This window comes from Marinobacter daepoensis DSM 16072 (assembly GCF_000421165.1).
Lineage (GTDB): Bacteria > Pseudomonadota > Gammaproteobacteria > Pseudomonadales > Oleiphilaceae > Marinobacter > Marinobacter daepoensis.
This window is the reverse complement of sequence record NZ_ATWI01000016.1, coordinates 1-57,671: the sequence shown is the minus strand read 5'-3', so window position 1 is coordinate 57,671 and position 57,671 is coordinate 1. Positions and strand designations below refer to the sequence as shown.

The following is a 57,671-nucleotide window of genomic DNA, read 5'->3' as shown; positions in this document are numbered from 1 at the left end:
CCTGGGCCACCAGGCCGGCGATGAGTTATTGCGCCACGTGGCGAAACGGCTGAAGCACAGCATGCGCGCCAACGACGTTGTGGGCCGCCGTGGCGGTGACGAATTCGTGATCATCACCGGCCCACTGGGGAACGACAATGATGCGCTTCACATCGCCCGAAAGGTCATTCAGGTTCTGAATAAGCCCTTTAACATTAAGGGCCAGAGTGTGCAGATCGGCGCCTCGGTGGGTATCGCCCTGTATCCGGATAATGGGCAGACGGCAGAGATACTGCTGGCCAGAGCGGACAAAGCTATGTACACCGTGAAAGCCAGTGGCCGCAATAACCTGGCCTTCGCCTGACCCTGTCAGCCCTGCTCGTATTCCTGAACCAGCACACTCAGGAAGTACATGCCGGCTGAGCTAAGAAAATAACGATCCGGGCCTGTTCGGAACACAACATGACGCTTTTCCAGATAATCCAGGGCTTCGCTCAGTCCTTTTTCAAAGCGGGCAGCCCGTAACATCTCCTGATACTCCTCATCGCCCCCCAGCACGGCAAGGTCCTGCTCATTCAACCCCGCCTCCGGTCTTGCCAGATAATCCAGATCCCGTCCGCTGCGAGCGAAATAGCGACCAATCACCAGTAAAACAACCTGAACCCGAAAAGCATTTTCATCATGCTCTTCGTTGTCTTCGTCGCTGCTTTCTTTGAGGAAAAAGAAGGCGCCGGTTTCGTTGAAAACCAACTCGCTGCCCAAATGTTCGTACAACGTCCGGAAATGGGACAAGTGATTGTAAAGCAGGTTATAAAGCGGGTTAGGCCTCAACTCGGCCCCATTGCCATCCCAGACTTCGCGCACAATCACACGTCCAGCCTGGAACTCCCTGTAAACGGCGGCACTTTGGGTCGGAAGAATCCGATCAAAGTCCGAGGTGTTGCCCGGTGTGCGTGAGGCATCCAGAGCATCAGAAAAATCAGGCATGAGGTTACTCTTCTGTGAAGTCCAGGGAAGCCGCTTCTAACCGGCGTTTACGATAAACAAACTGATCACTCGCGGTGGACGGTTCGAGAATACGGAACCGGTTGGTCGTCACCACCCGCATTCCCTCCGGCGGAGAATGCACCAAGCGGTTCAGCGCAGCCAGCAGATCCGGGAACCGATAACCGGGTATAAAACCCTCCAGCCGGCCATGTAGCTCTCTGACCAGATCCCCGGTTGGCCGCAGATCCAGCGTTTCCAGCCACTGGTACAGCTGGTTTATACGCTGCACATCGATCCGAGCTCCCCGACCACTGCCGCCAACCTCCTGCAGAACCGGAATTTCAGCCTTCCGGCGCAAGTCATTCCGGCGCAGGGCCAGTTCACTAAACAGTAACTGGTAGTAGCTTGAAGACTGGCCGAAAGCATAGTGGCGGGGCCTTGGCTGGGAGCGAAGCCCCACCAGGAATCCGTTGGCGCGGGCAAAATCACTGCCTTCCAGCCATTTCCGGCGCAGACTCAGAGTCTCGGTATCGTCTTTCAGAACACGCAACTGCCCGAAGAAATGCTCCATGGCGTTGTACTGCACCATTCCCCGGCGAGTCTTCCTCAGAAAATGTTCAACTTCCTGAGCGACGGCCTGAATGGGCTTGTACAAGGCATTCAGACTGATGGATGAGCGAAAAATCTGATCTGCCAGACTGTGATCGTCGTGATCCTCCAGCAATCGAACCATCACACTCAAGGTTTCAAACAGGTTGCTGCCATCCGGGAGCCGGGTGTCAGGGTTCAGGAACACCAGTGTGGGCTTGATGTGCCGTTCGTAAAGGGTCACGATCTGCTCAAACAGGTTATGCCGGAACTCCAGATATTTCTCCGGCGCCCGACTGGCGTCGCCTGACAGGTCAGCCAACTGGGCGCTGATGGTCTGCATTCGCAACACGTTCTGGCGTAACAAACCAATCAACTGACTGACCCGCTCATTCAGATCATCCCGTAATTCCGTGTAATCCGGGTCAGCGCTGCTGAAGCTGCTGGTTTCCAGCCGGTTACGAACGTCTCTCAACGTCACCAGATGACCACGCAGCCGCGCATCCGTCAGCTCCTGATAGAGCGAGGCATTACAGGCCCGCATCAGATTAATCAGGGCATCCTGAAACACCAGACGCCGCTCTCCCTCCGCCTTGATGATGTCGATAATCAGGCCGCTGCGAAACAGATTGTCCGTGTTCATGGCCAGCCGCACCCGCTCGCGGTCTGCCCGGCCGAGATTCCGGCTGTAATCCATGACTTCTGAAACCAGATCGCTCTCACGAATGTAGCGGGCGTCATTCCGATCCATCCGCTCAATCATCCGGAACAGAATGTTCGGGTGCTCGAACAGAAGCCGCGTTGTGTCCAGTGTGCTGAAACGTTTACTCATTCGCAGGTTCCAGCAGGCTGTTCTGGGTCTGGTCTACCCACTGGCTGAGGCCATCACCACTCGTAAAGCCTTCTGCGCCGCCCCAGAAAACCAGAGTGCGCTGCGGACTGTATGGCCTGGCCGTTCTCATCTGCCCCACCTCCAGGTGGCGGCCAATCAGGTAAATTACCTCAGCACTGGCGCTGTGAGTTGCGGCAGAGAACAGATTGAATCCCTGTTTGCCCAGCCGGTCCAACAGCGATGGCATCTGGCTGATGTCCACGCTTGCCAGTTCGTCCAGCACCATCGGAAAGGACAACTGGACACCCGGGTAAAGCACCCGTTTGAGCAGTCGATAAACGAGTTCCAGATTGATCAGCGCCGTGGTAGAGGTAGACTGCCCTTTCTTATCCAGACCCACTGCATTCTCCTTGCGAGTGCGGTAAGAAATGCCCGTGATCACTTTATCCATAGTCAGGCGTTTGTTACCGCCCTGCTCACCGAAAAAGTCTGCCACAAACACCCGCAAACGATCGTAGAACGCGTCGGACTGCAACTGATGCCCATAAGGGTCGATGTTATTAGCTTCTTCGACAAGATTGCGGAATTTTGGGTCGGTGTGAATATCAACACGAATCTCAACCAGGTCGTTAATGCGGACCCCGTCCAGTTCCCGGTTCAGTTGCGATTCGAAACGGGCAATGTGTTCGTGATTGGATTTCAGAGCCTGCCGGTAGCTGGCGACGGTTTCGTTGTGAATCGCAATCTGCTCTTCCAGCACACGCCACCGTTCAATCATGCCCGCAAAAAGATCCGAAAGACTCTTGAAGGCCTCCCGGATCACCGAGGAAGAGGGGCTGTCTTTCTGCAACTCCCCATCGCTGTCCTCATGAATGCCCAGGTACACAAACTGCCGCAGGTGGTCGAGAATGGAACGACGCCGCTCTTCCAGGTGATCCAGATGAGCCTGAAGGTCATCAAACGTCGAGACGGATACTTCATCCACTGTCAGTGCCTGTTCCGCCTTCACCACCTTCAGATGCGGAAAACGGTGTTCAACGGTGGCAACGCTTCGGCTCAGGCCTGCCAATTCCCGCTCACGCTCTTCAATGCGCTCTTTCTCTGCTTTGGCGTTACCAGCCTTTCGAGTCAGCGCATCCTGTTTCTCATGCTCTTGCTCACCCTGCTCCGCCAGTTTGGCGAGCTGCTCTTCTGCGGCCAGTTTTTCCTCGGTGGCGTCCTTCAACGTAGTCTCGGCAGCCGGATACCGCCTCAAGGTCTCAAGGTCTTTCTCGATGGCCCGGATTTCCTTCTCCGTTCGCTCAATCAGGCGGGGCCGGTCGTGTTCCTGGTTAGCCGTGTCTGACAACTCTGACCATTCTCTCTCCAGACCATTCAGCTCTCCTTCAAGGCGCTGGCGCTGATCGGCAAAGTTTGCCTGTCTGGCCGGCTCCGCCCGATACTCGGTATCAAACCAGTCGTATCCCCGAGCACCGGGAACAAACAACCGGGCGAAAGCCTCAATCGCTGCTTTACTGCCCGCATCCAGATCCTGCCCCGGGCTGGCCATCATCAGCCGGGGGTCCACCGCCCGCAGTGGCGCAGCCGTGGCTTCGTCAAGCTGGTTCTGTAACTGCCACTTCTGTTTGCTTTCCCGGTCCTTCAGGCTGACAAGCTTGTGGTTCAGGTCCTGCTTTTTGCGCTGAATCTCTGCAAGACGGATTTCTGCCTGAGCGGCACTTCTGAGGGCCGCCAGATGCGCCCGCCTGCCCTCAAGCTCTTCTCTCTGTATATTTTCAATGTCTTGGAGCGACATCTCGCCGTATTGAGAGACCAGCAAATCACCGTCTTTCTGGCTCTGCTCAGCCTGCTTGATGCGCCGCTCAGCAGAACGGATTTCTCCCTTCAGACTGCTGGTTTCCTGCTCCAGATTTTTCAAGGTCTGCAGCACGTGGCGCAACGTCTGATTCTGGTCGTTGTATACGTCCAGCGCTTTTTGTCGCTTGACCCCGATTTCCTGAAGGCCATTCGAAACCCCATCCCGAAACGCGGCAAATTCGTGCTGGGTTCGCAGCAAATGCTGGTAGGCCTGGTAGTCCCGGTTCAGTTTCTCAAAACGCGGACGCTCTTTTTCAATCCGGTTAAACTGAAGCTGCTGCTGTTTCAGTTGATCGTGACGGTTGAGAAAATCGTCAATATTGAAATCAAAGGCATCGTCGACAAACTTCTTGTCGGCCTCAATGATGCTGGCCACCGCGTTGGCCATGGCCCGGTCGTCCGCTTTCATCTCGAACAACAGCAATATCAGAGTACGTAGCGACTGCACCCGGCGTTCATCAGACTCCCCCAAAGGCAGCACGGAATATCGCACGGCCTCGGCGTTCATCAACTCACTGCTGTAAAGCATGGACTTGAGCTTTGCCGGGTCGTTGACCAATCGAGTGTCTTTTGAAAGTTTTTTCAATGCTCCGGAAAGCCGGCTGAACGAAAGTTCGGGCACGGCCTGGCCGATTCCCTCGTCGTCCTCGCCATTCCAGAACAGGGGCCGAAGCTGGTCATAATTCACCGGCACAAACGCCCGGCCGTAGCTGAGCTGACTGGCATTGTCACGGTACAGAATCTGGCAATGAGTGCCGGCAGGATTGTCAGCCTCCATGATCAGAAAACTGAACTGGCTTGGAAAATAGTGTTGGTAACTTTCTTCATTGGAATAGAAGCTACCAGCACTGGCGTTGCGGAACGCAAACTTCTTCCGGCTGTTCCTGAAATTGTTTTCCGGCAGCAAAAACAGGCGCAAGGAGTTCAGAAGACTGGATTTCCCAAGGTTTCCCGGCCCCAGAATCAAGCCATGGTTGTCCACCGGGATTTCGACGTAACAGAAGCCTGCGGAATCCACCAGCACGAGGCGGCGGATACCAAAAGCAAATGCGCCGGGGCTTGAGTGCGAATCAGTCATTCAGAATCATCTCCTGCTCCATGAATTTACCCGTACTCCGGAAGGCCTGGGCCAGTGGCCCAAAGCCCAGATCTTCCGCCAGCAATACGGCTCGTGTAAACCGTTCGGTGGTTTCGGGGGTTTTGCGAAAGCACGCCAGCCAGGGCCGCCAGTCCGACGGCTGCAGATACTGCGCTTTACGGCCCAGGGTCGCCTGGACGGTTCTGAACATCTGCAACCCGCCTGCATCGTAGTCGAAAGCACACAGGACTTCATCGTAGCCCGCCAACCAATCGACATCGGCCCGCCGCGTGATCCGGTTGCCACTGCCGAACACCACATCACAATCCGACAACGTCAGCGGCTTTCCAAGACAATCACTGGCGTAGGCCAGCATCCATTGGTAGTGGTAAAAATTAGTTTCGTTTTCAACCACCAGCACCCGAGGGGCTGGCTGAAAGGCTGTGGCAACGGACTGCCCGGTGTTGACGACAACATCCGGTCGGCTATCCGACAGCGCCTTGTGATACACCAGCAAAAAACTGACGCCGGTCGTGTGACGATGGGAGTCTCCTTTACTGGCCGCTTCGGCCCGACTCAAAGGCACAACCATCTGTTGCTGAAGAGCTTCGAAGGCTTGCTGATCCAACACTGTCACCCTCCATCGGTTTGGGGAAACGCGTTTGGTTGCAAATAACGCCCTGCTCTGACGTCTGAAAGGCTCCGGCAGTTTTTTCAGAAAGGCCTCATAGTTGATTGCCTGGCCCTTAAGGATTTTCTCGAGGTAGTCGTTCAATGGCTCACCTGTTGCCGCCTTGATAAACTTGCCGGAAAGTTTACAACCCGAGGCAGATTATGTCCCTGAAGTACCGCGTGATCCCCGTGACCCCATTCGAACAAAACTGCACTCTGCTCTGGTGCACCGAGACCTGCAAAGCCGCCGTCGTCGACCCGGGAGGCGATCTTGACCGAATTCGGGCCGCCGTGAAGGCCGAAGCAATCACACTGGAAAAAATTCTGCTCACTCATGCCCATATTGATCATGCTGGCGGCACCGCAGAGCTGGCGAAATCGGAAGGGGTCGAGATCATCGGCCCGCACAAAGACGATGATTTCTGGATTCAGGGCCTGGCCATGCAGGCACAGATGTTCGGATTCCCGGCACCAGAGGTGTTTTCACCAGATCGCTGGCTGGAAGATGGCGACACCGTGTCCATCGGACATGAGAGCCTGTCGGTCCTGCATTGTCCAGGCCACACACCCGGCCATGTGGTGTTCTTTCACCCAGACTCAAAGCTGGCTCAGGTGGGCGACGTCCTCTTCAACGGCTCTATTGGCCGCACCGATTTCCCAAAAGGCGACTATAACACTCTGATCCATTCCATTCGGGAAAAGCTCTTTCCTCTGGGTGATGATGTGAATTTCATCTGTGGCCACGGCCCTATGTCAACGTTTGGCCAGGAACGCACCACCAACCCATTCGTGTCCGATCACCGGGGCTGAACGCCCCGGCAAGAGCCTCTCCGGCTCAGCTTTGGGCCAGGCGGAACTGTTCGATGGTTTTTCGCAGAGTCTCCGCCATGGCCAGAAGATCACCGGCAATCCGCGCCGTTTCCTGAGCGTCGCTGGAGGTCTGTTCGGCAGAGCGACTGATTTCGATCACGTTCTGGTTGATGGAATCGGACACCTCACTCTGCTCGTTGGCTGCGCTTTCCATTTCCTCATTCAGCCCCGTGATCTCACGCACGGCAGCCGCTATGGTCTGCAGCTCGGTTTCAACTTTCAGGATGGAATCTACCTGATGCTGAGCAAGCTCAGAGGCATGGCGCATGGTGCCAACGCAATCCACTACTTCTTTCTTCAGGCCCTCTATGGTCTGACGAATCTCCTCGGTGGATGCCTGGGTTCGGGATGCCAGAGCACGAACCTCATCTGCGACAACCGCAAAGCCACGCCCCTGCTCTCCGGCTCTCGCCGCTTCAATGGCCGCATTCAATGCCAGCAGGTTGGTTTGGTCCGCGATCTCGGAAATCAGCTCCAGGCGGGAGGCCATTTCGCTCGTGCGCTGGTCTAGTTGCTCAATGCGCTGCGCTCCGTTCTGAACCTCCGCGTTCAGGGATTCTATGCCCTGAACCGCATTGCGGGCCAACTGCTCCCCGGTTTGCGCAGAACCTGCGGTATCGGCCGACTTGCGTGCTGTTGTCACTGCATTCTCGCGAACCTGAACCGCCGAAGCAGCCATTTCCGTTGTTGCGCTTGCAACCTGATCCGTGTTGTCTTTCTGGGCAAGCACCTCTCGCTCCGTTGTCTCGGCCTTTCCTGCGATGGTGCGAGCCGCGGCTTCTACCTGCTCGGCATTGTCCATAACGGTATGCATACTGGCGCGGATTTTGGCCACCATACGATTAAACGCGCGGGAAACCGACCCGATCTCGTCGTTTCTGGTGACCTCAAGCTCAATGGACAGGTCGGAATTGCGGGAGATCTCGTCCATGCGGTCGTGGAGTCTTCGCAGCCTGGAAAAAACAAGGCGCCCCAGAACCACGGCTGTCAGTACAAAAATACCCACAAAAATCAGAATCTGGATACCTCCACTGACCATCAACTGCTGTTGCAGGCGAGTGTCGCTCTTAGCCAACGAGTAATCGACCCGGATCGCCCCAAGAACGTCACCTTCGCTGGCCTGATGGCAACCGAGACAATTGACGCCCTGATAGTTGGCGCTGGCGATCACCGGTTCGATCAGAGTATAGACACGGCCGTCCTCATTCTCGGAATAGTGCTCAACACGGTCACCGCCGAGTGCCTGCCTGTCGAGCGGTTCACGACGCTGCTCGGCTGCATTCCCTGCACCATACATAGCGTTGAGCTGGTCGCTGCGAATCACCCGGACATCAAGAACATCCTCCGGAGCCATCACCTTCTCCCGCAGCACATCACGATTGCCGATGGTCCCCGTCACCATCATTGTGTTCAGACCATCAAAGAAGGACTTGGCGAGACCATCCACGTATTTATGACTGTATTCTTCAAGATGGGCACGCTGGGACTGGGCGCTGTACACAACGGTAAACACCAGAATGACAGTGAAGGCCGCTGCCAGCGCTGCCAACAATAGAAAACGGATGGAATATTGTTTTTTCATGTTACCCCGACAACGGACGGTGATCTGGACATCCAATGATAATGACGGCGAATTGGCACATAACTTTATAGACATGCATCAATTATTTTATGACTCAGGTCATCCCAGGCCTCGCCTCAGGACATTTATTGCAGTTTTTCACATTCGATGCTTCGCTTGCGGCCCGGTTCTTATCCGTATTGGCCCGGAATCTGCTTTAGTACCGAGAACAGCAGGTCCGCCAGGCAAAATCCGGCAGTTTTTTTCCGGCTAAGAGGAGGCACGAAGCCATGTCATTGCTGACATCATTGATACAAGCCAGCTCGCGTTTCCAGCAAGCCATGGATGCCCGTGCAGAACGTCGCGATGTTCCCGGCGAAAAGCCGGGGGCGATCCCGGCCCCCAACCACGAACCCAAGAGCGACAGCGGGGATCGTTTCACGCGGTCTCCGCAACCGGGAGACGACCAGGCCAGCCAGAAAACACGCCTCCTGCCTCTGACCCAGTACAAGCAGACCGTAGCGCAGGACCTCTCTCACGTTCGCGAGACCCTGCGGCATAAACTTGCCGAGTACAATGTCCACCCGGCAACCGCCCTGAACGTCAGCAAAAATGAACAAGGCGGTATCAGGCTCGAAGGAAACCTACCCGATCAGATCCGGGAAAGGATGCAGCAGGATCTGGACAACAACCGGGGGTTTGCCGAAGCCCTGGCCCGCCTGAGCAAGACAGAGCCCACACTCCACTTCATGGATAATGCGCTAAAACTCAACCAGGCCTACGGTGTACACAATACCTTGCTGGATGCGCTGGTCAGCGAGAACCAGCAGTTCAACGGACTCCAGGATGTCATTCATCGTTACGACAACCTGCGCCGCACGGTCGGCCCCACCGAAATGGCCGCAGCGCCCGCCGGGCGTTATGCCTTCAGCCTGAATACCAGAGCATAACGCCCTGGTACTCGAAATCCGGACTCAGTCCTGAAAGGGAGAAGGGTCGCCCTTGCCTACCCGCGTTACCTCCGGCACATCTCCGGTGAAGTTAACAACGGTGGTTGGCTCCATCCCACAGAACCCGCCGTCAATAATCAGGTCGAGCTCGTGTTCCAGCGTTTCCCGGATATCGTAGGGATCCGTCATCGGCTCGGCCTCACCCGGCAGAATCAGCGTACTGCTCATGATCGGCTCACCAAGTTCTCCCAGCAGTTCACGGACAATTTCATTGTCTGGTACCCGAACCCCGATGGACCGCCGCTTGGGATGCAGCAAACGACGCGGCACCTCGCTTGTGGCATCAAGAATGAACGTGTAAGGCCCGGGTGTGAAGTTTTTCAGCAACCGGTACTGGGTGTTATCAACCTTCGCGTAGACACCAATGTCTGACAGGTCCCGACACACCAGCGTAAAGTTGTGCTTGTCGTCCAGGCGACGGATCCGTTTTATCCTGTCTGCGGCCTGCTTGTCACCCAAATGGCATCCCAATGCGTAACCGGAATCTGTGGGGTACACAATGACGCCACCTTTACGCAGAATTTCAACGGCTTGTTTGATCAGGCGTTTCTGTGGTGTTTCCGGGTGAATCTGAAAAAACTGGCTCATCCGTTAGCTCCCTGTTGAAGCTTTTTGTCCATGCCCGAATCCCCTTTCGAGCCCCCCATGCAGTTGGGTGAATCCGGAGTCGCCCCACCACTGGCCTGCCACTCCTCCGGTGTATAAAGATGCAAAGCCAACGCGTGCACCGGGCCCGCCAATTCTTCCGCCAGTACCTTGTAGATTGCCTGATGGCGCCGCACCTTCATCTGGCCTTCAAAATCTGCCGACACCAGCGTCACCTTGAAATGGGTTTCCGAATTGGGTGGCACTGAGTGCATGTGGCTTTCGTTTTCCACCACAAGCACGTTTGCGTCAAACCCGTTGACCAGTTTCTCCTCAATGCTTTTCTGTACTTTCATCATTCACTAGCTCCTACCATAAGCATAATACTGGCCTGTCGCGGCGACCAACCACACCAGTCTACTACACTACACCCCGGAACCCTTGACACCCAAGCACCAAACCGACACATTCCCCTGCCAGCAATCAACCCCAGATACCCATGCACCTGTATATTGCCGAAAAACCGAGCCTGGCCAGAGCCATTGTGGCAGCCCTTCCCACTCCTCACGAAAAAGGTCAGGGCTGGATACGCTGCGGCAAAGGCCCCGAAGCAGCCACAGTCAGCTGGTGCATCGGCCACCTGCTGGAGCCTGCAGAACCTGCTCGTTACAACCCTTCCTGGAAAAAATGGCGTCTTGAAGACCTGCCCATGTTTCCAGATCCATGGCAACTGGTTCCCAAAGACGGCGTGCGCCAACAATTCCGGGTACTTGAAGCCCTGATCCGCCAGGCGGACCTGATTACCCATGCCGGAGATCCGGATCGCGAGGGTCAGCTGCTGGTGGACGAAATTATTCGCTATGTCGGGGCAAAAGTGCCGGTCAAGCGGGTTCTGATCAACGACCTCACCCCCAAGGCGGTGGCCCGGGCGATTCAGGCGCCCAAGGACAACAGGGACTTTCGCCCCCTGTCCCATTCAGCCCTGGCCCGGCAGCGGGCGGACTGGCTTTACGGCATCAACCTTACCCGCTTCTACACCCTCAGTTATCAGAGTCAGGGGGAGCAGGGCGTCTACTCCGTGGGGCGGGTGCAAACACCTGTCCTCGGGTTGGTCGTTGAACGCGACAATACTATTGAACATTTCGAACCCAAACCCTGGTACCGTGTCGAAGCGACGTTTCAGGCCAGCGAGCCAGAAGCAGACCCGCGACCGTTTACAGCACGCTGGCTACCCAGTGAGGACTTTCAGCAATATCTCGATGAAGAAAACCGGCTGCTGAACGCCTCCGTTGCCTCGCAGATCGTTGCGGCGGTTCATGGTCGCCCCGGGCGAATCACAGAGGCTCGCTTCCGGGACCGCCCCGAAGCACCGCCACTTCCTCTCTCACTATCGGCCCTGCAAATTGAAGCCGGCCGTCTGTACCGCATGGGAGCAAAAGAGGTCCTTGATACCGCCCAGAACCTCTATGAGCGCCATCAGCTGATCACCTACCCGCGGTCGGATTGCCGGTACTTGCCAGAGGAGCACTTTGGGCAGAGAAAGCAGGTTATCCAAGCCATAGGCCGGGTGTCTCCGGAGCTGGCCGGATTCTGCGACTCCACTGAGGCCGAGCGCCGATCCGCCGCCTGGAATGACAAAAAAGTCGAAGCGCACCACGCCATTATTCCAACCGTTCGCCCTACCGCGAATGGAAAACTGTCGCCTTCGGAACAGAAAGTCTACGACCTGATCAGCCGCTATTACCTGATGCAGTTCGCTCCGGACGCCGTCCATCGCGAAGGTCGGCTGACCGTGGCGGTGCAGGAACATCAGTTCAGGGCCACCGAGACCGCCGTTGCCGAAGCTGGCTGGAAGGCTCTGGAAATCCGTAGAAAAGAGCCCGGTCAGGAGCCTGAGAAGCCGCCACTTCCCCGACTGGAAAGAGACGACCCGGTCCTCTGCAACAACGCGCAGACCAACGAACGAAAAACCCAGCCACCCAAGCATTTTACCGACGCTACGCTGCTCTCTGCGATGACCAACATTGCCCGATTTGTAGCTGACAGTGAACTTAGAAAAACACTTCGGGAAACGGATGGACTGGGAACGGAAGCAACCCGTGCAGCCATTATTGATACGCTGTTTCGCCGGGAATATCTGTTCCGGGACAAGCGGTTCATTCGCGCCACCGAAAAAGGTAAATCGCTGATTGCCGCGCTACCGCCATCCATCCGTACGCCAGACCGGACAGCCGTGTGGGAAGCCACTCTGGAAAGCATTCGTCGTGGAGAAGACGATCCAAGGCTTTTTCTGGAAACGCTCAAACGGGAAATCCGCGAACTGATGGATCGGCGTCAGACGCCGGATTCTGGCGCCCTGACCTCAGAACCCGCCCTGCACTGTCCTAAATGCAGGGCTCCTATGGTCAGGAGAGACGGTAAGTTCGGTGCCTTTTTTGCCTGCACACGATACCCGTCCTGCAACGGTACACGCCCCCTGGAAGACCACCAGCCCCAGGACGGCACCAGCCAGAAACCAGTGCCCTGCCCCCACTGTTTTTCCCCGCTGGTACGAAGACACAGCAAAAAAGGCTGGTTCTGGGGCTGCAGTAATTTCCCGGCCTGCCGACAAACAGTGAATGACGTCAATGGAAAACCGGATTTGGGCTTACGGAATTCTACATAACGATACTGAATGAGAACCCATTTTTTGGGATAATTCCGTGATTGCACGGTACCTTCACCCCACACCAGTGCAACTGCAACGGAACACCCAACCAGGCAAAACGACCGAGGGCCAGGATCAATGCGTATTGCTCTGCTGGAAGACGAACACGAACAGGCGCAGCACGTACAGGCCATCCTCTCAGAAAGAGGGCACCACTGTGACAGCTTTCCAACCGGTCAGTCTTTCCTCGGGGCGATACTGCACCGTAGCTATGATCTCATCATTCTGGATTGGCAGATTCCGGATATGACCGGCATCGAAGTACTGGAGAACGTCCGGGCCCAACTGAACTGGCCGGTTCCAGCCATCTTCCTGACCCAGCGAGACAGTGAAACCGACATCGTTCGTGCTTTGGACGCAGGCGCCGATGACTACATTTCCAAACCGGCCCGGGCGGCCGAACTGGTCGCACGCATCAACGCCCTGGCGCGCCGCTCCAATCCAGAGAGCGAAAAAGAAATGCTGGTATACGGCCCCTTCGAGATCAATACCGGACAACGCACAATCCAGCTTCACGGTGAACCACTGTCGCTCACTGACAAGGATTTTGACCTCACCCTGTTCCTGTTCCAGAACCAGGGCCGCCTGCTTACCCGTGAGATGCTTCTGGAACGCGTCTGGGGGCTGACCCGGGACATAAACACCCGAACCGTGGATACCCATATGAGCCGGCTACGGAGAAGGCTGGGGCTCAACCCCGAAAACGGATTTCGCATCAAAACCATCTATCAGCGCGGCTACAGGCTCGAGGCCATCAAGCCCGGTGACATGAACGAGATTCGGAACAACCACATTGCCGATGCCTGACATTATCAGTAACCATCTGCGGACACTCATTTTCGCGGCTGTTACCGCGTTAATACCCGTCTCACTGGCAGCAGAACTTTCCATTGCACGAGGTTCTGCCTCCACCGCATCATCCTCTCAGGGAAGCGCCCCGGAATGGGTCTATGCCCTGCGCCCGGGAGACTCCATTGCCAGCGTCGTTCAGACCCTGCTCTCTGAGAACGCCAGTCGCCAACGCTTACTGGAACACAATGGTCTGGCCAGCAATACCGAACTGAGTGTCGGCGACACACTCCGAATTCCCGTCAACTGGCTCAAGAGACAGCCCGAACCGGCCCGCGTGATTTCGGTCACCGGCCATGTACAACACATTTCCGGGATTGACGGGCGCAAACTCCCTCTGGCCAAAGACTCCGTGGTTCGGGTGGGCGATGAAATTCTCTCCGGCGCCGGCTCTGCAACGGTTGGATTGGCCGATGGCTCAGAGCTCCGGATTTCCCCGAATTCCCGCTTGATGTTTAATCGCCTCACCCAGTATGGAAAGTCCGGGATGGTTGATACCCGGCTTCGTCTTCAGCGGGGAGAAGTCCACACCCGGGTTCAGCCGATCATAGAAGGCGGCGCCCGTTTCGAAATTGAGACCCCATCTGCCGTTGCCGCTGTCCGGGGCACAGTGTTTACCTTGCGAGCCAGTGCCACCGGTAGCCGTGTTCAGGTGACGGAAGGCGTGGTGGATTTCGGAAAACCGGGAATGACCCGCCGCATCCCAGCCGGCTATGGCGCCAGCGTCTCCACTGTAGACAGCGGCTCTCTGGAGATTCGCCAGCTCCCGCCGGCCCCCACCATCACGCCGCTGCCCCCGGTCCTGAACCGGCTACCTGCAGAACTTACCTGGCAAGCCAACGGCTTCCCCACTTACCGACTGGACATTTTTGACCAGAGATCCGGCACCTGGGTGCAAAGCCGGGAAGTCACCGACACCCACTTTGACATCGCCCAACTCGACAACGGCTCCTACGAAATTCATCTGGCGGCACTGGATCGCCAGGGTATCGCGGGCATGCCGGAGATTGCAGAGCTGGAAGTTGATCTTCAGGCCCGAAGCCCCGACCTCACAGCACCAGCCGACGGGGAAAGCGTGAACGATGATATGCCCGAATTCCTGTGGCAGCTAAACGGGACCAACGAGGTCGCTCGCGTGGAAATCTCGGAAGACGAGAGCTTTCGCAGGCTCGTGACAACCAGCGAATGGGCTCCGGAGAACCGGGCCTTGCCCTCTCGCCCGCTCAGCCCCGGGCAATATTACTGGCGGGTGGTTACGGAAGCCGGTGGCAGCTCAGTTGCCACCTCCTCACCCCGAAAACTCATCGTGAACGGCACGCTTCCCCCCGTTCGAATCATCAGCGTCAATTACCTGGACAATCAGGTTCGGGTGTTCTGGGAGAGCGTTGAGCAGGCCGTCGACTACCGGCTGCAGCTGTCGGAGGAGCCCGGGTTTCGCAACATTATCAAGGAAGCCGACATCTCAGACACCACAGCGGCCTTGCGTCTGATTCCCGGAAGAAGGTATTTTGTCCGCGTTAAAGCCCTCTCCGAGGGCCCGCTAGCCAGTCGCTGGGGCCCTGGCAGGGAGCTGTATCTCGACTAATACCGAACGACATAAAGGCCAATGCGAAGGGACTGGTTACCAATAAAAACAACACCCTGGTCCTTGGGCCTGATGCTTGTTATCGCCCTGGTTATGATCCAGGCTACAAAGCTACCCGATCCTCTGAACGACTGGGTCTACGACCGGGCCATCACCGCCTGGCCAGCGCCAGTGGACAACAACGTTGTCATTATCGCGATAGACGAGTTCAGCCTGGAACAACTGGGGCGCTGGCCCTGGGACCGGGACCTCCATGCCTCCCTGATCGACAAGCTGCATCAGGCCGGCGCAGCCACCGTTGTTATGGACATACTCTTTACAGAGCCCGGCTCCGGCGACAACGCACTGGCCGAAGCCATGGAACGCCATGGCCGCGTCGCCTTGCCGGTCTACCTCTCGGCCCCTACCCGGGGACGCATGATCACCGAGCATCTGCCCACGGCGAGCCTGACACGTAAAACGGCCGCCCTGGGCCACGCCCACATCGAACTGGACAACGACGGCGTTGCCCGCGGCCTGTATTTATACAACGGACTGGCCGGACAACTCTGGCCCGCTCTGTCTCTGGCAGCCGAGCAACCGCACCCGAGACGGAGCAGCCCCCCACTCCCCGGTTACACCAATGTTCGCCAAGACTACCGTCTGGTGCCGCTGGCCGGGGGAGCCGGTACCATCCCAACTTACTCCTACGCCAACATTCTGAATTACCCAGTCATCAAGGATGAGTTCACGGGCAAGACAGTCTTTGTTGGCGCCACGGCCGCCGGCTTCGGTGACATTCTGCCCACGCCGTTTTCGGGGCTGAGCCGGCCGATGTCCGGGGTGGAGTTTCACGCGAACGTCTTCTCCGCCAGTCAACAACACCTCCTGATAAGCCAGGCACCAGACTGGGCCCCCCCCGGCCCTGAATCTTCTTGTCCTGCTTCTACTGGCACTCCTGCTACCCAAACTGCGCCCCGGGACCACATTACTGGCCTGCACCGCCCTTGCCGCCGGCCTGATAGTGGCCTACCTGATGATGCTGTTTGTGGTCAGAGTTCATCTTCCGGTTGCCAGCGCCCTTGTGCTGCCGATTGCAGCCATCCCCATCGCAAGCGGCCTCAGGCTGGCCATGACCAACCGCTTCATGAACCGCCAACTCGATGAAATGGCACAAACGCCACAACTCTCCCTGCCAGAACCATCCAACCGGCACCCGCAACAGCTTCTGACCCATCTTCAAGCCCTGTTTCACCCGCCCGGATGGTTACTGGCCAGTGATAACGAACTGCTCGAAGTGTCTGGCATGACGCTGGCCCAGGCGCCCCCTACCGAAGTACCCGGACACTGGCAACACCAGCAGAATCAGAGCTGGATAAAGCTGATTCGGGGAAACACCCGCTATCTGTTGGGCCTGACACTGCCAAACGACCTCAGTCGCGAGCTGATCCAGCTGTATCTGAACCAACTGGACCTGGATGGCCAGACCGGGAATCAAATCCGCCCGCGGCCCAGCGAAAACATTTCGGCCCGCATTCATAAGGTTCGGGCGGCAACTCGCAAACTGGGCGAAATGCAATCGTTCATCCGGCACAGCTTCGAGCATATGCCAGACGGCATCATTGTGACCGACGAACTCGGCGTTATCCGGTTTTCCAACCGGCATATTGAAGACTGGTTCCGCGAGCCTATGCCAAGCCTTAGCGGTATGCCACTGACCACCCTTCTGGAAGGCTATGACCCGCGAGACCAGCCCCCCTGGTACGAAATCATCTCAGAGACGCTGACGCTGCAGCAAAGCCGGAATGCAGACCTGACCGTTCACGGCAAAGATTTCCTGATCCACCTGGCACCATTTGCACTGCCGGATACCCGGCAGTTCGGCATCATCGCCAACATTTCCGATATTTCCGAACTCCGTGAACAGCAACGCCAGCACCGCGAAGCAATCGATTTTATTTCGCATGACGTTCGCTCGCCGCTCGTATCCCAGCTTGCCCTGATCGAACAGCTAAAACGCAACCCCGGCCATATCGAAGCCCGGCAGCTTGATCAGCTCGGACGATTGGCCCGGCGCAGCTACCAACTCGCGGAAGAGTTTGTCCAGCTCGCCCGTGCCGAACAGCTCACGGAAACCCGATTCTATGAATGTGAATTTCTGGCGATTGTGGAAAATGCCCGGGACAGCGTCTGCGAGCAGGCTCAGGAAAAGGGCATTTCAATCTTATTGACCGGAACGGAGGATCTCTGGCTGAAAGGCAATGCAGAACTGCTTGAACGGGCGGTCATCAATCTGCTGACCAATGCGGTGCAATACAGTCCCAGCGACTCGGCGATCAGCGTTCACGTCTATCAGGCAGCCCACCTCGCCTGCCTGGCGATTTCTGACGAAGGATATGGCATTGATCCTCAGGAACTGCCTTACCTGTTCGACCGCTACCATCGTCAAAAACGAAGTGAAGTCTCTGGCATACACGGAACAGGCCTTGGCCTGTCTTTCGTAAAAACCGTGGTTGAGAAACATCGGGGAGCCATCGCGGTTGATTCAAAACCGGATGAAGGCACCACATTCACCCTCAAACTCCCGATCGCCCACCCGATGCACTAACCTGACGCCCGGATTCAGGACTGGATGGTTTTACTCACCGGGTCCGAGGGGTCACTCAAGAGCCCGGCCGTGTCCTGCACCTGAATGGTGAAGTACCAGGTACCCGCGCCAAGGTTATCAACCACATAAGACATGTCGGAATCAACACCAGCACCATTAACCATGATTTCACCGGAGAGGTTCTCTCTGTCCTGACCGTAACGAATGACGTAGCGCTCCAGCTCCCCCATTGCAATGGAGTCACCGTTCACCCGAGTCATCGGCGCAGACCAGCTCAAGACCGCAAAATGCTCCCCTGAAGGTCCGACACTGCCAACATTATTGCCGGAATCCGGCGACGTATCTGCCTGACTGGTTGCTCCATCACCGCCGGAGCCTCCGCCTCCACAACCGGTTAACACCACTCCCAAAACTAACGCGGCAATCCATGCCTTTGACATATAAATGACGCGTTTCACTATTATTCACCACCAATTTTTCGTCGATTTCGACTGAGTCTATAAAATCGAGGCTGATAATGATGAGATGGGCATCATTTTTAAAGATAAAAAACCGTCATTTTTCCGTCACCACAAGGCAATAAAAACCCGTAAAACACTCCATGAAAATCGAGAAAGAAATAAAAAAAGCCGTAACACCAAAGACATAATTGGGACTTACCATCGCAGGCGATTTCAAAATATCCCTTGAAGCAGGAAATGATTCGAATGTCCTTGTACCCAAAACTGGCGCTGGCCCTGGCCGTCACCTCCCTGACCGGCTGCTTTGGCGGCTCCAGCTCTTCATCTGATACTCCGCCTGAGAAGCCTGCCATCCCCACAGAGGCCGACAGCCGCTACCACGTGCTGCCGTACATCCAGAACCCTTCATCAACGGAAATGACCGTAACCTGGTTTAGCGACTCCAGCGCCGCCGGCAGCGTAACCATTGAAGGCATTGGCGAGTTCACGTCCAAACCGGAACTAGCTGAAGCCCTTTCCTACGGCAGCTCAGAGATTGAGTACATTCACGGGGAGAACAACTTCAGCGACATCCATTCCGAGGTCGCAGAGGGCGAAGCCCCTGCCCCGAGCTACAAACACTCAGTCAGAATCAACAAGCTGACCCCGAACACAGCGTATGAGTACTCCGTAAAACAACCCGGCGCCGACACCTTTACCTCGACACTCAAAACAGCGCCCATGACCGGCAGCCGACAAGCCGTTCGCTTCATTGCCATGTCAGACATGGAAACCGAACCCGAGTCAACTCAGAAAACCGTTCGCTGGACATCAAACGCTCTGGCGATCGGAGGCGAAAAACTAGGCACCGATCCAGACACCTACAAACGCCAATACGCCGTAGATCAGACCTCTGGCTACAAAGCCAACCTCAAATATGCCTCAGAGCGCAGCCCGAATTTCTGGGTCATTGCGGGTGATCTGGTCGAAAAAGGCGGGCGGCAGCTGGATTGGGATGAATTCTGGCGGCATGGCGCCGGCGAATGGGGAACCCTCGCTTCGACCACACCGATCTTCCCCACTCTGGGCAACCACGAAAACTACTGGCACCCAGAGGCTCCCGGCTATAACTCGCAAGCCTCAATGCTGTCGTACGACAAATGGAACACCTACTGGGACCTTCCGTCGAACTACGCCACCGACGAACGCTACGAGAAGCGCTACTACCGCGCCGACTACGGCCCGGTCACGCTGATCACACTGGATTCGTCAAACGGCAACGACGCAGACCCAAGCCAGGACACCAACCTTATGATTGACGGTACGGAATCTCGCGTACCTGATTTCAACCCAGGGAGCGAGCAATGGAACTGGGCTGTCAGGGAACTGGCAGACGCCCAGGCTCAGGGCCAGATCATTTTCGTCCAGTTTCACCATACGGCCTTTGGTACCGGAGTGCACAGCATGCCATCCGGTAGCGCCGGCATTGCCAATGGCGAAGACAATCAGTCTGGCGTCCCCATGCGGGTCTACAAAGAGATTTTCGAACGCTACGGCGTAACGGCGGTTATCTCAGGACACGACGAGTTGCTCGAGTATGTCAGGATCAATGGCGTCCATTACTGGGATGTCGGCTTTGCCGGTGACGGCCTGAGAGGCCCAGGCTACCCGCCAACCACCACATACGTTCCATTTGACCTTCTCCCCACCGAGGCCCAGGAAACACACTGGAGCGCTCATGGAGATGTCCCGGAAATGTGGAACGGCAAGCAATTGATCGATGGCGGAAAACACTACGGCTTCCTCGAAGTGGATGTACGCCCCAGCGGAGACTATGGCTATGAAGTCATCATGACCCCGCGCTACGTGTTTCCGGTAACAGACGAAAACGGCACACCAACAGGCGACTTTGAACACCGGCAGTACAACAAGGTCGTTCGAATTCTGGTTGATCGATAACTCAGGATTGCCGGGGGCACACACGCCCCCGGTAACTCAATACAACCAATCCTCAAAACGAAAAAAAGGCAGATCAGTCGTTACTGATCTGCCTTTTCAAGTGGTAGCGGGGGCTGGATTCGAACCAACGACCTTCGGGTTATGAGCCCGACGAGCTACCAGACTGCTCCACCCCGCATCAAACTGGTTGTTTACAGGGTCACCCCTGTCAACGTGGCGCGTATACTAACGCCACCCCCTCGCGCTGTCAATCCATATTTTCAAATAAATCGCCAGCGTAGCTCAGCTCCGGTTCTCCGCCATAAACTCCTGACGTTTCCAGGGCCTGCTCTACCGGCCGAAAGGAACGCCGGTGCTCCGGGGTCACACCAAGCCGCTTCAGCGCTGCCAGATGCACCGGCGTTGGGTATCCCTTGTGCTGCGCCAATCCATACCCCGGATAACGCTGTTCAAGGGCTTCCATTTCACGATCCCGAGTGACCTTAGCCAGAATAGAAGCGGCACTGATCGCGTCAACCCGGCTATCCCCTTTTACCACAGGCTCCGAAGGCCAGCGCCAGTCGGGACATCGGTTGCCGTCCACCAGAACATACTCCGGTGGGACCGATAACCCCTCAACGGCCCGCTTCATGGCCAACATGGTCGCCTGATATATATTAATCCGATCGATTTCGCTGGCTTCGCAGCGCCCCAGACTCCAGGCCACCGCGTTCTCCAGAATTTCATCGTACAAGCTAAGGCGTTTTTTCTCAGTCAGTTTTTTGGAATCCGCCAGCCCAGACACCGGACGCTCAGGGTCCAGAATCACCGCTGCCGTCACCACAGCTCCAATTAATGGACCACGCCCAACCTCGTCGACCCCCGCCAACAACGAACCTTTGTAGGCGCACTCAAAAGGCGGAAGCACTATGGTCGCCATCAGTTTCGAGATTCCATCAGTGCCGAAATGGCGCTGGCCGCACGCTCATCCGCCCCCTGCCGGAGCGTTTGGTGCAACTCCAGAAACGCCGCTTGCAAACGCGAGCGCTCCTGATCGTTCTCCAGTCTTTCAAGAACCGCTTCGCCCAGCTTTTCGGGCGTGGCCTCATCCTGCAATAATTCTGGCACCAGCGCCTTCTGCGCCAGCAGGTTAGGCAACGCCACCCAGGGCACGCTGACCAAACGGCTCAACACCTTGTAACTGAAATTACTCAACCGGTACCCAACAACCATCGGTTTTTTGAGCAACATCGCTTCCAGCGTTGCCGTACCGGATGCAAGGAGCACCACATCACTGGCGGCCATAACCTCTCTTGAGCGCCCACGCACCAGCGTCAACGGCAGGCTTACCTCAAGAGACGCGACCAGCTCGCTCACCTGCTTCTCCCGCTCACGGTTAACACAAGGAATAACCAGCTGAACATCCGAGCGTCGCGCCTGCAGCCAACGAGCAGCCTCAAGAAACAGAGCCCCCAATCGTTCAACTTCACCGCTGCGACTTCCAGGCAATATTGCCAGCACTGGCTTTTCGGGTTCCAACCCCAAACTCGCTCGCGCACTTGCCGTACCCGGCTCCAGATCAATGCGATCAGCCAGAGGATGCCCAACGAAGGCCACAGGTACATTGTGCTCTTCATAAAAACGAGCTTCGAAAGGAAACAGCGTCAGCATGAGATCAACAGATTTGGCAATTTTGAAGATACGCTTCTGGCGCCACGCCCAAACCGACGGGCTTACATAGTGAACTGAAGGAATGCCAAACTCGCGGCACCGGCGCTCAATCCCGAGCGTAAAATCCGGAGAGTCGATACCAATGACGACGTCAGGAGGAGTGGTAAAAAAATAATCAAGAAGACGGGCACGAATGCGGAACAGTTCTCGAATACGACCAAGCACTTCCACCAACCCCATCACAGAAAGCCTTTCCATGGGCACAAGCGAATGGAAACCCTCGGCGATCATTTCATCTCCGCCGATTCCAACAAAACGTGCCTGGGGGTAGCGCTTGCGCAACGCACGAATCAGGCCGGCACCAAGAATGTCTCCAGATGCCTCGCCCGCAATGATTGCAATGGTTTTTTTCTGATTTGAGACCACGGAAGTCTCCGGACTGATCACCAGCAGACGACTCCCGCCAACTTAACGAATGATGCCGCGATCCGCTCCCTTGAGCGAATCAATCAGCGGGCGGACGTCTGGCATATCTGAGAAACCGCGCTCCAGTTCCTCAATGGCCTGCTCGGTCGTCAACCCCTGTCGATAGACCACTTTGTACGCACGACGAAGGGCCAGAAGAGCATCCTTGGAAAACCCGCGACGCTTGAGCCCTTCAACATTCATACCATGGGGCTGCGCCGACTGACCACTCGCCATCACATACGCAGGAATGTCCTTGAGCACGATACTGCCCCCGGCCGCCATGCTATGAGGGCCGATATGACAGAACTGGTGAACCATCGTGCCTCCCCCAAGGATGGCATAGTCTCCAACACTGACGTGCCCTGCGAGGGTCGCGCAGTTTGCAAGGATGGTGTGATTTCCCACGGTACAATCATGCGCCACGTGCACATAGGCCATCAGGAGATTGTCATGTCCGATCCGGGTCTCACCTCGATCCTGAACCGTACCGCGGTGGATTGTGCAGTTTTCCCGGATAACATTGTTGTCACCAATCACCAACCGGGTTGGCTCTCCCGCGTACTTTTTGTCCTGGCACTCTTCTCCAATGCTACAGAACTGGAAGATCCGATTATTGCGCCCGATAACCGTCGGCCCTTTGATGACAACGTGGGAGAGAACTTCAGTGCCCTCACCAATCTCAACGTCCGGCCCAATGTAACTCCATGGGCCCACCGTAACGTTGTCCGCCAGTTTGGCTGACGGGTCTACTATCGCTTGAGGATGGACACCCGACCAGTCATTTGTCGCCATCAAACTTCTCTCTCAGCGGTGAGAATTTCTGCCACACACACAACCTCGCCATCAACGAGGGCTCGGCAATCAAATTTCCAGATACCGCGTTTGCCGGAAATGAATTCAGACTCCATCTCCAGGCGGTCACCCGGCAAGACGGGGCGCTTAAAGCGCGCCTTGCTTGATCCGGCCAAATATTGTACCACGCCATCTGACGGTTTCCGTTCCACAGTCACAAAACCGAGAATTCCGGACAACTGAGCCATCGCTTCGATAATCAAAACCCCGGGCATGATGGGGTTGCCGGGGAAATGTCCGGTAAAAAACGGCTCATTGAAAGAGATGTTCTTGTACCCTTTGATTGATTTACCTTTCTCAACCTCAGTCACCCGATCCACCAGCAAAAAAGGATAACGGTGCGGCAGGTACTCCAGAATTTCATCGATATGCATCATCTTGATCGGCCTCAGCCCTCTAATTTCTTTTCCAGTTCTTTAATCCGTCGAGCCAGTGCATCCAGTTGACGAAAACGAACCGCGTTCTTGCGCCATTGCCGATTGGTATCTGCGCTGGTGCCAGATGAATAAACTCCGGGCTCCCGGATATCACCGGTAACCAGCGTCATCCCCGTCAGATGCACCTGACTGGCAATCTCCAAATGCCCTGCCACGCCGGAGGCCCCACCAAACACACAGTGTTCGCCAACACGCGTGCTTCCGGCAATGCCAACCTTGGCGGCCATGGCACTGTGATCACCAATCTGAACGTTGTGCGCTATCTGAATCAGGTTATCCAGTTTGACGCCGTTGCCGATCACAGTGCTATCCAGAGCGCCGCGATCTATGGTGGTGTTAGCCCCGACTTCCACATCATCGCCCAGAACAACACCGCCTAACTGAGCAATCCGGTGCCAGGCTCCCTTTTCATTGGCAAAGCCAAAGCCATCGGAGCCGATGACGGCGCCGCTCAGAATGTGGCAGCGCTGCCCCATCACAACATCATGAGCAATCGTTACCCGTGGCCTGAGCAGAGTATCGTCACCAATACAGGACCGCGCGCCAACAAAACAACCAGCCCCGACAACCACCCGTTCACCAATACGGGCGCCGGCCTCAATGACAGCATGAGGACCGATGGAGACAGACGGGGGAAGACAGACAGTTTCATCCACGACCGCGGTGGGGTGCACACCGGGCAGCGCCTTGGGCGCTGGATCAAACCAATGACTCAGATGAGCATAGCCCAGATAGGGATTATCGAGTAACAGGACATTGGTCGGAACATCGTCGGCCATCGCGTTCGACACAATGACAGCAGATGCCTCCGTGTCTTTCAGATACTTGGCGTAAGACGGGTTTGCCAGAAAGCTGATCTGGCCGGGGCCTGCTGCCTGCAGGGTGGCGAGCCCGGAAATCAGGGTATCGGGGTCTCCCCGGAGACTTGCTCCCAATACCTCAGCAATCTCCTGAAGCCGGTAGGACTTCTGCGTCATCGTTTTCTCCAAACACCGGGGCCGGGGAGCCCCATAATATTACTGGTTCAGTTTTTCCAGCAGTTGGGCTGTCAGGTTCATTTCTGGCTTCACGTACACCACGGCCTCACTGGGAAGAATGAGATCCAGGTCGTTCTCCTCCAGAAGTTCTTTGACGGCGGCGTCAACTTCTGGCCGGGCGCCTTCGAGGAATTGCTGTTTACGCTGATTCACTGTGGCATCCAACCGTTGCTTCAGGAAATTGAATTCCTGAACTTTCTCCTGAAACTGGGCGGCCAACTGGTTCCGCTCACTTTCATTCATCATGGCACCGTCTTTTTCGAGCCGGTCTTTAAGCTCTCTTGCCGCTTCCTGGGCTTCACGCACTTTGGTTTCATCGCCAGAGAAATCTTTCTGGAGCTTTTCACTGAATGCCTGCGCGTCATTAGATGAGAACAGAGCCTGGCGCAGATCCACCACACCAATACGGGTTTCCGCGGTTGCCTGAGCTGAAACGGCCAGCAAAGCGGCACCGATCAGAGTCATCAAACGGTTCATCAATCGTCTCCTTTGTTTCATTCTTTCTTTTTTTAGTGACTGGTTAGAAGGTTTGTCCAAGCGAGAACTGGAACACCTGGGTGTCGTCACCGGATTTATCGTTCAGCGGTTTAGCCAGACTGAAAGCCAGAGGGCCAACTGCGGTGATCCACTGGAAGCTGATACCGGCTGAGGTCCGCACCTCTCCCAACTCAGGATCAAAGCCACGTTCAGTGTCGAACACCTGCCCTGCATCCAGGAAGAACGAGGTCCGCATCGAACGCGTGTCACCCGCAAACGGCGTCGGGAATATCAATTCAAGACCACCTTCGGTCAGGACGTTCCCCCCAAACGGATCGGGATCCGAATAATCTCCATCCGCTCTCTCCGCCTTGTTCCCCAATGAGTTTGCTTCGTAACCACGAACCGAGCCATAGCCGCCCGAATAAAAATGCTCGAAGAAAGGCATCTGGCTGCGATCACCATAACCATCGCCGTATCCGATTTCTGTTCGTGCCCTGAAGATCCATTTGGAGGAATCCGTCAACGGGAAATAGAAATCTGTCTTGTGAGTCGCCTTGTAGAACGTCAGGTCACTACCCGGTACGGCTACATCCAGAGACAACGAGTGACTGTAACCATCCGTTGGCAATACACCTCGGTTCAGAGTGCTGCGGCGCCAACTGCCAAACAGGAAGTAATTGGTGAACGAATCTCCTTCATCGTCAATGAAGTCGCGCACTTCCTGAGCAGAGAAAACACCCGGCTTAATGTTGGACTGAGTCACCCCGGCACCGAAGTTCAGACGCGTAATCGAATCCGTGGGATACCCAAACGTGACCCGGCCACCGTATTCGTCAAGCAGGTAGGAGGAAATATCCTCTTCTTCGTAGTCGGTTTCACGCGCAAACAAACTGAAACCACGGCTCACACCATCTACGGTAAAGTACGGATCAAGATAAGAAATATTCGCGCTTTTGACCGAATCGCTGACGTTAACGCCAAAGGATACCCGCTTACCGGTTCCGAAGAAGTTATTCTCTGAAACGGCCGCCCCCAGAATGACACCGGAGTTTTGCGAAAAGCCGACCGAAGCCGACAGGCTGCCGGTTGGCTGCTCCTGCACGCTATAATTCACATCCACCAGATCATCGGTACCCGGCACCGGAACGGTTTCAACGTCCACGGTCTGGAAGAACCCGAGGCGCTCCAGCCGGGTTTTGGAAAACTCGATACGATCTGAGGAGGCCACGCCGCCTTCCATCTGAGTCATTTCCTGTCGCAGCACTTCATCTTTCGTTGAAACGTTGCCTTCAAAGTTGACCCGACGAACGTAGGCCCGCTTTCCGGGCTCCACAAAGAAAGTAACCGCAGCGGTGTTGTCCTCACCTGGCTCCGGCACAGCGTTGACATTGGCAAACGCATACCCCTCACGCCCAAGGCGGAAGGACAGCGTCTCGGAGATGGCGGTCATCTGCGCTCGCGAAAACACATCCCCTTCCTCGACCGGGATAAACTTGCGCAGCTCTTCCTCACCGACGATCAACTCGCCTCGCAGACGTATATCGGAAATGGTGTATTGCGGACCTTCGTCGACCGCAATAGCAATAAAGACTTCTTGCTTGTCCGGGGATATCGACACCTGGGAGGACTCAACACTGAAGTCCAGATACCCGCGATCGAGATAGAAGGAACGTAACGATTCCAGGTCGCCACTCAGTCGCTCCCTGGCATACTTGTCTTTGTTGGTCAGCGAGTTCCACCAGCTACTGGTACGCAATTCGAACAGATCGATCAGCTCTTCATCGGTAAAATCTTCGTTCCCGATGATATTGATGTGCTGAATGGCTGCAACGGTACCTTCATTGATGTCCAGGCGAATGGCAACACGGTTCCGGGGCAGCTCTTCTGCAGTAGCCTTAACCCGGGCGTTGTATCTGCCCTGAGCAATGTAGGACCGCAGTATTTCAAGCTCCAGTTTCTCCAATGTCGCCCGCCGGAATACCTGACCTTCCTCCAGCCCCGCACTGGCCAGAGCATCCATCAGCATTTCGGTTTCAATGTTCTTGTTGCCATCAATCTCAATGGAAGAGATTGATGGCCTCTCACGCACCGAGAGGACCAGAACACCTTCATCACGACTGGCCTGAATATCCGTGAACAGCCCTGTCCGGAACAGGTCCTTGATCGCCCGAGCCAACCGAGTCTCGTCCATGCGCTCGCCGATATTTACCGGAAAGGCTGAAAACACAGAACCGGCTGAAACCCGCTGGAGGCCTTCGACCTCAATATCCGCAACCGTGAATTCATCCGCCAGCGCTGGCTTCATACCGGTTGCGGTAATCGCGAGGCCAACGGCTACAGCTAGAAGGGAACGTCTCATTCAGTTATTTCGCCTGGTTAATGTGCGGTAAGAAGCCCGCAATTCTCACAACCGCATCAGGTCGTTGTAAAGAGCAAACACCATTAAAGTCAGGATCAAAGCCATACCAATTCGTAATCCAAAGGCCTGAGCCTGCTCAGAAAGAGGTTTTCGACGAATGGCCTCAATGGTGTAGTAAACGATATGACCACCATCAAGAACCGGCACCGGCAGCAGGTTAAGGACGCCCAGACTGACGCTCAGATACGCCAGAAAGCGAACAAAATCCTCGAAACCGGAGCTTACACTTGCCTCCGCAACGCGGGCAATGGTGATGGGGCCGCTGAGATTCGTTGGCGATAACAAACCGGTCACCATCTTTTTGATCGCAACGAGCGTCAGGCGGGTATCCGCCCAAGTCTCGTTTATCGCATTCGGGATGGCCGCTAACGGTCCGAAACGTACTTCTCGCAACAGGTCATCCGGCCAGTTTACAGCCGCCACACCGGCACCCACATAGCCAATAGTCTGACCGTCCTCTAACGTTTTCGAAGCCGGTGTGACCGGGATATCCAGCCTCTGACCCGACCTCTCCAGCGAGAGCGCCAAAGGCTCCTCTGGCGACGCTCGAATAAACTCAACCAGGGCAAACCAGTCGTCCACCGGCTCCCCATCCACGGCAATAATCCGATCACCGGGCTCCAGCCCGGCCGCCTTCGCCCGGCCATCCGGGGTTACCTCTCCCAGAACGGCCGGGATATCTGGCCTCCAGGGAAAAATCCCGAACTCAGCCAACGGATTAGGGGTGTCATCGCTCAGTCGCCAGCCTTCCAGTGCGCCGGCAATGTCACCGCGGGAACCGTCCCGTGACACCTCCAGCGACACATCACCATGCTCGCCAGCCCGCTCAAGCAGACGCATGTTAACGTCTCGCCAAGACGTTACCCGGTGCCCGTCAACCGCGTGAATTTCCATTCCCGTCTCGAGCCCCACCCGTTCAGCAACACTCCCCTGGACAACCTCTCCAACCACAGGAGCAACCGTGGTAACACCAACAACACTGAGTACCCAGTAGGCGAGGATTGCAAACAGAAAGTTAGCGACGGGGCCGGCAGCGGCTATCGCAATACGCTGAGACGGGCGTTTCGAGGTAAACGCCTGATCGCGAAGGTGCTCTGGCACAGGGCCCTCACGCTCATCAAGCATTTTCACATAGCCACCCAAAGGAATAGCGGCAACCGCAAACTCGGTTCCGTGCCGGTCATGCCACGAAAACAACGGTTTCCCAAAGCCGACCGAAAAACGGAGCACTTTAACTCCGCACCGACGCGCCACCCAAAAATGACCGTATTCGTGCAGGGTTACCAGAATACCAAGCGTAAGCGCCAGTGCCAGTACGGTTTGAATAATCTGCATAGACGTTCCGGTTTATGGCTGAGTTAGCAGAGTGTGGGGGCCGACAGAATCAGACAGCCAGCAGGCTGATCTGTTCCCGGGCCCATTGGCGGGCTTCGGAATCTTTTTCAAAGATGGTCTCGAAGCTGTCCGCAGGCACCACACCGATTGCCACCAATGTCCGCTCTATAATAACGGGGATATCCGCAAAGCACAGCCGGCCTTCAAGAAACGCTGCAACGGCCACCTCATTGGCCGCGTTCAAAACTGCTGGGGCAGTCCCTCCTGACGCAAACGCCTCTGCGGCTAATCTCAGGCAGGGGAAACGCTGAAGATCCGGCCTCTCGAAATGAAATCGACCAATGGCGAACAGATCCAGCGGTGCGACTCCCGCATCAATCCTTTCCGGCCAGGCAAGCCCGTTGGCAATTGGCGTCCTCATATCCGGGCTGCCCAGTTGCGCCAGAACGGAACCATCGGCGTACTCAACCATTGAGTGAATAATGCTTTCGGGATGGACATGCACCTGCACATGGTCCGGCGATGTGTTGAACAACCAGCAGGCTTCAATCAGCTCCAGCCCTTTGTTCATCAGAGTGGCCGAATCCACGGAGATTTTCTGCCCCATTGACCAGTTCGGGTGGGCGCAGGCCTGCTCTGGCGTGACGGTTCTCAAATCTTTTTCGGCGTACTCACGGAACGGCCCGCCAGAGGCGGTCAGTAGGATCCGGGTAACGCCCGCGCTGCGGGGGTCGCGAACCTTGTCCGGCGGCATGCACTGGAAGATCGCGTTATGCTCAGAATCAATCGGCAGCAATTCTGCGCCATGCTGCTCGACGGCATCCATGAACAACTGGCCAGACATCACCAAAGCTTCCTTGTTGGCCAGCAGAACGCGTTTTCCGGCACGCACGGCGGCCAGCGTCGGGGCCAGCCCCGCCGCGCCGACAATAGCGGCCATCACCGTGTCCGAGCCAGTCGCGGATGCCACGTCGCACAGACCTGACTCTCCCGACAGCACCCTTGTCTCCGGCAGATCTGCCAGCAGGGCCCTCAGACGCTCCGCGGCCACATCACACGCCATAACCGCCACGGCAGGCCTGAACTCCCGGCACAGAACCGCCAGCTCATCGGCACGGCTTCCCGCAGTCAACGCGTGAACCGAAAAGCGATCAGGATGTCTTCGAACCACATCCAGAGTGCTTAGACCGATAGACCCCGTCGCCCCCAGAATAGTTATCGTGCGCTTGGTCATACCAGAATCTGACCTGCTGTCAGCCAGCCCAGCAGCGTAATCATCAGAGCAAACACCGGAATGGCCGCCGTAAGACTGTCAATACGATCCATGATGCCCCCATGGCCGGGTAGTAACTGGCTACTGTCTTTAATCCCCCGGAAACGCTTGAGCATACTTTCAAGAAGGTCTCCCAGAACCGACACAAACCCTGTGGCAAGACTGGCAATGACCAAAAGGAACGCCTCAGCCATTCCGGCATCCGCCCACACGCTGGCCACCATTGCCAGAAGTGCCACGGCAACCAGCCCACCCCATACGCCAGCCCAGGATTTCCCTGGGCTGACCCTGGGTGCCAGTTTCGCCTTTCCGAAGGCACGGCCTGCGAAATAGGCACCAATATCAGCCACCCACACCACCAGAAAGATGTAGAGAATAACCAGCAGACTGTTGTCCACATCACCGAACTGGAACCCGCCATTGCGAAGGTGGTTCAAGCCAACCCAGGCAGGGATCAGCACCATAGCCCCCATCAACGCCCGAACGGGCACCGGGCCCCAACGATCCGAGCCCCCCGGGTACTGTTTTACCAGCCAGAAACACACCAGCCACCAGGCAACGGCCATCCAGAGCACTGCAAGTGCTGGCACGCCTTTCAAAACAAAAAGCAGCAGAGCCAACGCAGCCGCATAAGCTACCCGACCGGCCTGATGTTCAATCCCGGACATATTTGCCCATTCCCAGGCACCCAGGGTAATGATGGCACCGGTAAACAAGGCAAAACCCATCGGCGGAAGAAAGAAAATACCACCAATTGCAATCGGTGCCAGGATGAGCGCAGTGATGATTCTGGTTTTAAGCACGGTATTGGTCGCTTGATCGTTATTGTTGTGCAGCGCGAGCAGCAATCTGGTCGTCGGTCTGCCCGAAACGGCGCTGGCGGCGAGCGTAGGCGTCCAGAGCCAGCAGCATTTGGTCACCCTTGAAGTCCGGCCAGAACACCTCAGAGAAATAAAACTCGGTGTAAGCCAGATGCCAGAGCAGGAAATTGCTGATGCGCTGCTCCCCTGCGGTCCGGATCAGCAGATCCGGCATCGGGAGATCTCCAATGCTCAGGTTCTCCTGAATCAGGTCGTCGGTGATGTCCGATGGTTCCAGCTGACCAGCACGAACTTGCCCCGCCAACTTGCGGGTCGCCTGCGCAATGTCCCAGTGGCCACCGTAATTAGCCGCAATCACCAGCGTCATGCGGGTATTATCGCGGGTGAGCGCCTCCGCTTTCTCCATATGCTCCTGAAGAGCCGGGTTGAAAGCCGAGCGATCACCAATGATACGCAAACGGATGTTGTTGCGATGGAGCTTGCGAACCTCCCGCTCCAGCGCAATCAGGAACAAACGCATCAGCGCCGACACTTCATCCTTAGGCCGACGCCAGTTCTCACTGGAAAAGGCAAACAGGGTAAGCACCTCTACCCCTTCTCTGGCACAAGTTTCCACAACGGCCTTAACCGCATCCACTCCTGCCTTGTGACCTGCTACTCCCTTAAGCCGGTGCGCTTTCGCCCAGCGATTATTGCCATCCATGATAATGGCCACATGCCGGGGACGAGCATCAGCTGTCACCGGAATCTCTGCGGATACTTTTACCGTCATGAAATCCTCTGTGCGGCGGGTTAACCTCGCCGCTCATCCTGCTCCTGAATGAACCCAGGCGATTAAACCGCCATCAGGTCCTCTTCCTTCGACTTCAACATCTTTTCGACTTCAGCGATGTACTTGTCGGTGAGCTTCTGAATTTCATCTTCGCCGCGTCGCTGGTCGTCCTCGTTGATTTCCTTTTCTTTGAGGAGATCTTTGAGCATGTTGTTGGCATCACGACGCGCATTCCGTACAGAAACCCGACCGTGCTCAGCGTCAGCTTTGGCCTGCTTGACCATTTCTTTTCGGGTTTCCTCTGTCAGCATCGGCATAGGCACCCGAATAAGGTCGCCGGTGGTGGCTGGGTTCAGCCCCAGATCAGAAGTCATGATCGCCTTTTCAATGGTGGGCACCAGGTTCTTTTCCCACGGCGAAACGGTCAGGGTCCGGTTATCTTCAACGTTCACGCTGGCCACCTGTTTCAGCGGCGTTTCCTGACCGTAGTAGTTAACCATCACGCTGTCCAGAATGGCGGGATGGGCTCGTCCGGTACGGATTTTGTTAAAAGCCGAATGCAGAGCCTCGAGGCTCTTAGTCATCTTCTTTTCGGCTTCAGCTTTGATGTCATTAATCACGTCAGCTTCCTCAATTCGTTCGTCTGGTTCTTTTCGGAAGGCCGGCGCTGTCTCTCGCCAGCCTTCGACTTATTCAATCAACGTGCCTTCCCGTTCCCCGGTCACGATACGGGTCAGAACACCGGGGCGACTCATATCAAAAACCCGCAGCGGCATACCATGATCCCGAGCCAGACAGATGGCAGTCAGATCCATCACGCCGAGCTTTTTGTCCAGAACCTCATCATAGGTCAGGTGATCGTATTTTTCTGCGGTAGGGTCAAGGTGGGGGTCAGCCGAGTAAACGCCGTCAACCTTAGTTGCTTTCAGCACTGCGTCCGCCTCAATCTCAATACCACGCAGACAGGCTGCGGAATCGGTTGTGAAGAACGGATTGCCGGTCCCGGCACTGAAAATCACCACATCGCCTTCTTTCAGGTCTCTGACGGCACGACGACGATCATAATGCTCCACAATTCCGCTCATAGGGATTGCAGACATAACCCGGGTCCGAATGTTCGAACGCTCAAGAGCGTCACGCATGGCCAGGCCATTCATGACCGTAGCCAGCATCCCCATATGGTCTCCGGTCACACGATCAAGCCCCGCAGCACTCAACGCTGCTCCGCGGAACAGGTTGCCACCACCGATCACAAGACCTACCTGAACACCAATACCAATCAGGGCACCAATTTCCAGTGCCATCCGATCAAGAACCTTGGGATCTATACCGAAATCGTGCTCTCCCATCAGGGCTTCACCACTGAGTTTGAGCAGAACACGCTTGTATCTGGGCTGGTTTTTCGAAGATGTCGGCATGGTGATCCCCTTTTCGTCTGTTGGCTATCCGGCGTCAAACCCGTTGCAGGCTTGTATCTGACATATCCCTCAAAAAAGGGGTATCTCAGATACAAGCCCGCCACGAAAGCCGGGCGAACCCGGCTGACGTGGCAGACTCAGGTAGCGCTACCGCATTGCGCGGTGGCGCCAGGAAGAGGGATCAGGCCTTGCCAGTGCCAGCAGCCGCAGCTACTTCAGCAGCAAAATCCACTTCTTCTTTCTCAATGCCTTCACCCACTTCCAGGCGAACGAAGCCAACCAGGTCGCCACCGGCAGCCTTGATCAGATCACTCACTTTCTGGTCAGGGTTTTTGACAAACGGCTGTTCAACCAGGCTGTTTTCCGCCAGGAACTTCTTGATACGGCCACCCATCATTTTTTCAACGATCTCTTCAGGCTTGCCTTCCATATCCGGCTGGGCCTTGATGATCTCTTTTTCTTTCTCAAGCTCTTCCGCCGGCATTTCGTCCGGCTTGCCTACGCGCGGGTTAACAGCAGCAACGTGCATGGCGATATCGCGAGCCAGCTCTTCGTTACCTGCAGTCAGAGCAACAACAGACGCAATCTTGTTGTTGCTGTGCACGTATCCACCCACAACCGGGCCTTCAACTTTTACGATACGACGTACGGTGATGTTCTCACCGATTTTCTGAACCAGCGCTTCACGCTTGGACTCCAGATCGCCTTCCATCAGCTTGGCAACGTCGGTTTCGCCTTTTTCGAACGCAACGTTCAGAACGTCGTTGGCGAAGTTCATGAAGTTGTCATCACGAGCGACGAAGTCGGTTTCGGAGTTCACTTCCAGAATGTAAGCCACGGTGTTGTCATCAGACACCTTAACCAGAGACACACCTTCAGCAGCGGTACGGCCAGCTTTCTTGGCGGCCTTCAGACCGGAAGACTTGCGCAGCTCTTCGATCGCAGCTTCAACACTGCCGTCAGCCTCAACCAGTGCCTTTTTGCACTCCATCATGCCAAGGCCGGTACGCTCACGCAGCTCTTTGACCATTGCAGCGGTAATTGCAGCCATGTTCAATCCTCTTGTCTTTTCCGAATTCGGTGGGAAAGCAGGTATGCCTGAACCAACAGGCAGGCATACCTTACAACTCAAACGTTAAGCCTGGATGTTACTCGGCAGCCGGAGCAGCGCCTTCGGCGTCTTCGCTGACTTCAACAAACTCGTCAGCACCGGTACCGGCAGACTGAGCAGCTTCGAGACAAGTGTCAGCAACAGCCTGAACGTAAATCTGGATAGCGCGAATGGCGTCATCGTTACCCGGGATCACGTAGTCCACACCGTCCGGATCACTGTTGGTATCAACCACACCGATCACAGGGATACCCAGCTTGTTGGCTTCCTTGATGGCGATACGCTCGTGATCAACGTCAATTACAAACAGAGCATCAGGCAGGCCGCCCATGTCCTTGATACCGCCGATGGAACGCTCAAGCTTGTCCATCTCACGGGTACGTTCAAGGGCTTCTTTCTTGGTCAGCTTGTCAAAAGTACCGTCCTGGCTCTGGGTCTCCAGATCACGGTAACGACGGATAGACTGACGAATGGTTTTGTAGTTGGTCAGCATACCACCCAACCAGCGGTGGTTAACGTATGGCTGACCAGAACGCAGCGCTTCTTCCTTGACAATCTTGGAAGCCGCGCGCTTGGTACCAACAAACAGGATCTTGTTCTTGTTCTCAGCCAGAGACTGAATGAAGTTCAGCGCTTCATTCATGGCCGGAACAGTTTGCTCCAGGTTGATGATATGAATCTTGTTGCGGGCGCCGAAGATGAACTTCGACATTTTCGGGTTCCAGTAGCGAGTCTGGTGACCAAAGTGAGCACCTGCCTTGAGCAGGTCACGCATATTTACCTGAGCCATGATAGTTACCTTATTAGCTTCGGGTTAGTCCTCCACGCGTCCGATTGCCCCAACCTGACCTGTTTCAGTAACAGACAAGGCACCCTGGGACAACGTGCCGACACGTGTGTGAATTTGCCGGATTCGTTTCCGGCGGCGCGTTTATACCACAAATCACCAACCCAATACCATTACTTTAACCCCTTCCTTGTAGAGTTATGGCCCGCCCCTTAGAATGCCGGTTTGATACAAATCAACAGGAAGCCCGATGCAGGTAACAATCAAGACCCCCGAAGAAATCGAAAAGATGCGCGTGGCCGGTCGCCTGGCTGCCCAAGTTCTGGAAATGCTCGACGAACACGTCAAGCCCGGCGTGACCACTGAAGAGCTGGACCGCATCGCCCACGATTACATTGTCAACGAGCAACAGGCCATCCCGGCACCGCTCAATTACAAGGGTTTCCCGAAGTCTATCTGCACCTCGGTTAACCACGTGATCTGTCACGGCATCCCATCCGAAAAGAAAGTTCTTAAAGATGGCGACATCATCAACATCGACGTCACCGTGATCAAAGACAGCTATCACGGCGACACCAGCAAGATGTGGGTTGTCGGAAAACCCAAACCAGGTACAGAGCGACTGGTACAAATCACCCAGGAATGCCTGTACAAGGGCATTGAGCTGGTCAAACCGGGTGCGCGCCTGGGAGATATCGGTCACGTTATTCAGCAGCATGCCGAAAAACACCGGTACTCCATTGTCCGCGACTACTGCGGCCACGGAATCGGCAAGGTGTTCCATGAAGAACCTCAGGTGATGCACTACGGAAAGCCTGGCACCGGCCTGGAACTGAAAGAAGGCATGACGTTCACCATCGAACCCATGCTCAACCAGGGCAAGTACCACACCAAACTGCTGGCCGATGGCTGGACCGCCGTGACGAAAGACCACAAACTCTCAGCTCAGTGGGAACACACGATCCTGGTGACCGCTGACGGCTATGAGGTCCTCACACGACGATCGGAAGAGTCGTTCTAAGTGGACCGGAGCGAGCTGGAATTCCGGATCAGTCACGACACCTCACCGGTGTTCGCCGCTCGCGAGCTGCTGCGGGAAAGCTACAACGCCGATGCCGAAGCCTTTCGGCAAGGCGCAGATGTCAGGGCCCTGGTGCACGCCAGGGCCAACACCATCGACAAAGTGCTCCGCCTGATCTGGAATCGGTACCCCTTTTCCCGCTCCTCAGACATTGCCCTGGTAGCCGTTGGCGGCTATGGCCGGGGCGAACTTCACCCGCACTCTGACATCGACCTGCTCATCCTCACCCGCCACGGCACAGAGGAAAGCTGGCAGGATGATCTCAGCGCTTTTATTACCCTCTTGTGGGATCTCAAGCTGGATATCGGGCACAGCGTTCGCAGCCTGGAAGATTCGGTTCAGGCCGCCCGGGAAGACATCACCATTCTGACCAACCTTCTGGAAACCCGCACCATCGCCGGACCAGACGGCTTGCGGGCAGAGCTGAGCGAGAAAGCCTACTCCGATGATATCAGTTCAGACCGGGACTACTTCCTGGCCAAGCAGGAAGAACAGCAGGCGCGCCATAAAAAATACGGGGACACAGAATACAATCTTGAGCCCAACGTAAAAGGCTCACCCGGCGCCCTCAGAGATATCCAGACCATTGGCTGGATTACCAAACGACATTTTGGCCTGCAGAACACCGCAGACCTCACCCGCTTCAGCATACTGACCGAAGAAGAACACCAGATTCTCCACCAGGGTGAAACATTCCTCTGGCAACTCCGTTACGGCCTGCAACTGCTCGCTGACCGCAACGAAAACCGGCTGCTGTTTGATCACCAGCGCGCCCTCGCCCAGATGCTTGGCTACCACGACGAAGGCAAGCGTCTCGGTGTCGAACTGATGATGCAACAGTACTACCGGACAGTTCTCGCTCTCGCCGAACTGGCAGATGTCATCCTGCAATACTACGATGAGGCCATCATTGGTGGCGGCGGCCAAGATGAGATACGGCCCCTGAACAAACGTTTTCAGGTTCGGAACCTGTATATCGAGGCCATTAACAATCAGGTCTTCGCCTACGCGCCCTACGCCATCATGGAAATCTTCGTGCTGATTGCCCAGCATCCGGAGATCAAAGGCATCCGCGCGACAACGATCCGTTCCCTAAGGGCACATCGCCATCTGATTGACGACGCATTCCGGTCAGACCTGGCAGTCACGACGCTGTTCATGGAGCTCCTGCGAACCCCGCACGCTCTGGACCAGACCCTCTCAGCCATGAAAAAGTACAATGTGCTGGGCCGGTACCTGCCGGAATTTGGTCAGATTATTGGCCAGATGCAGCACGACCTTTTTCATATCTACACGGTCGACGCTCACACCATGCGAGTGATCCGCAACATGGTGAGACTGAACAGCTCCGAAGCCCGCACCGAATACCCTCTGGCCTCACGCCTGATTCACAGACTCCCGAAACTGGAAACCCTGTTTATCGCCGGGCTTTACCACGACGTAGCCAAAGGCCGCGGTGGTGATCACTCCGAACTGGGCGCCATTGATGCAGAAAACTTCTGTGAACGCCATCACCTGAGCGAGCGGGACACCCAATTGGTTTCCTGGTTGGTGGAAAACCACCTGCTGATGTCGATGACCGCGCAGCGCAAGGATATATCAGACCCCGACATCATTCAGGCATTCGCCCGGGCTGTGCCCAGCCTGGCTCATCTGGACTACCTTTACATCCTGACAGTCTGTGACATCAGCGCCACCAACCCAAAACTCTGGAATACCTGGCGGGCGTCCCTGCTTCGCCAGCTCTACATCGAGACGAAACGGGCTTTGCGGCGCGGTACCGACACCCCAGTCGACCGGCAGTCCTGGATCAGGGCGACACAGGAAGAAGCCAGGGAAATACTGCGGGCCCAGAACATGACGGATGATCAGATCGACCTGATCTGGAATACCGTCGACGACGAATACTTTCTTCAGGATTCGACCGTGGATATTGCCTGGCAAACCGCCGCCATTATCCGCCATGGCGACAATCCCGACCCCCTGGTTCTGATCCGTGATACCCGGGGCGGCCCAACGGATGGCTACTCCCAGATCATCATCTACATGAAAGACCGGGTGGCCCTGTTTGCAGCAACCACCGCCGTTCTGGAGCAACTGAACCTGAACATCGTGGATGCCCGGATTAACTCAACCGAGAGCCCCTGCTCCATCAGCTCCTACGTTGTGCTGGATGACAAAGGGCAGCCTCTGGGCATAGATCCCGCCCGAAAAGAACGGGTGCGCAGACGCCTGATTGAGGAACTGGACGACCCGGAAGATTACCCGGACATCATCCATCGGAGAACGCCAAGGCAACTGAAACACTTTGCCTTTCCCACGGAAGTGACCTTCTCCAACGACACCATAAACCAGCGCACCGTTATGGAACTGATCACTCCGGACCGCCCTGGCCTGCTGGCCAGGATCGGTCAGGTACTGCTCGAACACCGGGTGCGGCTGACCAATGCAAAAATCGCCACACTGGGCGAGCGGGTGGAAGACGTTTTCTTCATCACCGATGAACAAGGTGAACCCTTGCGCGACCCGGGCGTGTGCCAGGCCCTTCAACAGGACCTCTGTAAAATGCTGGACGAGATTCAATGAACCCCAACCTGGAACGACTTCATCCCTACCCTTTTGAGAAGCTGGCCAAGCTGAAAGCAGGCATCTCTGTACCGGAACACCTGGCGGCTATTTCATTGGGGATTGGTGAACCCAAACACCCGTCACCGGCTTTTGTGAAAGACGTGATCGCCGACAATCTGGACAAACTGGCAAATTACCCGACCACCAAAGGTACAGACGAGCTTCGCCAGGCCATTGCAGAATGGGCCACCCGGCGCTTTGAACTGGCTCCGGAATCCCTGGACCCCAACCGGCACGTGGTCCCGGTAAACGGAACCCGAGAGGCGATTTTCGCCTTGGTTCAAGCCGTTACCGACGCCAGCAAATCTGCCTCCATCGTTAGCCCCAACCCCTTCTACCAGATCTACGAAGGCGCTGCATTTCTGGCAGGAGCCACCCCGGTTTACCTGCCCTGCGACGGCAGCAATGGCTTCATTCCTGATTTCGATTCTGTACCGGAATCCGTATGGGACAACTGTCAGATCCTGTTTCTGTGCTCACCGGGCAACCCCAGTGGCGCCGTGATTCCGCGAGACACGCTGGCCAAGGTGATCGAACTGGCCGATCGCCATGATTTTCTGATCGCCTCCGACGAATGCTATTCAGAGCTGTACCCGGACGAAGCAACGCCTCCCGAAGGGCTGCTGCAAACCTGCGCGGCGATTGGTCGTCACGATTTCAAACGCTGCATTGTGTTTCACAGCCTGTCCAAGCGCAGCAACCTGCCAGGTCTGCGCTCCGGGTTTGTTGCCGGCGACGCCGACGTGCTGGCCGGGTACCTGAAGTACCGCACCTATCACGGCTGTGCCATGCCGATTCACAACCAGCTGGCAAGTATTGCCGCCTGGAATGACGAAGCCCATGTTCTGGAGAACCGGGCTGCCTACCGGGCCAAGTTTGAGGCGGTTGTACCCATCCTCCGGGAAGTCATGAAGGTCGACTTTCCGGACGCCGGCTTCTACCTCTGGCCCGAAACCCCCATTGACGATGAGACCTTCGCCCGCGAATTGTCGGCGCAACAGAACGTCCACGTGCTGCCTGGCCGGTACCTGTCCCGGACCGTCAATGGCCACAACCCGGGCGAGAACCGTGTTCGCATGGCACTGGTGGCGCCGCTCGAAGAGTGTGTCGAAGCGGCGAGACGTATTGTTGAATTCGTAAAAGGCTTTGAGCAATGAAATTATATGGCATCCGCAACTGCGATACGGTTAAAAAAGCCCGGAAGTGGCTGGACGAGCAAGGTATTGAATACCAGTTCCATGATTTCAAGAAAGACGGCCTGACCAGCGAAAAACTCAGCCAGTGGGAACAAGCCATTGGCTGGGACACGCTTCTGAACAAACGGGGCACCACCTGGCGGAAACTTCCCGATGAGGTTCGTGATACCATTAGCGCCCAATCTGCCCACCAGGTCATGCTGGACAATCCCTCAATCATCAAACGTCCTGTGGTGGAACGCGGGGAAGACGTGAGCGTGGGATTCAACGCAGGCGACTGGGCTGCGTGGCTGGACTGAACATTTTCTGACAATTTAATGACAACAGGAGCAACCACCAGATGAGTTTTGCATTCGGCATCGGCATCGGCACTCAGAACAACCAGGGCGAGTGGCTGGAGGTTTATTATCAGCAGCCGATCATGACCCCCGACAAAGACCTGATCGACGTGGTTGAGTCCGCGCTGGACTATAAGGGCGGCAATCAGGCCATCAGTGTTAAAGCAGAACAACTGGCTCAGTTTGCCAACGCGCTTCGCCAGCTGGGTCGGACAGATCAGGCCAAACTGGCCGAGAAAGCCGGAGAAAGCAAACGTCCGGTCGTGGTTACTGTCCTGGCAACCGACGACACAGCATCCAGCACGCCAGAGGTCTATCTCAAGCTACACCTGATCTCTCACCGTCTGGCGAAGCCTCACAGCCTGAAACTCGATGGCATCTTTGGCCTGCTGCCCAACCTGGCCTGGACCAATGAAGGCGCCATCGACCTGAACGAACTGCCCGAGCGCCAGCTACAAGCGCGCATGGAAGGCCGGATTCTGGAAGTGAAGTCGGTCGACAAATTCCCGCAGATGACCGATTACGTGGTCCCCAAAGGCGTGCGCATTGCTGACACCGCGCGTGTACGTCTGGGCGCCTATGTGGGCGAAGGCACCACCGTCATGCACGAAGGCTTTATCAACTTCAATGCCGGGACCGAAGGCACCAGCATGATTGAAGGCCGCATTTCCGCTGGCGTGATGATTGGCAAAGGTTCCGACCTGGGTGGTGGCTGCTCGACCATGGGCACGCTCTCTGGCGGCGGCAACATCATTATCTCCGTTGGCGAGAACTGCCTGTTGGGTGCCAACGCCGGTATTGGTATCCCCCTTGGCGACCGCTGCACAGTCGAAGCAGGGCTGTACCTCACGGCTGGCACCAAAGTTGCCTTGCTCGACGACAACAACCAGCTGGTCGAAGTGGTAAAAACCCGGGACCTGGCGAACAAGAGTGACCTTCTGTTCCGTCGCAACAGTCAGACTGGTGCGGTGGAATGCAAAACCAACAAATCTGCTATTGAACTTAACGAAGAGCTGCACGCCAACAACTAAGGCAAAGCGCTCACCACAGAACCCGTCTGTGAGCGGGTTCTGTGCTTTTATTTCTCGCCTCTATTCGAACAGGTCGCCTCTATGTCACTCTCGCCCACCCTGGAACTCGCCATGGACCTCATCCGCCGAGAGTCTGTAACGCCAGACGATGCCGGCTGCCAGGAACTGATGATGTCGCGCCTCGCCCCGTTAGGGTTCGGTGGCGAACGCCTCCGCTTTGGCGATACGGACAACCTGTGGGCCAGGAAAGGCAACGACGGCCCGGTCCTGGCGTTTGCCGGCCATACCGATGTCGTTCCCACCGGACCAGAGAAAAACTGGGCGCACCCTCCCTTCGATCCGGTGATTAAGGATGGCTACCTCTACGGCCGAGGCGCAGCAGACATGAAGGGCAGCCTGGCAGCCTTCATCACCGCTTGCGAGCGCTTTGTGGCGAATCATCCGGCCCACCGCGGTTCCATAGCCCTTCTTATTACCAGTGACGAAGAAGGCCCGGCCCAGGACGGCACCGTTAAGGTGGTGGAAACGCTCGAAGCACGCAATGAGAAAATGGACTGGTGCCTGATCGGCGAGCCTTCCAGTACACACCAGGTCGGTGATGTGATCAAGAATGGCCGCCGCGGCTCCCTGCACGGGTACCTGACCGTTCACGGCGTTCAAGGCCACGTTGCCTATCCGCACCTCGCGGAGAACGCGGTGCATGACGTAGCCCCGGCACTGGACGCTCTTGCCAAAGAATTCTGGGATAACGGAAATGACTTCTTCCCGCCGACGACCTTCCAGATCACCCGCATCGAAGCCGGCGTTGGCAGCAACATCGTGCCCGGGGAGTGCCTGGTACACTTCAACTTCCGCTACTGCACTGAGAACACGGCAGAAAGCCTTGAAGAGCGTGTGGTTGCCATACTCGACCGACACAACCTGAAATACGACCTGCAATGGCACCTCAGCGGCCGACCTTTCCTGACCGACAAGGGCGCCCTGGTCTCTGCCGCACAGAGTGCCATCCGCGGAGTGACTGGCCGGGAAACGGAACTGTCAACGTCTGGCGGCACCTCCGACGGCCGCTTTATCGCACCCACGGGTGCTCAGGTCCTCGAGCTCGGCCCGATCAACGCCACCATCCACAAAGTGGACGAGTGCGTGAAGGCCGACGACCTGGATACCCTGTCTGAGATCTACGAACAGATTCTGGTGGAACTGCTGGGGTAAACCTACGAATTCCGGGGCTCCTGGCGAGCCCCGGGATCAGTAATGTGGCGGGGGCGTTTCTTCGTCTTCCCGCCGGATGTTCGATGGCGAGATATCCTTTAACTGCTTGTGCAGCATTTTCTTTGCATCCCACAGCTCCCGAATATCCATCTCCTGCCTGGCCACCTGATCGCTCAACGTGTTGATCAGCTCATCCTGGAACGCAAGTCGCATTTCCAGTTCAGCAAGCCGTTGTTCCAGAGAATTTTTGCTCATGAGGTTTGGTCAGCCCTTTCGGTAATCTGGTATCATGCCGCCTTTTACCGCCTATGGCAGGATAATCCGAACTCCTGAGCCTTAGCGGCGTTCACCGGCCAGACATGCCATGTTACCCGATGTCTGGCTTTTTATCGTTAGTGTTAAACCATGGAGAATAACCAACCAATGCGTAATCCAGCCAAAGCGATCCTTGTCGCCATTCTGATCGCGATTCCGGCACCGTTTGTCCTCGGCCTTCTGCTGACCACCACTCCGGAACCCCTCAAGATTCTGGCGATGGGCCAGGGCCTGGAAGCTCTGGGCAGCCAGGGTGGCGTAGCGGCTTATCTGTTCGCGTTCGTTGTCATTGCCGTTGCTGCGTTTCTCGCAATTACCCTTGCCAGCATCCAGAGCGCCTCTCAGGGCTCCAACGCCCGAAAGGCACCCCGCGCGCCCAACCCCAGCAACCAATACGATGATGAAGAAGACGATTTTGACGACAGCACGCCCGAAGGCGATGAGGAAGGCACCGTTAAATGGTTCAACGTCAAAAAAGGTTTCGGCTTTATCGTGCGTGACAGCGGCGACGAGATCTTTGTGCATTTTCGCGCCATCCGTGGTCGCGGTCGTCGCGTACTTCGCCAGGGCCAACTGGTTCGTTTCGATGTAGTTGAAGCCGACAAAGGCCTTCAGGCAGACAATGTTTCTATCCTGAGCGACTAACCGTTCAGGTTTCTGCCAATAAAAAAGCAGCCCCCGGGCTGCTTTTTTTGTGATTTCGGCACCCGGTTAATTCCAGGCCACCAACTGTTCGCCGCGATGATCCAGCCTCCACCACTTCTCGTCTTCCACCGAGTCACCTTCCTTCCAGTCGCCCGGGCTGCAGCGGACTTCGGTATCCAAGGCTCGCCAGGCACTGCGGGCACAGTCCAGATCGCTGTTCCAGGGCAAAGCCCCGCCTTCTATCACCAGTGAGGTGAAACGCTTACCAAACGCCCCCGGATAAAGGGTAATGCGCACTCGCGCTCCACCATAGACTGCCGCTCCCTTAATGACGGAACCAACGTCCGCATCATCCAACTGCAACTCATCGAGCTGCCCCTTCAGCCAGCGCGACACGGCGCCCGGCTCAAGGTCACGAATGTAGATTTCCAGATCCTGCACCCAAGGATTCTCCCTGCCGTTGTTCGCAATGCCGCACATAGTGAACTGGCCCGGGCCTCGCTGCAACCCATCGTTCGAGTTCCTCACGCAGATCTTCCACTAGCAATCGCCTCAACGTTCCTGCACGTTTGCGCTCATGCCAGCCGACATCCATCGCAGCCTGCTCAACCATCAACGCTTCTTCCATCTGCTCTAAAGCACCGGCCTCTTCCCCCCGGGCCAACGCAACCAGAGATTGTCGCTGCCAGACTTCGCGCTGACCCGCGAGCGCCAGCGACAACACCGGGCCCCGACTGGCAAACAGATCAAGCCTGGCGCAGGCGCGTTTCACCCATTGCAGCATACCACCAGGGCCGGCGACGCAACTGCTTTGCCGGGAAGCCGCGTAGTCCAATGCGGCCGGAGATATCTGGACACTCCAGCGCTTTTCAATCGCAGGCTGATGTACCGTCAGAATAGCCTTTCGCTGACCGGCGCTCACCAAGGGCAGATCCAGGGCTTCAGGTTCCCGCCCCAACACATGCCCCAGCCGAACCTCACTGCCTGAATCGATTGCGGAACCGCGACCTACCAACAGGATTGGCCCGGACCAGCCAACCACCAGCTCTCTCATCAACCCTAAAGGCTCCGACATCAGTGTCATCAAATCCGCAGGGCTGACATTATCCAGCACCAGCACTGGCCAGCGCTCTGAGGCAGAGCCATAAGAAGGCACAACCGGTTGATCACACGAGAGCACTTCGGATTCTCTTCTTGGGTCCACCTGCACCCAGGGCAACCCAGACGTTGCCAGCAACGACTGTAACCACGAGGTTTTCCCGGCTCCCTTGGCCCCACGAACCCAGATTAATGCCTCCGGGTTGGCGGCCAACGCTACCGCTACGTCTTCTACCAGTGACAACCAGTCCAGATCGGTGATTGCTACCGGAGTGAACGAGGCATCACACCTTGCAGGCGCTCCCTCACCGTTCGCCGCAGACCAGTCACTGACCAGCTCCAGAACCGCCACATAGGCTTTATCCTGTAGCCGCTCACATTGGGAAGCCAGGGCTTTGAACAACCGGGGCCAGCCAAGCCAGGGTTCTTCTGCCGCTTCCCTGGCCGACGAGATCCAGTAGATCAACTGCGAAGACAGATCCCCATCCCCCACCACTTCGGTGACGATCGGCTGCTCACCCTGAATGGTGCGAACGAGTTCGTCCAGATCAATGCTCTGACGGCGCAGAAACGGAGGAATTGCAGGGATGGCATCGAGCAATGCCAGCAGAAAATCTTCAACTGTAATCACAGAGCCGCCCCGGCGCCCGACACTCTCTCGGGCCATCAACAGTGCGGTCTGACACTCCGGAGACAGACATCCTTGCCAATCTTCCATTGGGCCTCTCCTTCCTTGGGCTTGAGACATCGTCCTGATGCCATTTGGTCAGCCGGGAATTCTAGAACCGTGTCACGAATGTGACAACGGCTAACGCTCGTTTCTGTGAACGGAACAGCCCCTACAATGGTCTTAAGCGGCCGTGCCTGGCCACTGAAGCGGCATAACGAATACCCTGTTTACCTCCAGCCAGCGGCCTGATTCCGAATGCCTCGCCATAATAGCGAACAACTGAGGCACCCCTGCGTTCTCAACGCGCTCGAGAGCCGCCCTCGCCAATGCCGCATCCGGGGCAGCCGATTGAGCCCAGGGACCAATCCAGTCAGGCTTGAACAGAGGCACCCAGCACGAGACCTCTTGCTGACAGGCAGCGTCAATCCTCATCCAATCACCGGTCAGGTGGCCCTTCGGCACCTGTGCTGGCAGCTCAGGCAACAATCGCTCCGTGGGATAGAACAGATAGCCGGGCATGAAGATTCGAGGCGTCACCGGTTCGTTCACGCCGACACCGGCCAGCAACGTTTGGGTCTCCGGCCGTTGACACAAGCGACTTTGGTGGTTAACCAACCGCTCGGTCTTCAAGTCCAGCCGGTCCCGGGCATTGGGTCCGTACCAACGGACTCGCGTCTGTCCTGTGGCGAAGCCCAGATAGAACTTGATGGCAATCTCGTGATGCTCAAGCTGCCCGGTATCGCTATTGCGAACCAGAAAATCCAGCTCCCCCAACGTCCGCCCTTCGGCCTGTACTTGCTGATTCTGAAGCACAATCTCCCACCCGAGCAGATCCCGTAACAACACCTCGTACAACCGCTCGAAATAGTGGCCCAACCGACGCTCCGGATCTTCCGCCAGACGAGCCGGCAAAGTCTCCGGGTTCTGGTCCCACTGTGTCAGTGTCTCCAGAAACGCTGGCGACAGATGGGAAGCAGGATTAAAGCGAAAGTCATGTCGTAACAGCTGGGGCGCCAGACACAACCAGGCCAGGTGCCGAACCGCCGGCACCTCGAACGCCAGCAACGTCTCGGTAATCTCGTTTTTAGTCATAGCCGAAGAATACCGTAAACTGAGGGGTACACAATTGAGAACCTGGCCAGCCAAGGAGTACCTTATGCAATACCTGCACACCATGATCCGGGTGAGTAACCTGGACGACACGCTGCACTTCTTCTGCGATTTGCTGGGCATGGTAGAAATCAGCCGCAAGAGCAACGAAAAAGGCCGCTTCACCCTGGTGTTCCTCGCCGCCCCGGAAGACGAAGACAGGGCCCGGGAAGGCAAGGCGCCCATGATCGAACTGACCTACAACTGGGATCCGGAAGAATACACCGGCGGCCGCAACTTCGGCCATCTGGCCTTCTGCGTAGACGACATCTACGCCCTGTGCGAGAAACTCCAGACCAACGGCGTCACCATCAACCGCCCGCCCCGGGATGGCCATATGGCGTTTATCAAGACACCGGATGGCATCTCTATTGAGTTGTTGCAGCAAGGCGAGGCGCTGCCGGCTCGGGAACCCTGGGCGAGTATGGAGAATGTGGGGAACTGGTAACCTCCAGCAGGCATCCAGTTCCCCGAACGGCCACTGGCCAGCCCAACGTTAGCAAGATAACATAAGCTCTCTTTTCGGATGCCGCCAGCGCCAAAAGCTCAGGCTCGCATCCGCATCCCGTGCCCGGTGGTTGCTGTGATCCAGGGCTTGCATGGCTGTACGGGAGAACGAACCTCTTTTCTCTTGCCAGGACCACCCCAATGATTGCCAGAATTACCCAGCTCTTCCCACTCTGGGCCATACTCTTTTCTATCGTTGCCTATGTTCAGCCATCACTTTTCATCAGCTTTAAGAGCGCGATCGTTCCGCTGCTGACTCTCATCATGCTCGCCATGGGCCTGACACTGACCCCGTCCGATTTCGTCAATGCGGCCCGGCGCAAAGGCGCCATTACCCTCGGCGTGATTCTCCAATTCTCGATAATGCCGGTACTCGCACTTGTCATCAGCCTGCTGATGGGATTCAGCCCTGAACAAACGGTAGGCATGGTGCTGGTGGGTAGTGTAGCTGGCGGCACCTCATCCAATGTCATGGCTTACCTCGCCAAAGGTGACGTGGCGCTTTCCATCTCCATGACCGCAATCTCAACCTTGCTTGGGGTTTTGTTCACCCCTCTGCTGACCGGGCTGCTTGCCGGCAAATCGGTAGACGTCCCTGTTGCGGCCATGCTGATGAGCCTGGTCAAAATCGTATTGATTCCCGTCGGCATCGGCGTAGCCATCAACACCCTCGCCCGCTCCCAGATCAAACGCATCGAGCCCGCGTTGCCGCTCATTTCCATGGTCTCCATCGTCATGATCGTCGCCATTGTCGTCGCCCTTAACAAAGACAATCTTGCGGCCCACGGCGTCGCCATCGCTATTGCTGTCATCTGTCACAACGGGCTTGGGCTTGCCCTCGGCTACGGCCTCGCCCGACTCTTCGGATTTGAAGCAACCATCTGCCGCACCATCGCTTTTGAAGTGGGACTGCAAAACTCCGGATTGGCAACAGCACTGGCCATGAAATTCTTCACACCGGTGGCGGCCATTCCTGGCACTCTGTTTTCGGTATGGCACAACATTTCCGGCTCTATTCTCGCCGGCTACTGGTCGCGCCACGGGGCGGAGGAAAGCCCAGAGGCCCAGCAGGCCAGCGCAAACTGAGGCATCGAAGGCGGCCAGGCCTGGCAGGCAACATAAATGCCTGTCATTTCTGGCCGCTGGCCCAAGACCTTGGATCAACGCCCCAGCCTACTATACAGGCTTACCCGCCTTTGACCGGATAGTCGACCGATTCGATGCCGCCCCAAAAACGCAGCAAAGCACCACCGTCCTCCAACCTTTCAAGTGACTCACCGCCGTGGTTATGCCACAGGGGGACCAATGCCTTCCCGTTCTGGTTGTATGCAACTATAGGCAGATGACTCAGATCGAACGTTGATTTTACTTTGAGGAGTGCATCTAACTGCCCCTTACTAACCTTCAATGCCCCCCTGGCAACATGCTCAAAACGGGCATCATTCCCAGGTAGCTCCGCACGAACAGAGATACGTTTCATATGATAAGGCGAGGCTTTGCTATTCGGTGTATTGAAGTCAAAGCGCGGCACATTCCCTCGATACAAGGTTCGCTCGCCCACAACCTCACCACCCGTCATCATTGGTCTGGCGGCGGGTGCTGTGAACGTCATCTCTTTGGTGAGAGTGCTCATGTAGTGAAACCTGAAGCGCTCTGGCAAGGGAGCTGACGTGCGGCTGAACTCAAAGATAAAGTCGCCGTTTTTTTCGTGGGGTGGCATTGCGTCAAGGCCCTGCATCAATGCAGCTGCCATTGCTCTTCCGCTGCGGGGCGCGGTCTTCATGGCGCCCAGAACAGACTCGAAAGCAGAATGGGTCATGCGCAGACCAAACTGAGGCACCGGCTCGCCCGATTCTTCTATCGGATACCCCATAATCATTGGTCGAGCCCCTGGCGGTGTTCCACCGGTCTCGGATACCCGAATACGTACCACTTCAGCATCCCATGCTTCGATGATCAGTTTAAGCCCGGCGTTTTCCAGTTCCATCGCCTTATCCTTCTTATCGAGAAGGACCGAATACTCTTGATCAGGTAAGGTTACCGGAGCCTTAAATTCAATCACGCTCACCCGCTCTAGCTGATCCTGAGTCATCTGGTGACGAAGGAAAGGAATTCTCGCGCCGGCAGGCGCGCCACCGACCGAAGATTTGAGCACTCTGAAGTCGGGATTAGGAATTGCATTTTCCGTTACCGGTTCGCCACCTGTATCCAGCAACCGAACTCGGGTAACCGGATGGATCGTTGCCTCCTGAAGATTGGAGGAATTCACCTGTGACTCAACCCCCTCGCCCCGTCCATAGCCATAATCAAACGGTTCCAGACCAAACCACAACAGGGTTCTCTGGATCTCATCGAGGGTCGTCTCCACCGGTTCCGGACTGAAAGGGGGTTTGAAGTAGTCGTTAAAGACAGCGTTCGAGGTATCGATGGGGCGAGATTGCAACGATATTTTGGCCATAGACAGCAGTCTCTCGGTGTCTGGCCCTGGATCAACCTCTGACTGCCTGACCTTCAGGCGACTGGTAATCTGAAAGGTTACCCCTTGGCGCTGCTCTTCAGTGCTTATCTGAACACTAGCCTGCCGCGGCCAGCCTGTTGTGCGTTCAAGCTCGAGGTAGCCAGCAACGCTAAAACTATTTGTGGTTGAATCTACATCCGCCGGCAGATCTTGCTCTCCGACGGTTGCAAATTCCAGAGTCACCGTCTGACTATCCAGCTGAGTAACTTCGAACTGCATTCCCTGAAGGATTGCCCCGCCCCATTGTTGATTCTCAGTCTGCCAGGATAATCCAATCGCCAGATCTTCATTTGGAAACTGGCCTGGATACCAAGGAAAAACACTCAGGCTGCGAAGAAGTAGAGTCCGCAGAGCGTCTGGCCGATCATTAATGCTCGTCAGGGCATCCGGATTCTGGTGAGTGCTCTCTTTGAGCACACCATGAACACTGACCTGCTCTACAACTCCAGACCGCAAAAAATCGACCAGAAGTTTTTCACTACTGCTTTGTGCCTCGCCCGACTCGGTGTCTGCAAGTGTCCGCCCACGTCCTCGTTCCACAGCTTTCACCACACCGGACTGGAGCTCAACCACGCCAGCATCCACACCAAGCACTTCGCTGCGCAGAACACTGGTCATCCTGTTAACCGACCCACCTCTGCCAGACACCCCGATTTCCGTGGTCTGATCAACCGCAAAATATCGGACGGGTTCTACCCCGCAACTTCGGCCATATGGCCTACCGCGTGGACGATATCTACGCCCTGTGCGAGAAACTCCAGGCCAACGGCGTCACCATCAATCACCCACCCTGGGATGGCCATATGGCGTTCATAAAGACACCGGACGGCATTTCCATTGAGTTGCTACAGAAAGGCGATGCGTTGCCGGTTCGGGAACCTTGGGCGAGTATGGAGAATGTGGGGAGTTGGTAAAGCAACTTCGATTCTGTAATGGCGTCGGTTTTCGGTCCAGCCATTACAGAATCGCGCCGAAAGTGAGGGTTTCGGCCGGTGCGACGGGCATGTTCAGCGGTGACGGCATCTAGTGTCGAATGGTTCCAGCCTCGGTACATCGTGCAATTGCTGCGCGGTACCCAAGTAGCGCTGAGGCTGGCCCGATAACGCCACCAACTCCTCCTTCTTATGGCTCACCCCTCCTCAATGAGGTCTGGCTCAATTGCTCAGTAGCACTCTAATCCCCTAGCGCTATACTGACTATGTAACGAACACCACTCTTTTCCTCAAATCTAACCAAAAAAGAACGGTTAGTAGTCAATTGGTCATAAATTAAAGGGCTCAGGCCAGAGACGCGACACACGTCTTCATCAAGATAGTAGTTTTCCTTTTCTTCATCTTGGAAAACAAAGCAGAACTTTTTATCCTGCGTTTCACCAACGAACTGCACAGTTTTCATATCAACTAGCGCACCTTTTCCGACTTCATATAAATAACTTTCCCCGAGTTTTCGGGCAGCCAATGTTGAGTTAGAATCTGCGTTCCCCCCCCGGAATAAAGCCTACCGGCCCTAGATTGCTGAGGTGCCACCTCGCCGATCAAAACTTTCGCAGCTTTCTGAATACGAACATCTACCAGATTATCCATTGTGTTATAAACGGATCGGCCCGAAGCATCATAGAACGGACTAAGCGCCAAATGCTGACGTGCATGCTGTAAGTTATTCGGAATTTTTCCTACGGCAACGAAAGCACCTTCTTTTGCAGCATCGCCTCCGTAGAATCTTACTCCGTCGACGTCCTGCAGCAATTCGATTTCAAGCGCCCTATTGTTGGCAAACCCGAGTTTTTCCGGCGTATCAACCTGATTTATCACCCTATAGCTGCCCTCAGGCAGCGAACGAAGGCTAGCCTGAAGTTCAGTGTTTATTGAACTATCAGGTGAACGTTTCTCGTATGCCGCCAACCCCAACGGATCCACCCACCCCGTCGGATTAGGCACATACTGATAATTATTCAACCCACCCGCAAGACCAATCGGGTCCGGTGTGATAAATCGTCCGGTATTCGGGTTGTAGTATCGATGCCGGTTGTAATGCAGGCCGGTTTCCGGGTCGTGGTACTGGCCCTGGAAGCGGAGCGGGTTGTCGATTTCTGCGACTTGTTGCTGAACCACATTACCGTAGGCGCGGTAGGTCACCGACCAAACGAGTTCGCCCTGCTGGTTGGTCAGTTCCTGGGGTGTTCCCAAATGGTCCAGGTGGTAGTAATAGACTGCGGCTTCTTCCGGGCCGTGGCCATCTAACAGCGCCAGGGGTTTGAAGCTGTCAGGCTCGTATAAATAGGTGCGGTACTGATCCCCGGTTTCTTCAGCAATGAGGCGGTCGCCCTGCCAGAGAAATTCGGTTCGTGTCAGGCCGTTGGTTTTGGCGATACGGCGGCCGAAGGCGTCGTATTCGTAGTGCCAGGTGTTGCCATCCGGGGTGGTGATGCTCGTGAGTTGGTGCTCGCAGTCGTAGGTATACCGGGTGACCAGTTTCTGGCCTTTGCCTCGACGTTCCTCAATCAGGTTGCCGAATTCGTCGTATTCGAAGTAGCTGTCACCGTGCATGGTAAGCCGGTTACCGCGCACATTGGCAGATTGACCGCTTGAAGCCCCCAGGTTTTGCTCCAGGAGGTTGCCGGCCGGGTCGTGTATGAGTTGCTCATAGAGATCGCCTCGCACGCCCACCAAACGATCCATCGGATCGTAGACGTATTGTCTGAGCCCTTTGCGGCTGTCCTGGATGCTCTTGAGGTTGCCGTTGGGATCGTACTGGTAGTCGCGCTGAGCGCTGATGTCTTTGAGGCGGCCCTGATGAATCCGGTGCTGGGTCAGGCGGCCTTCGTCGTCATAGACATAGGCACTCAGCAGATCACCCTGTTGCCGTTCGATTTCCTCGCCGGTGGAAGCCATTCTGTGGCGGGTCAGCGGTTGGCCATTCAGGTCGATGCCTGACAACAACCCGGCTGCGTCCCGGTGGTAAGCCAGCGCCTGGCCGTCCGGCAGTACCATTTCGTTCAGGCGATCAAATTCATCATAACGATAACGAAGGCTGGCCCAGCCCTGATGTTCGGTTTTCAACAAACCGAATTCGTCGTACTCGAATGCCAACGGCCAGTGGCCATCATCAACCCCGATCAGTTTGCCGTCCGCGTTATAGCCGTACTGAATCTCGCGGCCATCGGGTAGCGTCTTCTTCAGCAACTGGCCGAGTTCATCCCGCTCATAGGCAGTGGTTTGCAGGACCTCACTGGAAGTGCCGTACTCAGCCTTCTCCGTCAGATGGCCATTCAGGTCATACTGGTAAGCGGTGCGACGGCCATCAAACGCACTCTCCTGTTTGACCAACCCGTTCGGGTAATAGTCGATGCGGTAGGCTTCACCTCGCTCATTTTCGATGTGAGTCAGCAGGAACCGGTGGTGATCATAACGGTAACGAAGCTCGCTGCCGTCCGGGTTGATGCGACGAGTGAGCAGGTGAAGATTGTTGTCATCCTCGTAACGGGTTTCCCGCCCTTGCTCGTCCACAAAACGGGTGACCTTGTTGTACGCATTGTACTTGTAATGACGAGACCGGTTGGCTGAGAGTATTTCTTCTGTAACTCGTCCAAGGCCATCGTACCGGTATCGGGTAATGGCACCCCGGGCGTCCTTCTTGGCCAGAAGCTGGCCAAACTCATCGTAGCGGTATTGGTAGAACGCCCCGGTGGGAGTAGTTTCCTCAATCAGCTGGCCCTGGCTGTTCCAGCACCACTTGTGAGCACGACCGTCCGGGCCGGTTTTGCTCTGTCTCGCCCCATTTCATTTACAGAGTCTAACATCAGGTGAGGTTCCAACTACCTTGACAGAGGGGGGGATCGATCAGTTAAATCGTCCTGGCCACACGTATAGATGTGGCTCGACCCTATGAAACCGGGCACCACTCCACACCGGTGAGCATACCCGCCAGCCGAATCTTGGCCTGCTTGTCCCCCGCACGAGCATTGACCACGACCTCGCCGCTCGCCCGGTCGTATTGGAGGTGAGTGACGGTCGTCGCATGCTCCAGAAAATCTTCGGGGAGCACCTGCCAGGTTTCGCCATTCCAGATTTCCACCCTTGGAGCTTCCGTCAACGAAAGACGCAGGGTGCCTTTGCCCTCAAACAGCACCAGATCTCCCTGCAAGGCCCACTCGCCGGCACCAACGATATCAATGCTGCGCTCGCCTACCGCAAGCCGAGTCAACTCAATGTCTGGAAACCACTGTGCAGGCATCAGATCCATTGCCAGGGTGTCAGTCATGACTCACCTCCGGCTCTCCATCGAAGCGAGACAGCCACTCCTGATACTCAGGGGCATTGAAAACTTTCGCACCATCCACCCGCCCCATAGCTATCCCATCATGATCAGTGGAACGAATCGGTCGCAAGACTTGCGCTGCCTTTCGATAGGGGGCCACATCCAGGCTCTGCTCTCGGTCTCCAAGAAGAGGCTTGGAACCGGCTTGTATTATCACGCCGCCGTCGTAGGATGACATCCAACCATCTGGCAACGTTTCCTGCAATACAGCCTCACCACCGAGTTGATCCACATAGGGTTGGCAGATAGCCGTAAGCCAATTGGGGGTTTTAATGTTGCAAACCAAATCATCGGAATGAGATATCCGATCACTGATATTCAGTCCAGGGAAACGCTGACCTAACTGATACACCAAGGGGTCTACCCGGGTTTCATAACCATGAGAAATAGCCAAACCAAATCCCGCATAGGCTTGTTCGGCGTTCAGCAAGCTACACCAACGATTGAATACAGATGGCAGTTTTTCCTCACGATCCATGAAGAAGTCGATGGGGAAATGCATATAGATATACGACAAGAAACTATCAAGGGACGCAGCCCCTTCATCCCCTTTATTTACTCTCCTACCAAGTGACACCACATCCACATCGGAGGCGTCGGTCTTCTTTTCCCCACCATGGAAAACAAACTCCCACTGTTCGTCCTGCGGTACATCCAACAACCACTCATCCGGGTATGGGTAAGGCGTTTTCTTCAGGCTTTTCCAGCGACCGGTATTCGGGTTGGTGGTCCACTTGAATTCCTGGCCGAAATACTCCCGGTATTCATTGAAGACCGCCAGTACCGCCTCCCGGACATCCGCACGCCAGGCATTACGGAAGTATATTTCCACGTTCAAGCTAAGTTTAAGCATGACACCATCGGCGTCTTCCACAGTCATCAGTTCTTTCAGTTCATCCACGGTAAGTCTTCCCCTGTCCTGAAGCTTAAAATGCGGCTCCGATGCGCTCCAAGCTTGGACGCAATGATGACATCCTCTGCGCAACGAGTTTGGCGGCTTCACTGCTTCCACGAACCACAGTAGAGGTTCCCCGGTAAAAACGGGCGCTCTGGAGCGCCGCCCTCGCCCCCAGAGGTGCCAGCAGAACATCGTCCGCCGTTCCGATCCCGGTGGCATCATCCAGCACCAGCGCTGTCATCGCAACGCCGATGGCCAACACTTCCAACCCGAGCAACAACGAATCACCCAGCCCATGCTCTTCTTCCTGCTCATACAAATCCCGCGCAGGCTGCAAGGAGTCTTCAGGTACCAATTGCTGTTCTGTACCGTTGCACTTGCAAGTGTCCTCGTTGAGTTCGTGCAAGCCATTTCGAGAACCAGCAATCCGTCTATAGGCTTCTGCCTGTCCGTCTCCCCAGCGGTCCCCTCGAAATTTGACCTCCACCACCCCCAGCAGGTTGTCCTGAGTTGGCAACCCGGCAGCGTCTCGCAGAACTACGGCATCCGGTATACGAAGCTCGCCTTTACTGTATTGCTCAATCTCATCTTTGAGCAACGCATCGGCCGGAGTCTTTAGGTTTCGAATCCTATTAATCATATGACCAAAGTTGCGGATCGGTTCAGCCGTTTCTTGCCCCATTCTATCCTTGAGCATTAGTGGCTGTGGAACTAGCCCCGGCGCCAAGGGCATGTAATACCCAACCTGCGGCCGGATACCGGTATCCGAGACCTGGTTCACCGCATCCAGGGAAGCATCGACACACATCTGCTTCATGTTGCGGCCGGTCTGGGACTGCATGGGGTTGACGCTGCAAAAGCAGACGAAGCTGCAAATAAACGCCAGTTTGGGGGTTATGTCGTTACAGATCGGGCATTGCTCGGTGGCTGTCATCCTTGATCACTCCAACGTTGTTTACGGCGCTTGCTGATCAGGGCCGTTTCGTCATACGACGGCATCCAGTCCGGGTCGTGGTGGGGGGCGTAGTGGTCCGTCTGTTCGGCCAGGTCGCGTTCGATGTCAACCAAAGCCTGCGCCAGATTCGCTGATGCCAGGAGTTCCTCTGCCCGGGCAGCCCGATAAAAGTGGGAACAGCGCTCTAAGCACAGTTGGCAGAAAGTGAGTGTTTCCTGGGGACTTGGCGCCTCATGCCATCGATAGATCGCCTGTACGGTCTCGTCAATCCGTTGAACGACAATCTCATTCGCCAGATGCATAAGCCGCCAGGTCATTGACTGGTTTAATTGCACCACCGCCTGTTGCACCCGGTGGCGATGGTAGATCGGTCTCATGGCCTGGATGTGTTGCTCAGTTAACCGAAGCCATAAAGGCTTAAGCGTTTGCCAAGTCGACTGCGCCCCCCGTTCAACAGACTCACTGAGCCAACAGGCCTCTTCACCCAGTTGTCGGGCGGCCCACTGGGTTACGGGACCGGCAAAGGTCTGCTGCTCGGACACACTCAGCGATTGCCAAAAGACAGGCAGGATGTCCGGATCGTAAAAACGGCACAGCACCTCGCTGTCATTTTCATCAACAAGGGTGAGAGACTTTCGTAAATGGGCTGCCAACTCCGCCAAGTTTGCATCGGCAGTCAGCAATACCCCCCAGTTGTTTGATGGGGAGGACTGGTGCGCCCAGCTCAGGAATTTATGGTCGGGGTTAATCTCGGCCAGTATCGGGGACACCTCTAAGAGGTGTGCAAAGGGTGTTCCGTTGTACAGGGGAATGCTGTCGCTGGTTCCCGCCAGTTCGTACCACTTTGCCCTTAACCCAGGTAACGCCGCATCTACAATAACAAAGGCCCGCTGGCCACTGGAAAACGGCCATTTCATACGCGGCCCCCTTGTGTCATGCGCTCAGAGCAGATTTTGCAGAAGGGCTTTCCGTTCACAGCGGCCTGTTTAATGGCTATCGCCTGCCCTTCGGTTTCCGCAAAGCCGGTTGGCAGGAAGACCGATTCAACCATCTCGTAAACATTTTTTTCCACATCCTGCGGCAACACTGGCCCACTCGCTCCCTGCCCCGAACCACTCCCCGGGCTGCCCCCGGAATTAATCTTGATCCCCGGCCCGCTCAACGTAACCCCGCTGGGGTCCAGCTTGATAAAGCTCCCGCCCCCGGAAATCGTCAGCTCTGCCCCGGCATCCAGCACCACCTTGGCACCGGCCTTGTGATGCACTTCGGTGCCAGCTTCTGAGGCCATGGTGCGGGCGGTTTTCTGATGGTAGGTGCCGCCCACGGCCTGACTGCAGTCTGCGCCAACGGACAGCCGGTTTTCACCGTCGGTGGTGCAATGGTCCGCCGCTTTGATGTGGCTGAACTGGTGGTTCTCCACCGTCAGGTGGCTGTCGTTCCTGATGACTTCGGTGCGGTTGTTTTCCGTCAGCAGGTCCAGGTCTTTCTGGGCGTGCACGTAGATCTGTTCTTTGTCCGCTTCGTCTTCAAAGCGCAGTTCGTTGCTGCCCTCGCCCTTGTGGGTTTTGGTCTTCAGGGTGGTCCGGGTTTTGTGTTCCGGCAGCGCGTACGGCGGTGTGTTGGTAGCGTGGTAGGTTCTTCCGGTGATGATGGGCTGGTCCGGGTCGCCGTCGAGGAAAGACACGATGACTTCGTGGCCGATTCTGGGCAGGGCCATAAAGCCGTATTGGCCGCCGGCCCAGCCCTGGGCCACGCGCAGCCAGGCGCTGCTGTGTTCGTCGTTCTTGGAGTAGCGGTCCCACGGGAATCTTACTTTCACCCGGCCGTATTGGTCGCAGTGGATTTCTTCACCCTCGGGCCCGGTGACGAGGGCCATCTGGGGGCCGTCCATCATGGGTTTGTGGTTGCACAGGGGGCGCCAGGTTTTGTCGGCCGGAACGGCACTGAAGGTGTTGTGGTAGCTGGTGGGTTCGCTGCCGCCCTCTTCTTCCAGGGCCTGGGGCTGTTTGCCGGTGTGGGTGATGGCGGTCAGCAGCCATTCGCGGTTCAGGGTCTGGCTGTCGTGGTCCTGCAGTTCCACTTTGGCGCCGGGGGTGAAGTCTGGCCG

General features: G+C 56.2%; 53 protein-coding genes, 1 tRNA gene and 1 pseudogene (1 of these 55 running past the window's edge). 19 read left to right on the top strand and 36 right to left on the bottom strand.

The annotated features are described in order from the left end of the window. Window positions 1-343: the end of a diguanylate cyclase domain-containing protein gene (locus K325_RS0117730; RefSeq protein WP_029655600.1), read on the top strand. The gene continues 1,505 nt to the left of window position 1, outside the view; only the last 343 of its 1,848 coding nucleotides appear in the window; its start codon lies off the left edge, out of view; its stop codon occupies window positions 341-343. Window positions 344-348: 5 nt separating this feature from the next. Here the strand turns inward: K325_RS0117730 and K325_RS0117725 are convergent, their stop codons facing one another. From K325_RS0117725 to K325_RS0117710, 4 genes are read right to left on the bottom strand one after another with little or no spacing between them, the layout of a single operon-like run. After that, window positions 349-966, bottom strand: coding sequence for a condensin complex protein MksE (locus tag K325_RS0117725; RefSeq protein WP_029655599.1), 618 nt, complete (start codon window positions 964-966; stop codon window positions 349-351). A 4-nt stretch (window positions 967-970) separates the two neighbouring features. Next, window positions 971-2,386, bottom strand: coding sequence for a hypothetical protein (locus tag K325_RS0117720; protein WP_029655598.1), 1,416 nt, complete (start codon window positions 2,384-2,386; stop codon window positions 971-973). After that, window positions 2,379-5,321 carry a hypothetical protein gene (locus tag K325_RS0117715; protein ID WP_029655597.1) on the bottom strand — a complete coding sequence of 981 codons (2,943 nt, stop codon included), beginning with the start codon at window positions 5,319-5,321 and terminating at the stop codon, window positions 2,379-2,381. The genes K325_RS0117720 and K325_RS0117715 overlap by 8 nt, the downstream gene beginning before the upstream one ends. Then, window positions 5,314-5,952: a Wadjet anti-phage system protein JetD domain-containing protein gene (locus tag K325_RS0117710; protein WP_228128490.1), complete on the bottom strand. Its 639-nt coding sequence runs from the start codon at window positions 5,950-5,952 to the stop codon at window positions 5,314-5,316. Before K325_RS0117710 ends, K325_RS0117715 begins: the two co-directional genes overlap by 8 nt. Before the next feature lie 203 nt (window positions 5,953-6,155). On the opposite strand from K325_RS0117710, the gene K325_RS0117705 reads away from it, so the two are divergent. Further along, window positions 6,156-6,803, top strand: coding sequence for an MBL fold metallo-hydrolase (locus tag K325_RS0117705; protein WP_029655595.1), 648 nt, complete (start codon window positions 6,156-6,158; stop codon window positions 6,801-6,803). A 25-nt stretch (window positions 6,804-6,828) separates the two neighbouring features. On the opposite strand, the gene K325_RS0117700 is transcribed toward K325_RS0117705, so the two are convergent. Then, window positions 6,829-8,445 (bottom strand): methyl-accepting chemotaxis protein, encoded by a 1,617-nt coding sequence (locus K325_RS0117700; protein WP_029655594.1) that lies wholly within the window; start codon window positions 8,443-8,445, stop codon window positions 6,829-6,831. A gap of 269 nt (window positions 8,446-8,714) precedes the next feature. On the opposite strand from K325_RS0117700, the gene K325_RS0117695 reads away from it, so the two are divergent. Continuing rightward, window positions 8,715-9,374: a hypothetical protein gene (locus K325_RS0117695; RefSeq protein WP_029655593.1), complete on the top strand. Its 660-nt coding sequence runs from the start codon at window positions 8,715-8,717 to the stop codon at window positions 9,372-9,374. A gap of 24 nt (window positions 9,375-9,398) precedes the next feature. On the opposite strand, the gene K325_RS0117690 is transcribed toward K325_RS0117695, so the two are convergent. Both K325_RS0117690 and K325_RS0117685 read right to left on the bottom strand, forming a co-directional pair. Continuing rightward, the gene (locus K325_RS0117690) at window positions 9,399-10,022 is read right to left on the bottom strand and encodes an L-threonylcarbamoyladenylate synthase (RefSeq protein WP_029655592.1); all 624 of its coding nucleotides are present in this window, start codon (window positions 10,020-10,022) and stop codon (window positions 9,399-9,401) included. Beyond that, window positions 10,019-10,375: a BolA family protein gene (locus K325_RS0117685; protein WP_029655591.1), complete on the bottom strand. Its 357-nt coding sequence runs from the start codon at window positions 10,373-10,375 to the stop codon at window positions 10,019-10,021. Before K325_RS0117685 ends, K325_RS0117690 begins: the two co-directional genes overlap by 4 nt. Before the next feature lie 143 nt (window positions 10,376-10,518). Between K325_RS0117685 and K325_RS0117680 the strand changes: the two genes are divergently transcribed. The 5 genes from K325_RS0117680 to K325_RS18845 all read left to right on the top strand — a co-directional run bounded on the left by K325_RS0117680 (window position 10,519) and on the right by K325_RS18845 (window position 17,747). Next, window positions 10,519-12,684: a DNA topoisomerase III gene (locus tag K325_RS0117680; RefSeq protein WP_029655590.1), complete on the top strand. Its 2,166-nt coding sequence runs from the start codon at window positions 10,519-10,521 to the stop codon at window positions 12,682-12,684. Between the two features lie 120 nt (window positions 12,685-12,804). After that, entirely contained in the window at window positions 12,805-13,533 is a 729-nt protein-coding gene (locus K325_RS0117675; RefSeq protein WP_029655589.1) for a response regulator transcription factor, read from the top strand. After that, window positions 13,526-15,160 (top strand): FecR family protein, encoded by a 1,635-nt coding sequence (locus tag K325_RS0117670; protein WP_029655588.1) that lies wholly within the window; start codon window positions 13,526-13,528, stop codon window positions 15,158-15,160. Before K325_RS0117675 ends, K325_RS0117670 begins: the two co-directional genes overlap by 8 nt. 72 nt (window positions 15,161-15,232) lie before the next feature. Further along, window positions 15,233-16,306 carry a CHASE2 domain-containing protein gene (locus tag K325_RS18850; RefSeq protein WP_228128489.1) on the top strand — a complete coding sequence of 358 codons (1,074 nt, stop codon included), beginning with the start codon at window positions 15,233-15,235 and terminating at the stop codon, window positions 16,304-16,306. After that, window positions 16,272-17,747, top strand: a complete 1,476-nt coding sequence (locus tag K325_RS18845) for a PAS domain-containing sensor histidine kinase (RefSeq protein WP_338047448.1) — start codon at window positions 16,272-16,274, stop codon at window positions 17,745-17,747. The genes K325_RS18850 and K325_RS18845 overlap by 35 nt, the downstream gene beginning before the upstream one ends. A gap of 14 nt (window positions 17,748-17,761) precedes the next feature. Here K325_RS18845 and K325_RS18840 read toward each other — a convergent pair whose 3' ends face one another. After that, window positions 17,762-18,187: a fibronectin type III domain-containing protein gene (locus K325_RS18840; protein ID WP_228128488.1), complete on the bottom strand. Its 426-nt coding sequence runs from the start codon at window positions 18,185-18,187 to the stop codon at window positions 17,762-17,764. 267 nt (window positions 18,188-18,454) lie between these two features. Between K325_RS18840 and K325_RS0117655 the strand changes: the two genes are divergently transcribed. After that, complete coding sequence (locus tag K325_RS0117655) at window positions 18,455-20,146, top strand: purple acid phosphatase family protein (protein ID WP_029655586.1); 1,692 nt, start codon at window positions 18,455-18,457, stop codon at window positions 20,144-20,146. A gap of 101 nt (window positions 20,147-20,247) precedes the next feature. On the opposite strand, the gene K325_RS0117650 is transcribed toward K325_RS0117655, so the two are convergent. The 16 genes from K325_RS0117650 to rpsB form a co-directional block, all read right to left on the bottom strand. Beyond that, a tRNA-Met gene (locus K325_RS0117650) sits at window positions 20,248-20,324 on the bottom strand. A gap of 69 nt (window positions 20,325-20,393) precedes the next feature. Beyond that, window positions 20,394-21,065, bottom strand: coding sequence for a ribonuclease HII (gene rnhB, locus K325_RS0117645; protein WP_029655585.1), 672 nt, complete (start codon window positions 21,063-21,065; stop codon window positions 20,394-20,396). Continuing rightward, window positions 21,065-22,222: a lipid-A-disaccharide synthase gene (lpxB, locus tag K325_RS0117640; RefSeq protein ID WP_156836632.1), complete on the bottom strand. Its 1,158-nt coding sequence runs from the start codon at window positions 22,220-22,222 to the stop codon at window positions 21,065-21,067. Before lpxB ends, rnhB begins: the two co-directional genes overlap by 1 nt. A 42-nt stretch (window positions 22,223-22,264) precedes the next feature. Then, entirely contained in the window at window positions 22,265-23,056 is a 792-nt protein-coding gene (gene lpxA, locus K325_RS0117635) for an acyl-ACP--UDP-N-acetylglucosamine O-acyltransferase (protein WP_029655583.1), read from the bottom strand. Next, window positions 23,056-23,493: a 3-hydroxyacyl-ACP dehydratase FabZ gene (fabZ, locus tag K325_RS0117630; protein ID WP_029655582.1), complete on the bottom strand. Its 438-nt coding sequence runs from the start codon at window positions 23,491-23,493 to the stop codon at window positions 23,056-23,058. The genes lpxA and fabZ overlap by 1 nt, the downstream gene beginning before the upstream one ends. Window positions 23,494-23,504: 11 nt before the next feature. Next, on the bottom strand, window positions 23,505-24,530 hold the full coding sequence (gene lpxD / locus K325_RS0117625; RefSeq protein WP_029655581.1) for a UDP-3-O-(3-hydroxymyristoyl)glucosamine N-acyltransferase: 1,026 nt from the start codon (window positions 24,528-24,530) through the stop codon (window positions 23,505-23,507). A gap of 39 nt (window positions 24,531-24,569) precedes the next feature. Then, window positions 24,570-25,067: an OmpH/Skp family outer membrane protein gene (locus K325_RS0117620; RefSeq protein WP_029655580.1), complete on the bottom strand. Its 498-nt coding sequence runs from the start codon at window positions 25,065-25,067 to the stop codon at window positions 24,570-24,572. A gap of 43 nt (window positions 25,068-25,110) precedes the next feature. Then, on the bottom strand, window positions 25,111-27,429 hold the full coding sequence (bamA, locus tag K325_RS0117615; protein ID WP_029655579.1) for an outer membrane protein assembly factor BamA: 2,319 nt from the start codon (window positions 27,427-27,429) through the stop codon (window positions 25,111-25,113). Between the two features lie 45 nt (window positions 27,430-27,474). Beyond that, window positions 27,475-28,824, bottom strand: coding sequence for an RIP metalloprotease RseP (gene rseP / locus K325_RS0117610; protein WP_029655578.1), 1,350 nt, complete (start codon window positions 28,822-28,824; stop codon window positions 27,475-27,477). 49 nt (window positions 28,825-28,873) lie between these two features. Then, entirely contained in the window at window positions 28,874-30,058 is a 1,185-nt protein-coding gene (ispC, locus tag K325_RS0117605) for a 1-deoxy-D-xylulose-5-phosphate reductoisomerase (protein ID WP_029655577.1), read from the bottom strand. After that, window positions 30,055-30,900 carry a phosphatidate cytidylyltransferase gene (locus tag K325_RS0117600; RefSeq protein ID WP_029655576.1) on the bottom strand — a complete coding sequence of 282 codons (846 nt, stop codon included), beginning with the start codon at window positions 30,898-30,900 and terminating at the stop codon, window positions 30,055-30,057. Before K325_RS0117600 ends, ispC begins: the two co-directional genes overlap by 4 nt. Before the next feature lie 19 nt (window positions 30,901-30,919). Continuing rightward, complete coding sequence (gene uppS / locus K325_RS0117595) at window positions 30,920-31,690, bottom strand: polyprenyl diphosphate synthase (RefSeq protein WP_029655575.1); 771 nt, start codon at window positions 31,688-31,690, stop codon at window positions 30,920-30,922. Window positions 31,691-31,752: 62 nt separating this feature from the next. Beyond that, window positions 31,753-32,310, bottom strand: a complete 558-nt coding sequence (frr, locus tag K325_RS0117590; protein WP_029655574.1) for a ribosome recycling factor — start codon at window positions 32,308-32,310, stop codon at window positions 31,753-31,755. 69 nt (window positions 32,311-32,379) lie between these two features. Next, window positions 32,380-33,108: a UMP kinase gene (gene pyrH / locus K325_RS0117585; protein WP_029655573.1), complete on the bottom strand. Its 729-nt coding sequence runs from the start codon at window positions 33,106-33,108 to the stop codon at window positions 32,380-32,382. A gap of 181 nt (window positions 33,109-33,289) precedes the next feature. Beyond that, a complete protein-coding gene (tsf, locus tag K325_RS0117580) occupies window positions 33,290-34,159 on the bottom strand; it encodes a translation elongation factor Ts (RefSeq protein ID WP_029655572.1) in 870 nt (289 codons plus the stop codon). Between the two features lie 97 nt (window positions 34,160-34,256). After that, complete coding sequence (gene rpsB / locus K325_RS0117575; protein ID WP_029655571.1) at window positions 34,257-35,009, bottom strand: 30S ribosomal protein S2; 753 nt, start codon at window positions 35,007-35,009, stop codon at window positions 34,257-34,259. A 247-nt stretch (window positions 35,010-35,256) separates the two neighbouring features. On the opposite strand from rpsB, the gene map reads away from it, so the two are divergent. The 6 genes from map to dapE all read left to right on the top strand — a co-directional run bounded on the left by map (window position 35,257) and on the right by dapE (window position 42,492). Beyond that, window positions 35,257-36,027 (top strand): type I methionyl aminopeptidase, encoded by a 771-nt coding sequence (gene map, locus K325_RS0117570; RefSeq protein WP_029655570.1) that lies wholly within the window; start codon window positions 35,257-35,259, stop codon window positions 36,025-36,027. Further along, a complete protein-coding gene (locus tag K325_RS0117565; protein WP_029655569.1) occupies window positions 36,028-38,673 on the top strand; it encodes a [protein-PII] uridylyltransferase in 2,646 nt (881 codons plus the stop codon). Further along, entirely contained in the window at window positions 38,670-39,872 is a 1,203-nt protein-coding gene (dapC, locus tag K325_RS0117560) for a succinyldiaminopimelate transaminase (RefSeq protein WP_029655568.1), read from the top strand. Before K325_RS0117565 ends, dapC begins: the two co-directional genes overlap by 4 nt. After that, window positions 39,869-40,210 (top strand): ArsC family reductase, encoded by a 342-nt coding sequence (locus tag K325_RS0117555; protein WP_029655567.1) that lies wholly within the window; start codon window positions 39,869-39,871, stop codon window positions 40,208-40,210. The genes dapC and K325_RS0117555 overlap by 4 nt, the downstream gene beginning before the upstream one ends. 41 nt (window positions 40,211-40,251) lie before the next feature. Next, complete coding sequence (gene dapD, locus K325_RS0117550; protein WP_029655566.1) at window positions 40,252-41,280, top strand: 2,3,4,5-tetrahydropyridine-2,6-dicarboxylate N-succinyltransferase; 1,029 nt, start codon at window positions 40,252-40,254, stop codon at window positions 41,278-41,280. Between the two features lie 81 nt (window positions 41,281-41,361). After that, on the top strand, window positions 41,362-42,492 hold the full coding sequence (dapE, locus tag K325_RS0117545) for a succinyl-diaminopimelate desuccinylase (protein ID WP_029655565.1): 1,131 nt from the start codon (window positions 41,362-41,364) through the stop codon (window positions 42,490-42,492). A 36-nt stretch (window positions 42,493-42,528) separates the two neighbouring features. On the opposite strand, the gene K325_RS0117540 is transcribed toward dapE, so the two are convergent. Continuing rightward, complete coding sequence (locus tag K325_RS0117540; protein WP_029655564.1) at window positions 42,529-42,747, bottom strand: SlyX family protein; 219 nt, start codon at window positions 42,745-42,747, stop codon at window positions 42,529-42,531. 168 nt (window positions 42,748-42,915) lie between these two features. Between K325_RS0117540 and K325_RS18885 the strand changes: the two genes are divergently transcribed. Then, a complete protein-coding gene (locus K325_RS18885; RefSeq protein ID WP_029655563.1) occupies window positions 42,916-43,452 on the top strand; it encodes a cold-shock protein in 537 nt (178 codons plus the stop codon). A gap of 66 nt (window positions 43,453-43,518) precedes the next feature. On the opposite strand, the gene K325_RS0117530 is transcribed toward K325_RS18885, so the two are convergent. The 3 genes from K325_RS0117530 to K325_RS0117520 all read right to left on the bottom strand — a co-directional run bounded on the left by K325_RS0117530 (window position 43,519) and on the right by K325_RS0117520 (window position 46,312). Further along, a complete protein-coding gene (locus K325_RS0117530) occupies window positions 43,519-43,893 on the bottom strand; it encodes a hypothetical protein (protein WP_029655562.1) in 375 nt (124 codons plus the stop codon). Beyond that, window positions 43,865-45,268: a hypothetical protein gene (locus K325_RS0117525; RefSeq protein WP_029655561.1), complete on the bottom strand. Its 1,404-nt coding sequence runs from the start codon at window positions 45,266-45,268 to the stop codon at window positions 43,865-43,867. The genes K325_RS0117530 and K325_RS0117525 overlap by 29 nt, the downstream gene beginning before the upstream one ends. 132 nt (window positions 45,269-45,400) lie before the next feature. Beyond that, complete coding sequence (locus K325_RS0117520) at window positions 45,401-46,312, bottom strand: DUF1853 family protein (protein ID WP_029655560.1); 912 nt, start codon at window positions 46,310-46,312, stop codon at window positions 45,401-45,403. A gap of 64 nt (window positions 46,313-46,376) precedes the next feature. On the opposite strand from K325_RS0117520, the gene gloA reads away from it, so the two are divergent. Together gloA and K325_RS0117510 are read left to right on the top strand one after the other, a co-directional pair. Beyond that, window positions 46,377-46,817 (top strand): lactoylglutathione lyase, encoded by a 441-nt coding sequence (gene gloA, locus K325_RS0117515; protein WP_029655559.1) that lies wholly within the window; start codon window positions 46,377-46,379, stop codon window positions 46,815-46,817. 200 nt (window positions 46,818-47,017) lie between these two features. Further along, entirely contained in the window at window positions 47,018-47,962 is a 945-nt protein-coding gene (locus K325_RS0117510; protein ID WP_029655558.1) for a bile acid:sodium symporter family protein, read from the top strand. Between the two features lie 100 nt (window positions 47,963-48,062). Here the strand turns inward: K325_RS0117510 and K325_RS18150 are convergent, their stop codons facing one another. Then, window positions 48,063-50,012, bottom strand: coding sequence for a hypothetical protein (locus tag K325_RS18150; protein ID WP_156836631.1), 1,950 nt, complete (start codon window positions 50,010-50,012; stop codon window positions 48,063-48,065). A 62-nt stretch (window positions 50,013-50,074) separates the two neighbouring features. Here K325_RS18150 and K325_RS0117500 point away from each other — a divergent pair, with 62 nt between their 5' ends. Further along, on the top strand, window positions 50,075-50,308 hold the full coding sequence (locus tag K325_RS0117500) for a VOC family protein (protein ID WP_265596849.1): 234 nt from the start codon (window positions 50,075-50,077) through the stop codon (window positions 50,306-50,308). Window positions 50,309-50,567: 259 nt separating this feature from the next. On the opposite strand, the gene K325_RS0117495 is transcribed toward K325_RS0117500, so the two are convergent. The 7 genes and pseudogenes from K325_RS0117495 to K325_RS0117465 form a co-directional block, all read right to left on the bottom strand. Continuing rightward, window positions 50,568-50,789 (bottom strand): hypothetical protein, encoded by a 222-nt coding sequence (locus K325_RS0117495; RefSeq protein WP_029655556.1) that lies wholly within the window; start codon window positions 50,787-50,789, stop codon window positions 50,568-50,570. A gap of 476 nt (window positions 50,790-51,265) precedes the next feature. Then, a pseudogene (locus tag K325_RS0117490) lies at window positions 51,266-53,146 on the bottom strand (RHS repeat-associated core domain-containing protein); the annotation flags it as partial. Window positions 53,147-53,276: 130 nt separating this feature from the next. Next, the gene (locus K325_RS0117485) at window positions 53,277-53,654 is read right to left on the bottom strand and encodes a hypothetical protein (RefSeq protein WP_029655554.1); all 378 of its coding nucleotides are present in this window, start codon (window positions 53,652-53,654) and stop codon (window positions 53,277-53,279) included. Further along, complete coding sequence (locus K325_RS0117480; protein WP_029655553.1) at window positions 53,647-54,612, bottom strand: type VI immunity family protein; 966 nt, start codon at window positions 54,610-54,612, stop codon at window positions 53,647-53,649. The genes K325_RS0117485 and K325_RS0117480 overlap by 8 nt, the downstream gene beginning before the upstream one ends. 25 nt (window positions 54,613-54,637) lie before the next feature. Next, window positions 54,638-55,543 (bottom strand): VRR-NUC domain-containing protein, encoded by a 906-nt coding sequence (locus K325_RS0117475; RefSeq protein ID WP_029655552.1) that lies wholly within the window; start codon window positions 55,541-55,543, stop codon window positions 54,638-54,640. Beyond that, entirely contained in the window at window positions 55,540-56,481 is a 942-nt protein-coding gene (locus K325_RS0117470; RefSeq protein WP_029655551.1) for a DUF4123 domain-containing protein, read from the bottom strand. Before K325_RS0117470 ends, K325_RS0117475 begins: the two co-directional genes overlap by 4 nt. Then, a partial coding sequence (locus tag K325_RS0117465) for a type VI secretion system Vgr family protein (protein WP_036193798.1) occupies window positions 56,478-57,671 on the bottom strand: 1,194 nt, incomplete at its 5' end. The genes K325_RS0117470 and K325_RS0117465, both read right to left, overlap by 4 nt.

Coding starts and splice junctions, on each gene's coding strand:
- K325_RS0117725 (WP_029655599.1), bottom strand. CDS start 966: ATGCCTGATTTTTCTGATGCTCTGGATGCCTCACGCACACCGGGCAAC.
- K325_RS0117720 (WP_029655598.1), bottom strand. CDS start 2,386: ATGAGTAAACGTTTCAGCACACTGGACACAACGCGGCTTCTGTTCGAG.
- K325_RS0117715 (WP_029655597.1), bottom strand. CDS start 5,321: ATGACTGATTCGCACTCAAGCCCCGGCGCATTTGCTTTTGGTATCCGC.
- K325_RS0117705 (WP_029655595.1), top strand. CDS start 6,156: ATGTCCCTGAAGTACCGCGTGATCCCCGTGACCCCATTCGAACAAAAC.
- K325_RS0117700 (WP_029655594.1), bottom strand. CDS start 8,445: ATGAAAAAACAATATTCCATCCGTTTTCTATTGTTGGCAGCGCTGGCA.
- K325_RS0117695 (WP_029655593.1), top strand. CDS start 8,715: ATGTCATTGCTGACATCATTGATACAAGCCAGCTCGCGTTTCCAGCAA.
- K325_RS0117690 (WP_029655592.1), bottom strand. CDS start 10,022: ATGAGCCAGTTTTTTCAGATTCACCCGGAAACACCACAGAAACGCCTG.
- K325_RS0117685 (WP_029655591.1), bottom strand. CDS start 10,375: ATGAAAGTACAGAAAAGCATTGAGGAGAAACTGGTCAACGGGTTTGAC.
- K325_RS0117680 (WP_029655590.1), top strand. CDS start 10,519: ATGCACCTGTATATTGCCGAAAAACCGAGCCTGGCCAGAGCCATTGTG.
- K325_RS0117675 (WP_029655589.1), top strand. CDS start 12,805: ATGCGTATTGCTCTGCTGGAAGACGAACACGAACAGGCGCAGCACGTA.
- K325_RS0117670 (WP_029655588.1), top strand. CDS start 13,526: ATGCCTGACATTATCAGTAACCATCTGCGGACACTCATTTTCGCGGCT.
- K325_RS18850 (WP_228128489.1), top strand. CDS start 15,233: ATGCTTGTTATCGCCCTGGTTATGATCCAGGCTACAAAGCTACCCGAT.
- K325_RS18845 (WP_338047448.1), top strand. CDS start 16,272: ATGACCAACCGCTTCATGAACCGCCAACTCGATGAAATGGCACAAACG.
- K325_RS18840 (WP_228128488.1), bottom strand. CDS start 18,187: ATGTCAAAGGCATGGATTGCCGCGTTAGTTTTGGGAGTGGTGTTAACC.
- K325_RS0117655 (WP_029655586.1), top strand. CDS start 18,455: ATGTCCTTGTACCCAAAACTGGCGCTGGCCCTGGCCGTCACCTCCCTG.
- rnhB (WP_029655585.1), bottom strand. CDS start 21,065: ATGGCGACCATAGTGCTTCCGCCTTTTGAGTGCGCCTACAAAGGTTCG.
- lpxA (WP_029655583.1), bottom strand. CDS start 23,056: ATGGCGACAAATGACTGGTCGGGTGTCCATCCTCAAGCGATAGTAGAC.
- fabZ (WP_029655582.1), bottom strand. CDS start 23,493: ATGATGCATATCGATGAAATTCTGGAGTACCTGCCGCACCGTTATCCT.
- lpxD (WP_029655581.1), bottom strand. CDS start 24,530: ATGACGCAGAAGTCCTACCGGCTTCAGGAGATTGCTGAGGTATTGGGA.
- K325_RS0117620 (WP_029655580.1), bottom strand. CDS start 25,067: ATGAACCGTTTGATGACTCTGATCGGTGCCGCTTTGCTGGCCGTTTCA.
- bamA (WP_029655579.1), bottom strand. CDS start 27,429: ATGAGACGTTCCCTTCTAGCTGTAGCCGTTGGCCTCGCGATTACCGCA.
- rseP (WP_029655578.1), bottom strand. CDS start 28,824: ATGCAGATTATTCAAACCGTACTGGCACTGGCGCTTACGCTTGGTATT.
- ispC (WP_029655577.1), bottom strand. CDS start 30,058: ATGACCAAGCGCACGATAACTATTCTGGGGGCGACGGGGTCTATCGGT.
- uppS (WP_029655575.1), bottom strand. CDS start 31,690: ATGACGGTAAAAGTATCCGCAGAGATTCCGGTGACAGCTGATGCTCGT.
- pyrH (WP_029655573.1), bottom strand. CDS start 33,108: ATGCCGACATCTTCGAAAAACCAGCCCAGATACAAGCGTGTTCTGCTC.
- tsf (WP_029655572.1), bottom strand. CDS start 34,159: ATGGCTGCAATTACCGCTGCAATGGTCAAAGAGCTGCGTGAGCGTACC.
- rpsB (WP_029655571.1), bottom strand. CDS start 35,009: ATGGCTCAGGTAAATATGCGTGACCTGCTCAAGGCAGGTGCTCACTTT.
- map (WP_029655570.1), top strand. CDS start 35,257: ATGCAGGTAACAATCAAGACCCCCGAAGAAATCGAAAAGATGCGCGTG.
- dapC (WP_029655568.1), top strand. CDS start 38,670: ATGAACCCCAACCTGGAACGACTTCATCCCTACCCTTTTGAGAAGCTG.
- K325_RS0117555 (WP_029655567.1), top strand. CDS start 39,869: ATGAAATTATATGGCATCCGCAACTGCGATACGGTTAAAAAAGCCCGG.
- dapD (WP_029655566.1), top strand. CDS start 40,252: ATGAGTTTTGCATTCGGCATCGGCATCGGCACTCAGAACAACCAGGGC.
- dapE (WP_029655565.1), top strand. CDS start 41,362: ATGTCACTCTCGCCCACCCTGGAACTCGCCATGGACCTCATCCGCCGA.
- K325_RS0117540 (WP_029655564.1), bottom strand. CDS start 42,747: ATGAGCAAAAATTCTCTGGAACAACGGCTTGCTGAACTGGAAATGCGA.
- K325_RS18885 (WP_029655563.1), top strand. CDS start 42,916: ATGCGTAATCCAGCCAAAGCGATCCTTGTCGCCATTCTGATCGCGATT.
- K325_RS0117525 (WP_029655561.1), bottom strand. CDS start 45,268: ATGGAAGATTGGCAAGGATGTCTGTCTCCGGAGTGTCAGACCGCACTG.
- K325_RS0117520 (WP_029655560.1), bottom strand. CDS start 46,312: ATGACTAAAAACGAGATTACCGAGACGTTGCTGGCGTTCGAGGTGCCG.
- gloA (WP_029655559.1), top strand. CDS start 46,377: ATGCAATACCTGCACACCATGATCCGGGTGAGTAACCTGGACGACACG.
- K325_RS0117510 (WP_029655558.1), top strand. CDS start 47,018: ATGATTGCCAGAATTACCCAGCTCTTCCCACTCTGGGCCATACTCTTT.
- K325_RS18150 (WP_156836631.1), bottom strand. CDS start 50,012: ATGACCAGTGTTCTGCGCAGCGAAGTGCTTGGTGTGGATGCTGGCGTG.
- K325_RS0117495 (WP_029655556.1), bottom strand. CDS start 50,789: ATGAAAACTGTGCAGTTCGTTGGTGAAACGCAGGATAAAAAGTTCTGC.
- K325_RS0117485 (WP_029655554.1), bottom strand. CDS start 53,654: ATGACTGACACCCTGGCAATGGATCTGATGCCTGCACAGTGGTTTCCA.
- K325_RS0117475 (WP_029655552.1), bottom strand. CDS start 55,543: ATGACAGCCACCGAGCAATGCCCGATCTGTAACGACATAACCCCCAAA.
- K325_RS0117470 (WP_029655551.1), bottom strand. CDS start 56,481: ATGAAATGGCCGTTTTCCAGTGGCCAGCGGGCCTTTGTTATTGTAGAT.